Below are 56,920 nucleotides of genomic sequence, written 5' to 3' on the forward strand. Positions count from 1 at the left end.
CCCCCCCCCCCCCCCCCCCCCCCCCCCCCCCCCCCCCCCCCCCCCCCCCCCCCCCCCCCCCCCCCCCCGCTACGGTGCCACGCTTCGAAGCAGGCTGCGTTCACCTGCCCGAGCCGTCATCAGCTCGCCGCAATCGTCAGCGGTGCTTCGGGTGCCGGGCGGCCTGCAATGCCAGTCCGCACCATCCCTGAGCCATCGGGGGACCGGAGAGGACCGAAGCCGTCACTGACCGCGCCGACCGATGCGGGTCAGTCGACGGTGCGTCGGCTAGGTCGTACTCGGGGCAGGGCCAAGCGCCCGGAGGCAGGCTCCGGCCAAACTCGTCGAGTGGCTCCGGGACGGAGTGCTCATCGTGCGCCAACTCGTGGATGCCCGGCTCTCGCACTGACGTCGGTCCGGTTCGAAGGCCAGTCCGGGCGCGACCGCCTACGTTGGTTCATCTTGAGATCACGCGGATCGCGGCCGGGAAACCCACCTGCCCGGAGGTTATGGCTCGTGGTCTACTGCCGGTCATGCCGTTGCTGATGCTGGATCTCGACAACACATTGGTAGACCGCGACGCCGCCTTCCGGGCCGCGGCCACCGCACTCCTGGCGGAGCATGCACTGCCCGAAACCGACATCGAATGGCTGATGACCCTCGACGCGAGCGGCTACACACCCAAACCGGCTGTCGCAGAGGCCATGGCGGACCGCTACGGGACGGCGCTTCCTGAAACCGCTATCCGAACGCTTCTCGATCGTGGCGCCGCTGATCGCGTCGTTTTGGCCAAGACCACCCGCGAGGCGCTCACGAAGGCGCTCACCGATGGCTGGACCTGCGTGATTGTCACCAACGGCCGCACCGTGCAGCAAGAAGCGAAAATCCGCAATACCGGGCTCGAACAGCTCGTACAGGGCTGGGTGATCTCCGAACGCGTTGGTCATAGGAAGCCGGACCCGGAGATCTTCCACGCGGCGGCGGAAGTCGTCAGAGTTCCCCTCTCCGGCGCCTGGATGATCGGCGATTCGCCGAGTGCCGACATCGGAGGCGCGAACGGGCTCGGTCTTCGAAGCGTGTGGGTGTCGGGCGGCAGGCCGTGGCCCGAGGACTCATACCGGCCCACCCACGTTGCCAGCGGCGTCTCCTCAGCGATCAACTTTGCCATCGGCACGACGTGATAAACCAGGGGACACGGGACCGTCTCAAGCCTCGCGGATCGGCGTGTCGAGCACGGAGACGAGTGCGTCCACGTTGGCGGTGATGAACTCAGCCAACTGTGGTGGCATCAGGTTAAGTTCGTCGACGGCTTCCGCTGTGAACGGCACCCGGACCACTTCGTAGCCTCCTCGCTCTGGCTTGCTGAACTCCGTGCCGGTCCGCGCGGTCAGGTCCATCGACACCAGGTTTGCGGCGAAGATGTGCTGGATGCCGATGCCGTCGTCGAGTTCGTCGGTGATCAGGTAGACGAGTTCAGCGCGGCCCACTGTGCCTCCGAGTTCCTCGTACACCTCGCGGTGCAGGGCCGCCTCGATGGTTCTGTCGTCGGCTTCCACACCACCGCCGACCGTCACCCAATACGGCTCCCGGCCCGGCTTGGTGCGCTGGATCAGGACAAGGTCGTCACCGTCGACGAGGATGGCGCGGGCGCTGCGCTTGACGACGTCGATCATGGCGGGGGTTCCTTCTGGTCGCGGTACAGCAAGAAGCCGAGTCGGAGTGCCGCCTTGCGGCGACAGGATCTCCAGCTTGGCGGACTGAGCATGAAGCAGACCGTGGCAAGGGCAAGACGTACGCGTGCTGAACCAGTGCCGCAACTGCCGGCCCCACCAAGCGCCGGGGAAGGTGCACCAGTTCGACCAGCGCGGGTGCGGTGAAAAACCCGAGGCGAACCGTACGGCTTCTGCGGCAGACTGACCGATCCGCCTGCACCGGGTGTATCGCTCCCACGCCCCGAGATCGTTTGGAGGAAGGCGATTGACTGAGTCCAATCAGCCACTGGCCCGGTGGAAGAGTGAACCGATGACGACGCGACTCATCGCCGCTGTGCTCGTCACGGATCCAGACAGCGGCAGACTCCTCATCCTGCGGCGGAGCAGCCAATCGGATTTCGCGCCCGGCGAGTGGGACGTCCCCAGTGGCAAGGGCGAGCCCCGGGAACCGATCACCGCGACCGCCGTCAGGGAGCTGAAGGAGGAGACGGGCATCGTGGCTGCCGAGGCAGACCTGCGCCTCGTCCACGTAGTGCATGGCTCCTGGGGAGCGGAGGTTCCGGGGATGTTCATGGCCCTGGTCTTCCACACCGACCGGTGGAGCGGTACTCCCCACAACGCGGAACCGCACAAGCACGACACCATCGCCTGGGTGCCGCCGGGCCACCTTCCGCAACCGTTCACACACACCACCCTGGTCGCCGTCAAGCGGTACTTGGACGGGGGCCCGATCCTTTCGTTCGACGGCTGGCCGGAGGCCGTATGACGGTCAGTCCGGGCACCTGCCGCAGGGCCGTCGCCCGAAGTTGTGAAGCTCAGCAATGAGCCGCGCGGCTTCTTTCCTGGCCGTCTCCAGCCGGGGGTCCTCGGGGTGCGCGTGTGGACTTGCGATCTTCGCGCACATGAACAGTGCCATCAGCCGGCCGGACCTGCTCTCCAGGTCCGGCCGACGCTCGCTCCACACACGTTCCGCCAAGGCAGGGACGGCTAGGGCATGGCCCCATAGCGTGGCCGCGTCCAGCCCTCGTGGCGCCATGCCCCAGTCTTCCCAGTCGATCATGCAGAACTCCGGGCCGGTGACGTTCGCCCACGTCAAGTCGGCGTGGGCCGGGAGCCACTCCTCCACCGTGGTGTCGGTCACCTCGGGAAAGACTTCCCCGAGGGTAGCTGTCACCAGCTTTTGCCTGATGGTTTCGGTGTCCGGCGTGGCGACGCGGGGTGCCGACTGTGCAGCGAGCGCGTCCAGCGAGGCGTTCAGAGAGGACCACCACGCATCCGCGAGACGAGGGTCTTCGATCACGAGAGCGGCTTGACCGACCGGCGCGGCATTCACCAGTTCCATCTCATCCGCCCGCCACATCACCGGCTCACCGGGCTCGCGCCAAGCGAGCCCTGTGTACCACCGCGGCATGGCGACCCCGCTCAGGACGGCAGCCGATTCGGGGCCGTTCCACCCCTGGGCGCCGATCCGGTCGAACCCACGCCGCTCAATGCGAACCCATGTATTGCGGTCTGTCCGTGCCCCGACAGTCCGGCGCTTGCGCACCACTGTCTCCCGGCCGAGACGTACCTGCAGTGACCGCTCCACACGCTCCAGCACCCCGTCAAGCGGTTCCCGGCGTAGATCAACAGCACGAGGTACAGGCAGCGTCATATGCGGGACCGTAGCAAGCCGCAGGGGCCGAATCCCGAGATGGGCCACAGCCTCGGTCTGTGCGGCGGCGCCGGCCGTTGACATCCGCCATACGGTCGGTCTGACTACCCGCAGCCCAGGCACTCGTCACCCTCAGGCATAAGGCCAGGACACCGTTCGGTCGGAGCCTTCTCGTCGAACGGGCCTGAACCACCACAATGGGCGGCATGACCACCTCACCCCTGCGGGAAGCCGCACGCGTCATCACCCTTGACGATGCCCAGCGGGTCCTCCTGCTGCGCTACCCCGAGGGCGGAGGCTACTGGGCCACCCCCGGCGGTTCCCTGGAGGCAGGGGAGGACCACGCCGCCGCCGCGCTCCGCGAACTGAGCGAAGAACTCGGCGTCGACGAGAAGGACGTCGTACTGGGTACGCAGCTCGCCGAGCGCAGCACGGCTCATGCAGTCGGCGGGCGGGAAGTCCGGCAGGTCGAGCGGTACTTTCTCGCCCAACTCGCGCCCAAGGATGTCGACCCCGCCCGTGCCACTCAGCCCGACAACATCCAGGCCCATCGCTGGTGGAGTCTTCAGGAACTGAGGGACACCCCGGAGACGATCTATCCCGTTGGTCTCCTCGACCTCATCACCGAGGTACTCGCCAAAGGCGTGCCCGAGCGTCCCATCGTCCTTCGCTGACCCGACCCGCGTACATCTTCGGAGATTCAGGTCTGGCCTCCGACTCATCCGGCTAGCGCGTGTGACCTGACCAGTCAGCAGTGCATGGGCTGGCCGATCAGACGATGTATTCCTCCATCAGTTCGGCGAGGTGGACGATGGCGGGCCAGGTGGTGGCGATGTTGGTGTGGGCGTGGAAGCGTCGTTGGGCGTGGACGTACATGGCCCAGTCGGCCGGGTTGTCGCCGTCCTGGAGGAAGGCGGGCACGATCTCCAGGGAGGTGGGGTTGGAGCAGGTCCAGGTCCGGCTGGCGGTCTGGGCCGGGTCGAACTTGGTGAGCGTGAGAGGGGTCTGGTTCTGATCGGGGCGCGGGTTGATGCCCCAGAAGGCGCGTTCCCCGACTTCGACCAGGCCGGAGAATCGTCCGTGTCGGGTGACGGGGATCAGTTCGTCGGTGTCGTCGTCGGCGCTGGCCATTTCCTGGGTGACACCGAAAGCTCTGGGCACTGCAGAGCGATCGCTGCGCTCGCGTAGCCGGATGATGCGGAGGCCCGGTTGGTCGCCGGGCTTACGGCGGTCTGGGTCCGCGTTGGGGGCCGTGATGTCGATGCCGGGCAGCACGAGCTGGTCGAAGGTGATGCGGCTGTCCTGTAGCCAGGGCCAGATGTCCTTGTCGCTCGTCCGGGCGCGGCGTACGAGCAGCAGGCGGTTGGCGGTGGAGTCGAGCGACAGCGCGTTGGTGAGGAATTCGGCGAGGGCCGCGCGAGCGGTACGGGGCACGCGTCCGCGGCCGGCCACGAGGGCTTCCGGCAGGGCGGTCAGTGGCATGGGACGCTCGGTGGGGCTGCCCGTCGTCGTCATGAGCTGTGCCGTGGACTCCTCGTGGGTGTGCTGACGGATCAGCATGGGCACGAGCATCCGCTCGCCGGCGGGGGCGAGCCAGACGGTGATCAGCTCGAAGGGGCCTTCGACACCGGGTGGAGCGGGGAGTTTGGGCAGGTGACCGGCCTGGCGGAGGGCGTCCCGGAGGGCGGAAGCGGCGCGCTCGATGTCGGTGGTCGCGAAGTCGGTGCCGGGGAAACGCTTGGCGAGGGCTGCTTTGCTGGGATTGGGGTTGGCCGGCGGAATGGGGCGCAGGCCCTGGACGTTGCGGCGCAGGCTCGGGAGGACCTTCTTGAAGAGGGTTTTGGGGTCGCGTTGGTGTGTGCGGGAGAAGTAGGCCGCGCCTTCCATCTCCACGATGCAGGCGATGGGATGGGCAAGGCGGGGGAATGCCCGGGTGATTTGTGTGGTGCGTTCGGTCTCGCTGGCTTCGTAGGCGGCCCGCCGGGTTGCTGGGTCCGACTCGGTGGAGCGTGGCAGGCCGGCGGTCAGGTCCTGGGGGTCGTGGCGGTGGAGGGTGAGGTTGATCGGTCCGGTGAAGCTGGCGCACGCCGTTGTTGAGGTGGCGGGAGTCAGGCCGAGTTTGTTGGCGGCGGCTGTCTGTAGACCTTGCCAGGTGCGGTCGGAGGAGGCCCAGACTTCGAGTTCGTACGTGGGGGAGTCGGGCAGATGCATCGGCAGGCGTGTCTTCGACCGGGTCCGTGCCTTGGGGCTGGGCGTCAGCGGGACCAGGCCCTTGTCCTCCAGCTGTCGGGCGACCTGAGTGAGGACCTCCATATGGTCGCGGGGCTGGTAGCCGTGGCCGACGGGATGGTCGTGGGTCGCACGAGCCGGCGGGGCGCCGTCCTGGTCCGGATAGCGGTACGTCATGCCGGTGCTGTGCACGAGGTGCGCGGCGAAGGGCTGAACCGCCGCGTTGCCCGGGGCGGCGCGCAGTTCGTCGAGGCTGGGCGGATCGTGGTGGGTGAGGCGGGCGAGGATGCTGGTGACGCCCGGCTGCCAGGCCCAGGAGGTGTCCTGTCCGCGTCGGCGGATGATGACGGAGCTCTGCAGGAGCATGGGACGTTCGCGGCGGTGGATGAATCCCTCTTTGGCGGAGAGCAGGACGCTGGTGGTGGGGTCGCCGTTTCCGCGGCGGGGGATGTAGTCGAGCGCGTTCGTCGCGAAGCGGGTCATGCCCAGGTCGAGGTGGAGGTGGACTTCAGGGACCCCCGGCACGGTTTCCAGGTGGAGGGTGAGGACGTCCACGCTGGCTCCGGCCGCGCCGTCGTCATCGATGAGGAGCTCCGGCTGGCCGAGATGCAGGGCGCGGCGGCCGTCGGCCTGGGTGGGGCCGAGCCGCAGGTCACGGCGGTGGCCCAGGAGCTGAAGATCGGTGGTGGTGAGATGTTCGGCGACGAGGCTGGGCAGGAGGTCGAAGACGTGCGCGGGAGGGTTGGCGGTGCCGTTGAGATGAAGGCCGTGCTGGGCGAGGTCGAGGTCTTCGGGGATCCATTCGAACTGGCCGGCGCCTTCGAGACGGCCGTACCAGTCGGTGTCCGGCACCTGGGGCGCCACATGAGCGGAGGCCCATGCCGACAGCGCGATCAGCAGCAGGTCCGGGTCGATCTCGGTCCGCGCGCGCAGCCAGGCCGGATGGCGCGGGTTCCATTGCACGGAGGTGATCTCCGGGTCGATGAGGGTGATCAAGTCCCTCAGCGACCTGGTGGGCAGGCTGTCGGGTCCGTTGCGCTTTCGGCGGCCGGGGCGGGCTTCCCAGGCGTCCTGCAGAAGGCTGAGCATCCCCGGTGGGCAGGTCGCTCGGTAGCCGGTGACGGGCCAGCTGGCCCCGGTAGCGAAGGTGAGCACGGTGGCCTGGGTGGCGCGGTAGGCGGGCATCAGCGGTGACCCCAGTCGATGTTGTCGAGGAGATGGGAGGCCAGGCCCCAGCAGGCGTGGGCGAGTTCATGGTCGAGTCGCTGTGCCGCGGTGACGGTCGGGCCTGGATCGGTGAGCCAGCCGTGCAGGAGTTGCTGGGCGGCGACGATCACGCTCGTGCGGGGAGTGTCGGCCGCGGTTTCGTCGAGCGTGGCGGTGCGGGGCGCGAAGGCGGCATCGCAGAGGTACACCAGCACCGGTTCGTTGCCACGGATGCCTCGGCCGATCGTCTGGTGGAGCGGGACGATGAAGTTGCCGACGAACGCCGCGTGTTCGACCGGGTCGGTCAGGCGAGAGAACAGCACCGGCTCTCCGACCCGCTGCTGCCAGCGCCGACGCTCGCCGTGGCGGAGTTTGCGCGCGAGGTCGACGGGATCGACCAAGGGGCCGGCCAGCTCGATCGGGTCGCGGAGGCGGCGCATCGCCTCGCGGCTGAGCAGGGACAGCGGGAAGGTGGCATCGTCGGCGGGTGGGTGGATGCGGGCCAGGTAGAACACCGCGCCCAGGGCGGCGACGCGGCGTGCGTTGAGGATGTTGTGGCCGCGTTGGACGGCGCCTTCGGCCGCAACCAGGATGTCGGCGCCGGAAGCGGCAAAGGTGGGCAGGCGGCGCCTCGGGATGCTGTGCCGAGTGGGCGGATCGTCGTCGCGAATGACGTGCAGGGCCGTGTACGGGGTCTTGTGGTTGATGTAGTCGGCGACCGTCTGGGCATCGCGGGTGCTCTGCACGGTGAACAGGACCTGCTGACGGTCGTCAGCCAGCCGCAGACGGGCCTGCTGGAGCAGGGACTCGCGCGCACCGGGGGCCGGGTTGCAGATCCAATCGGCGGCCGTGCACAGCGCGTGGGCATGGCGAATGGGGTCGCCGCCGGTGCCCGAAGTGAAGACGGGACGGCCGTCGGGGTAGCGCGGCGGGCGGAAGAACATCTTGCTCTCCTTCAGCGCCGCCCTGGCCTTTGCCGGCTCACGTAGTACCAGGTTCGGGGCGACGTCCAGGTGGAAGCGGGGCGAGGCGGGCATCCAACTGGTGGCTGAGGCCAGGATGACATGCGGTCCCTCGATGCCCTCGGCTGTCAGGAGATCATGGAGGTGGTAGAGCAACCAGCGGCCGACCCCGCGCAGCCACAGGATGCTGAACGATCCGCTGTCACCACCGGGGTTGGGCTGCCACTGCAGTGCCATCAGGTTGCCGGCAGCCTGTTCGGGCACGAAGGGCATCAGGTCACGTGGCGGCTGCCGGCTCCAGAAGTCCTCCCCGTCGCCGATCGGGGAGGAGCTGATGGCGTGCAGGCGTTGGGCAACTTCGAAGAATGAGGTCGTGATTCGCGCGGCCCACACCCCGGCCTGCAGCAGTTGTGCGTACTCCGCCAGCGTGCCTCGGACATTCGCCTCGTCGATGGCGGGCTGGTGCGTCGTGATCCATGCCTCTGCGGCCTCCTGGGCCGAGACATGAGTGTCGTGGGCTGCCGTCATCGCTTCGATCAGCTCGGCCCAGTTCGTCGCAGGAGGCTGGAACGGGGCGGAGAGCAGTGAGGCGAAGTGCTCTTCGAAGTAGTAGTCGGCGGCTTCTTCCTGTTCCGCCTTGTCCGTGAAGTCAGTCCGTTCACCAAGGCCGTGAAGGCTGCGGGCCAAGCGCCGCAGGAGGCTGTAGCCGGTGAACGGTCCCTCGACGATGACGTCGCGCAGGGCGTCAGCACCAGAGGCGATGACCAGCCGGTACAGCTCGGTCAGTGCCTGATCGTGCCGACGGAAGTGTTTGTCGCCGGCCGTCACCTCCGGGTTGAGCAGATCGAGGAACCAGGAGTGCTCCAGCCGCTGCCCGATGCGGTCGCCTACCCGGTGACTCCAGCCCCTGCCGGGCTGGGAAAGGATCTCGTGCAGCAGGAACCGGTCGTCGAATTGCTGCTGCACGGTGTCGGCTTCGTCGACGAGCAGGACGGACAGGTGGTGCTGTGCGGCTTCGGCGACGCGGACCTCGATATGGGACTGAGGCATCCTCGTCGAGGCCAGGCCCGCCGAGGTCGTTACCCACACCTGTGCTTCGGCAATCTTGCGTGCCGCCGTATGGGAAGGGCACCGCGACAGAAGCGGGCAGTCTCGACGCCCGCTCTCGCCGGCGACGGTGAGCCGGCCTGTGCAGGGCCGCTCCTCGCGGGGCAGCGGGGCCCGGTCGGTCCTGCTGGTCAGCCGCAGCTCCTCCAGGTAGCACTGGTCGTCGGCGAACGCCGCGGCAGGGTCCAGACCCGTGGGGAAGGTCGTCTCGCCGTCGTGGAGGAGCGAGCGCCAGAACCGGTCCTTGTGGATGCCTTCCCGGGTGCGTCCGAAGATGGGCACGGCATCGATGCCCAGGGCCTGCAGGAAGCTGACTTTGGCGAACACGTCGCTGCCAGAGGCGAGGACGAACCCGACCTTTCCGCCGCGGCGGGCGACGATGAAGGCGATCAGGTCCAGCAGGGTGGACTTGCCGCTGTTCATCAGGCCGACCACGTGCCACAGGCGGTCAATGGTCATCCGCCACTGATGATCGAGGAGATGACCTTCGGTGTGGTCGGCCAGCAGGGCTTCCATCTGCTCGAACCGTTTGACGAAGTCCCGGTTTTCGATCTCCGGATGGGCTTCCAGGAGTTTGTCGATCTGTTCGGCAGCCCACTGGAAGTCATCCCGCGTGAGGGGAATGGGCTCCTGCACTCGGGAGGCCGCTGCGGACAGCACCGCGGGCGCCGGCGCCGGGATGAGAGTCTCGGGGACGCGGATCTGTTCCCGCCTGCCGTCGGCCCGCTCGAAGGAACACACCGAACCCGGCGGCGTCGGCCGGTATGACGAGGCCGTCTGGTAGGGGGCGATTTTCTGTAGCGTCTGACGGTAGAGGTCATGACGGGTCGCGGCGTATGGGGTGAACCGGCGAGTGAACACGGTCGACAACTCCGGCTTGTGGCCGCGCATGTCGCAGGGTGCGAAGCCTCGCACCTGTACCGGCAGCTTCACGTACTGATCGAGCTTCTCCCGCATGGTCCCGGTCTTGGCAAGCGGGCCCATCACCTCCCGCAGGGTCCGGAGCTGCGGGCCCAGGTCCCCTTCCAGGCGCATGTATCCAGACAGGACCGGCCACAGCGCGCCGACGCCCTGGCCGGGCAGATGGTCGTCCAGGAACGACAGGCCCATCTCCAGCGCGCAGATCTCCCACGGCCTGAGGGGGCCGAGCAGGGGGCGCACGCTGTCGTCCGCCAGTTCCTTGACCAGTGGCTTGCTCCAGGCGCGGGTGTCCCTCATCGCGTTCCTCCTGCCTGGCGCGCACGGACGGTGGCCTGCCGCAGGAACGTCTTCTCGTCGAGGACTTCGACGCCGGAAACGCGGCCCTGCAGTTCACGCTCAAGGTCCGTGCGGTAGCCGGGAGTTCTGAGGCGGTGCATGGGGATGACGATGATGCGTCGCCGCGCCGGCACGCGTGGATCGCAGCGAAAGCCTCGGGCGAGTAGGGCTGGGCTTGAGCAGTCCTTGGCGTCGACGGCCCAGCGCTCCGCCTCTGCACCCGGTTCCTGGGTCTTGAACGTCAACGCCATATCCCACGCGTCCAGGCACGGCCAGTCCTCGACGCACAGTGTGCCGTCGGCGATTTCGCCCAGGTGGTCCAGCAGCCGTCCCTCCAGCAGTCCAGGGTCGTGGAAGAACTGGCGGGTTGCCCGGTGCTGGGTCCAATACGCGCCCAGACACGCCACCTCGTACTGCTCTGGCACCCCTGTACAGCCGGGAGCCCCACAGCCAACGGCCCCGTCGTCAACCGGATTTCGGCAGTCTGCACAGTGCCGCAGGCGGACTTTCCCCGGCGCCTGGACCGGGTGGTGGACGCAGGCGATGCGGACGAACTTCGCGAAAAAAGAGTCATGGTCGGAGTCCGCTGCCGGGAGTTCCCGCGCCAGCGCCTGGACCTCGCGGTCGCTGAGCACCGGATGGTCGATCAGCAGGCGCCGCAGCCGGCAGTAGACCCGCTGGACAGCGTCGTCGTCCTTACCGTTCATCCGTGCACACAGCATCAGGGCGGCAAACACCTGATTCTGAACGAGTTCCGCCTCGACGTCAGCGTGCTGGATAAGGTCTGCGGCCTGCTCGGCGAACTCAGACAGGGCATCACCCTCCAGCAGCACCGCTTCGAGATCGCCCTCGGTGAGGGACAGCGGTACGGGCCACGATCCCAGCGGGCGACGGCACCAGTCGAACAGTTCCAGGTCGTTGCCGGGGCCTTCCAAGCCCAGTGACTGCGCCTTCCACCACAACCGGCCGCGTGCATCACGCCAGGCACGCGGCAATGGCCCCGACCCGTCGGTGCCGTGGGCTCGAACGCCGGCCCGCTGTCGTTCGAGGCGGATTTTCGCCAACGCGGCACACAGCAGCTCCACCAGCAGGTAGTCGTCCTGAGCGGTCCGTGGGTTTCTTTCTCTGCCGGAGCCAGCGTCCCTCGATGCAGGGACCGCAGCAGCCGGGCGGTGGCCATCCGGAAAGTCGCCGTCAACCGATGGTGGCTGCGTACCGCCGGAGGCCGACGCAGCCGCTTCCTGAGCAACACTCATAGCCGACCGGTATACCTGACCGCACTGACAACGCCCCTCAGAGATCGAATGTCTGTTCGATTGATACGCTCATGATTTCGATTATCGTCGGCCGGCGCTGCCGGACGGCACTGTGGGCAGCGGCGCTACGGCCTGCGGGATTCTTCGAAGGGGGGATCTCTGAAAACCGCTCTGCCTTCGTCTCCGGGAACGCTCGCGGCCCGCGCTGTCAGTGGTGCGTGGTGGGATATGCCGCAGCACCGTTGCCGATGTCTCCGGAGTCGCCCCCTCATGAGCTTACGTATGACGGTCCCTGCCTCTCGCAAGCCGAAAATGACATCGGAGCGCCCGGTGCCTCGCTCGGGTTGCACTGATCAGGCAGGAGCAGCGAGCCACCGGGCTGCTCCTGGGAGGTCCGGCGCGGGCAGCTCTCGAGCGATGAGGTTCGGCGGGCGCAGCTCCCAGCGGCGACGGAGTGGTGCAGGGTCCCGTCGGCTACCCGCGCGCATATGCCCGCGAGGTCTCCGCAAGATGCGTCCCGATGGCTGCGCTGTTTGCCGTTTTTCGTGGTTCTGGGGAGGCGGATATCGTCTGTGAGTCTCCCACGCAGGGAGTGCGACGCTCCGCGTGTGCTCACCCGGCAGGCCAAGCCTGGTGTGTACATGCAGGGCCCGCCCTAAATAGGGTGATCAGTAGGATTTCACGGCCTTCGGGTCGCCACCTTTTGACGAGCAAGGACACCCCTGACTGATGGCAGTGACCCAGCAGGAGATCGAGAACCGGTTGTGGGACGCCGCCGACGAGCTGCGCGTGGCGATGCCCGAAGCGCAGTACTCCTCGGTCGTCTTCCCTCTGATGTTTTGGAAGTATCTGTCGGATACCTGGGAACACAACCACCAGGAGTTCCTGGCTCAGTACGAGGGTCTGGACGGCCTCTCCCTCGAGGAAGCCCGCGAGATCGAGTACCGCGACCACCAGTCGTTCGAGATCCCGGTCATCCACGCCGGCACCGTCCAGGAACGTCGCGCCTCTTGGTCCTCCATCCTTGCCACCGTCGCCCAGCACGGCCTCGGCGCGCGGGTCCGCGCTTCGCTTCAGGCCATCGAGTCGGCCAACCCTGACAAGTTCTCGCGCCTGTTCGGGTCCATGACTTGGACCTCCGAAGCGGTGCTGCCGGGGGAGGTGTTGGCGGCGGTCATGCGGGCGATGGACCGCACTCCCAAAATGCACGAGGGCAACATGTCCCACGACGTGCTCGGCGGAGCATACGAATACCTGCTGAAGCGGTTTTCCGACGGGTCAGGCACCCGCGCTGGCCAGTTCTTCACCCCGCGCGAGGTCGTCGAGCTGATCATCAAACTATTGGACCCCAAGAACCACGAGTCGGTGTATGACCCGACCTGCGGGTCGGGCGGCATGCTCATTGCCGCCGCGAGCCTCCTGAAGGCCCATGGCGGGCGCGGATACACACTCAGCCTGAACGGGCAGGAGGCGGTGACGGACACCGCAGGTGTGGCTCGCATGAACCTCTTCATGCACAATCTGACCGAGTTCAAGGTCGAGGTGGGCGACACCCTGAGGGATCCGCGCTTCAAGAAGCCGGACGGGTCCGTCAAGCAATTCGACGTGATTGTCGCCAATCCCCCCTACAGTATGAAGTGGAAGCCCTGGACCAACGACCCCCGCGCCATCGGAGGAGTCGCCCCACAGTCGTCAGCGGACTGGGCATTCGTGCAGCACATGATCGCCAGCATGGATCCGAAGAAGGGCCGCGCCGGCGTCGTCCTGCCTCACGGCGTCCTCTTCCGTGTTGGCCAAGAAGCCGCCATCCGTAAGCGCGTCTTGGACACCGACCTGCTTGAAGCCGTGATCGGGCTGCCCGCCAACCTCTTTTACAACACGACGATTCCGACCTGCGTCCTCGTTTTCCGCGCCCGCGGCACCAAGGCCCCAGAGCGGCGGAACGGCGTGCTGTTCATCGACGCCTCCGCACGGTTTACCAAAGCCAAGAATCGCAACGTCCTCACCGACGTAGACATCACCGACATCCTGTCAACCTTCCACTCGGGCTCCGACGTCGCCGGAGAGGCTGGCCTCTCGGCGCGGTTTGTCCCCACTACAGAGATCGTGGCGAACGGGTACGACCTCAACATCGGCCGTTACATCAAGAAGGTTGCCGCCGAGCAGAAAGACCTCGGCACCCTTATCGATGCCTACAACATTGCCCGGGCCGAGCGCCAAAAGACGGAGCAGCGCATGATCGAAGTGCTCACTGCCGCGGGGATCGAAGGCTTTGATGAGTGACTGGCAGCAGATCAGCCTCGGCGACCTGGCGACAATGGCGCGCCGCAAGGTAGATGTTCCGCCGCAGGGACCGGCCGCTTCGATGAGCGACACAACGGGCCATAACGATGCCGCCCTGGTTCAGGAGGGTTGGACCCCGTCGCCTTTGGCACGGTTCCTCACCCTGAACGTGGAATCCGTGGACGTGGACCCGGACCAGAGCTACCCAACCGTGGGGGTGCTGAACCGGGGGCGAGGTCTGCTCTACCGCGATCCCGTGGCCGGGAGCTCTACTTCCTACAAGAAGCTCAACCGCATCGGCCCCGGCGTACTTGTCTACAGTCGACTCAAGGCGTTCGAGGGTGCGATCACCGTCACACCCGGCGACCTGCCGGAATCGTTCGCCTCGCAAGAATTCCCCACCTTCGCTTTCTCATCCGAGGCTGACCCCGACTTCTTTCGCATCCTCGCCACGACACAGCGCATGTGGGCTGCCCTTCAGGGGGCGTCCAAGGGGATGGGGGGCAGGCGTGAGCGAGTGAAGCCTGCTGACTTCCTCAACATCGTCATGGAAATTCCACCACTGCCGGTGCAGCAGCGGATCGTCGAGGTCATCGACGCGGTCGATGCCCAGATCGCCGCGCTCGACACGGAGGCAGGTGCGCTTCGAGACGTCCTTCGTCGCCTTCGCGCCGACTTGATGACAGATGATTCCGCCGATGAAGTCCGGGCGGACGAGGCATTCGGCATCACGATGGGACGCCAGCGCTCACCGCAACGGGCCTCCGGCCCGCACATGGCTCCCTACCTACGGTCTGCCAACGTCGGCTACGGAACTCTCGACCTGTCCGACGTACTGGAGATGGACTTCAATCCGAGCGAGCGCGAGACCTTCGGGCTCCGGTACGGGGACGTCCTCGTCTCCGAGGGGAGCGCAAGCGAGACCGCAGTAGGAATGCCAGCCATGTGGCGGGACGAGATCCCAGCCCCAGTCTGCTTCCAGAACACTCTGCTTCGCTATCGCGCCATCCAAGGCGTAAGCATTCCGGCGTTCGTCAAGCACTGGTGCCTGTGGGCGTACGAGTCCGGGCAATTCCGTGACGTCGCTGGCGGCACCAACATCAAGCACATCGGGTCTAGGCGAGCGCTCGGCATGCGAGTGCGTCTCCCGAACGTAACCGACCAGGAGCGCATCGCCACAGAGCTCGACTCGATGAGCGAGGTCATCGCGGCGACCCGCGCAGAGGCCGCCCGCCTACGTGAAGTCCGGGCCGGGCTGCTATCGGGACTACTGGACCGCGCTATCGACATCGAGTCTGCTGAGCTGGAGGTCTGAGTCGTGGCAAAGGGCATTCGGGAGCGCGAGTTCCAGAACTCGATGATCCAGTGGTCCCTACCGATGGGCTGGCACTACACAGCGGGCAGGTTACTGTCGCGTGAAACGACGCAGACTGTGGTCGTCGACCAGCTGCGGGACGCCATCGTCCGGTTCAACCCTGGAGTGATCGAAGGGCTCGACGTAGACGCGGTGGTCGAGGAGATCGTCGCCACGGTCAACGCCGTCGACGGCGGGCTGGTACGGGCCAACGAGCAGGTGCTGAACCTGATGCGCGGGCACAAGGAGTTCCGGGACGCCGACGGGGTGTGGCACGCCCTGAAGGTCGTCGACTTCGGGCAGCCAACCGCCAACACGTTGGTTGTGTCGGACGAGGTGACCATAACCATCCCCGGCAAGACTCCTCGCCGGTTCGACCTCGTGTACTGGGTCAACGGCCTGCCCCTCGTTGTGGTGGAGGTGAAGTCGCCGACCGCAAAGTCCGGGTGGGCCGACGCGGCCCGCGAGATCAACGACGTGTATGCCACCGAATACCCGTGGTTCTTCACTCCCAACGTCTTCTCCATCGCCTCCGACGGGCTGAAGCTGCGTTTCGGTGCCGCCGGCGCGCCCACGAACCTCTGGCAGCCGTTTCGATCCACCGACGACGACGAGAACCTGTCTGGGCAGGCCGACGTGCAACGCTCCGTCGAGCTGCTGCTCGCCCCGGCCACGCTCCTGGACATGCTCGCCAACTTCGTCCTTTTCGACACGTCCGGAGGCGGCGCGGACAAGAAGTATCTGCCCCGCTACCCGCAGATGGAGGCCGCCCATCTGATCCACAAGCGGGTCCTGGCCGACGGAGCGAAGGGCCTGATCTGGCACCACCAGGGGTCTGGAAAGACGCTGCTGATGGTGTTCGCCGCCTCCTTGTTGTTGGCCGACACTCGCACTGATTCGCCCACGATCATCCTGCTCTCGGACCGCACTCATCTCGTCCGGCAGACCTCCGGGGTGTTCACCTCCGCGATGGGGGACGCCTACTTCCACCAGCCCGCGACCAGCGCGGAGTTGCGTTCCCTGCTGGCCGACGACGTGCGCGGCGTCATCTCCACCACCGTCCATAAGTTCGCCGATGCCGGCAAGAACATGTCGACCCGCAAGAACATCATCGTGCTGGTCGACGAGGCCCACCGCACCCAGTCCGACAGGTCACAGTCCTTGGCCGGGCAGATGCGCGCAGCATTGCCGCACGCGAAGTTCTTCGGAATGACCGGCACCCCCGTCAGGAACCTCGCAACCGACACCTTCGCCCTCTTCGGCGAGGAGACCGACCCGGACAGGGTTTTGCATCGGTACTCGGTGTCCCGGTCTCTGCTGGACGAGGCGACCGTCCCGGTGATGCTGGACCCACATCCGGTCACCTTCGAGATGAACGACCAGGCGCTGCAGGCAGAGTTCGACCAGTTCGCCGACGAATTCGACCTCGACGACCCTGACCGTGAAACTCTGTCCCGCAAGTTCGGGCGCCTCACGTCGGTGTTCGCCAACCCCCACCGCATACACACGGTCTGCCAGGACATCGTGGACCACTACCTGGCCAGCGCCTACCGCAACGGTCTCAAGGCTCAGGTCGTCGCCTACAACCGTGAGCTCGCCGTGGCATACACGGACAAGATCAACGAGCTGCTGGCCGGCTTCGAGGCGTCCCAGGTGCTCGCTGAGGTCGGGAAGCACGACCGGATCACCGCCGAGGTGAACATCCACGTCTCGGACGCCAAGGACGAAGACCGCGCCATGCGCCCGTACCGGCTCTCAGAGGTCGATGAGGAGGACCAGAAGCGGCGATTCCTCTCCCCGGACGACCCGCTGTGCTTCCTGGTCGTGACGGCCAAGCTGATGACTGGGTTCGATGCCCCAAACGAGGGCGTCCTCTACCTGGACAAGCCGCTGAAGGCCCACAACCTGTTCCAGACGATCACCCGCCCGAACCGCACCTGGGTATCCCCGACCGGGTTTGTGAAGACCACCGGCGTGGTGGTGGACTACATCAGCTTGGCCGAAGAGGTCCAGCGGGCCGTCGTCGACCCCACCTCGGAGGGATCCGCCGGCAAGGGCGGAGGGTTCGTCACCGACCTGACCGATCTGGTCGCTGAGTTCCGCACCACCTTCGCCCGCATCGAAGACCTCCTCGCAGACGTGGACGGGTTGGATCTCACGGTCCACGGCTACGAGTCCGTGCGAACCATCAATGCCTTCCTGGACACCAACCCGGACGCCGCCGAGGTGTTCGCCAAGGACTACCGGCTCTTGGCCCGGCTGTACCCGCTCATCAACACCGACAAGCGGGTCGCCAAGTATCAGGACGGCTTCGGGCTGTTCGGGTCCGTGTACACGACCCTGTTCAAGAAATCCTCGGACGAGGAGAGGAAGGAACGGCTGGGCGAGTTGGGACCGATGGTCCTGGAGATCATCAATGCCCACGTCCACTCCTTCTCTGTGGCCGCCTCCCAGGAGGAAGCTCTCGTTCTGGACGCCCAGGGCATCTCTATCCTCAAGGAGCTGCTGGCCCTCGTCCGCCCCAAGGCCGGCAAGGACGACGGCGAGGACATGAGGCCGCCGTCTGCGGCGGAGATCCTGGACCACATCAAGGACGCCCTCGAAAGGGGCGTCGAACCGGGGTCCGCTAAATACACCGCCCTCGCGGAGCGAATCAGGCAGCTGCGGGACCGGATCATTCAGAACGCGCAGGACGCCCTGGAGTTCCTGGCCGATGCGCTCCGCGTCGCCCGCGCCATCGTGGACGCCGAGAAGCACCCCGACGAAGCCGTCGTGCTGGACGACGACCACGTGGGTGTCCTGTCGCGGATCATTCACGATCACGCACCGTCCGGCCTCACCATCACGGAGCGGAACCTGGCCGAGGAGATCGATCAGGTGGTCAAGCACACCCTCGCGCAGTCGTGGGACAACGCCGAGGCTCGCAACCGAGGTGTCCGCCGCGCCACCGCTGCGGTCTTCCGCCGGTACACGTTGAAGCCGGTGGGAGAGCCGTACGGCTCCACCGTCGCCTACATCGAAGCCCACTACCTCGTTGACTGACGAGTGCATGGAGGCCCGGCAACCTGTGACGGTTGCCGGGCCTCGTCGCGCTGCTCGGGCCCTGATCTGTCTCCTGAGCGGCGCCGTTTTCGTCATCACTCCAGCTGGCGTGGCTATATCGGGGGCAGGGCTGTGGCGTCGCACACGGTGATGTGGAGGGCGTGAAGCGGCTGCGTTCGTGTGGGGCGGACAATCTCCAGACTCTGGGCGCCCTCGCGGAGCCGGAAGACGAGTTGGTCGAAGTGGTACCAGCCGAGGTTGATCCACAGGGCGCCGACGCCGTACTGGTCGCGTCGGTGGTCGAGTGGCTGTCCCTGCACCCATACGGACGGCGGGGACATGCCGGTGTCCTCCGTATAGCGCACGGCGGCAGCGGCTGCGCGGCGCAGTGGGCTGTCCGGCTTCCAGCGGCGCCCCAGCGCGGCCACGGCTGCCGGGCTCGTGGGCTCGGCAGCCGTCAGCTCGATGAGGCGGATCTCGATCCCGCCGGCGTTCAGCAGTTCCACGAGCCGGGTGCGCACGGGGAGGGGGATCCATCGGTCGAGTCCTTCGAACTGCTCGATCATCGCGTCACGTGGCGCACGGCCGGCGGACGGGTCCGCTGTCATCCCCTGTAGCCGTGCCTCTGCTGTGGCGCGGGTGTCGCCCCGCTTCCACAGCAGCTTCGGCTCGGAGCCTTCGGGGAGGCGGTCGTTCTGGTTGAACTGGAACTGGAAGCCGCGCTTGCTGCCTTTGAGCGCGCGCTTCATGCCCGCCATCGGATCCCGCCCGTACATGAGGGCGCCGACGACGTGTTCGGTGAATTCGGTGTCGGTCCGGTGGATCACGGCCACGTCGAGGTCGCCTGGCTGCAGCGCGCCTCGGGCGTAGGAACCGAATACATAGACCTCGTCTACGAGGTCGAGGGGGCGACTGCCTGCGTCCAGATTGTCGAGCATCTCGTGGAGCATCTCCGTTGCCCGTTCACGTTTCACTTGGACTCCCTTGCCGCCCACGAGCACTGCTTGGACCTTAGGGGCCACAAGCTAAGGCGAGAGCGCTCTGCAGAGTGAATCTACGAGCGCCCCCGCGCTGGGTTGCCGTGGGCGGGGGCCTCATCGGCATTCAGCGAGAGTAAGCCCCCGGGAAACGGATAGACGCGGTACGGTGCGAGTGTGGCCCTGCGGCATCCCCCGTCCGCAGGGCCACACTGCTGTTCGCGTGTGTGAGTGTGCTGGTCAGCGACTTCGGCTCGCCTGAGGTCTGGCGACGGTCGTCGCGATGGCCGGTGCGGTAGCGGTGAGACGCGGAGGCTGCCGCTGGACGCTGGGGCTGAACCGCCGCGTGCCAGCGCCGTGCGCGAGTTCCTCGGCCAGGTCGGCGATCATGGGGGCGGGTGCGTAGGGGGAAGCGTGGATCGTCCAGGTGGGCTGGTCGATGGTGGGGCCGGCCCAGATGCTCCAGGTGGCGAGGTTGCTGTTTGGTTGCTGGGCGGCGAAGGCGTCGAACTGGACACCGGCATCCTGGGAGGCGTTCGTCCAGCGGAGCCAGCGCCCGTCCACGGTGTGTTGCCATCCGGCGTCAGCGAGGGGTTTCGTGGCGGCGGTGACGGTCTTCTCGTCAACGGGGCTCCCCAGGGCGGTGTCCCATCCGTCACCGTCGGCGAGGTGGTTCAGCAGAGCCTGGAGCATGGGGGCGGGGGCAGTGCCCGTGGCGGTCAGGTGCCACATGCGGTCGGACACTGGCGTCTCGTACGCGGCCACGGTCCAGGCGGTCTCACCGGGGTGGGCTTCGTGGACCCGCTCGATGCGTAGGGTCTGCGATTCGTGGATGGCGTGGGTGGTCTCGTCGGACCAGGTGCGCCATTTCTCCCATTCGCCGTGTGCATCGAGGAAGGCGTCGAGGAGGGCGTCGTGGTCGCCGGCATCGGCCAGGTAGGCCGGAACGGTCTCCGGCTCCGGGCGGGCCGGTTCGGGCTTGGCTGTGGTGAGGGCGAGCGGGGTGCGGGCTTCGGCGGCGGCGCGTTCGGTGTCGGTCAAGGGTGCTGGGCCGGGGCGCATGTCGGAGCCGTGGACTTTTTCGAAGGCGAGCAGGGCTTGGGCGGGTGAGTCGAAGGTGTCGGCGACTTGCCGCAGGTGGTCCTCGCCGTGGAGGTAGACGGACTTGCCGTTGCGGTGGAGGTAGGTGCCGACCGCAACGGTGGTGTGGCCGTTGTGGGCGTGGGCGTGGATGAGCAGCTGGCCGTGGCGGATGTCGTCGTGGATCTTCTGGGCCTCGGCTGAGACCTCGCGGATTTCGCTGCGGGTGCACCAGGGCATCGGGTAGTTGGCCCAGGTCCATTCCTCGTCCATGGCCTTCTGGAGCTGAGGGGTGATCGCGACGGTGATGCCTTCGGCGGTCAGGTGCTGGGCTGCATCCTGGGCCCAGTAGGGCTCCTCGTGGTCGATGCGGACCAGGACCAGGACGTTGTCGGCGATGACGGTCCAGTCGGCTGCCTCCAGGCCCAGGTGGGCAATGTGGGCCTGGGTGCCGGTCAGGGCGGCGGTCACGGCGCTGGGATGGGTGGGGTGGGTGTCGAGGTGGACGCGGGCGTCGATGGGGAGTGTGGTGGTCACGTTGGGGTGTCGTCTCTTCTGCCGGTGGCCGGGTCTTCGGGTCCGGCCACCGGCGTATGCGGGGTGCTATCGGGTTGCTCGCGCGGTGCGGGCGATGTGGGCGGCCGTGGTGGTCGGCGGTCCGGCGCGAGTGGTGGGCGCGGGCCGCGGTGGTGGTGTCGGGACCGTTCCGGTGGCGTGCTGCCAGCGGGTGCGGACGGCGCCGATGTCGGCGAGGGATCGGCGGGCGCCGGCGACGAGCTGGAATGGGGTGTTCGCCGGGTCGCCGGCGTACGCCTCGATGCGTCGGCCGGTGTGATCGGCGGTTGCCAGGAGGGAGCGCTGCAGGGCGCGCTCGCCCCAGTGCTCCACGGCACCGGCTGGTTCGGCCAGCAGGCGGAGCACCTCGCCCGGTTCGCTTCCGTCGTCGAGCAGGCCGCGCTGTTGGGCCTCCCACAGGACGGTGACGGGGTCGACGGGCTCGCGGCGGCGGGCCAGGGCGGTCAGGCACTGCCACAGGCCGGCGTGCAAGGGCAGGGTGAGGTCGTCGGGGAGCAGCCATCGGACGGACTCGATATCGGATGGGTGGGCGGTGGCGGTCGCGAGCAGCAGCCGCTCCTCCTCGACTGCCTCGATGTAGTCGGGTGGGATGGCTGGCGGCGGTGCGGGGGTGCGGGGCAGGACGCCGGCGCGCGGTGGGAACCGGCTCGCGATGTCGTCCACGACCGCGGCGAGCGCGTCGGCCTCGGCGAGCACCGTCTGGACGGGGTGGGGGAGGGAGGCATCGTGGACGGTCTGGACGAGGCGTTCGGCGGCCGTCTGCAGGCGGCGCCGGGCGTGTTCGGCCTCGACCATCCGTGCGTAGGCCGGTGCGTGGCGGGGCCAGGGGCAGACTTGGATGAGGGTGTGCAGGTAGGAGGCGGTCAGTCCGCGCGCCTGCTCGCGCCCTGTGGCGAGCACCTGGTCGAGCCACTTGGTGTTCTTGGCGTGCTCGGCCGGGTCGGGCGGGGGCAGGGTGCTGATCGCTGCGTACAAGGCGGCGTGGGCGGCATTGGAGAACGAGTTGCCGGCGATGCCGGTCACGTCGGTGAGACGGTGCGGATCGAGGAGGAGGGCGCCGAGGAGGGCCTGCTCGACGTAGTACACGGGCGGCGGCGGATGCGTGTCGGGCAGGTCGTCGAGGTCGCCGTCCTCGTCAGGTTCGGGGGTGCGGGGCATCAGGCGGTGAGGGTGAAGTCGTTGGGGTCGAGGGTGACGCCGAGGTGCGGGGCGAGGAGGTGGCCGGCGAGCAACGGCGGTACGGCGTTGCCGATCTGGGAGAACTGCTGGCCTTTGTTGCCGGCCCACGGGTAGTCGGCGGGGAAAGTCTGCAGGAGGCCGGCCTCGCGGGCGGTGATCCGGATCGGCTCCGGCACCGCTGGCGCGTCCGTGTCCTCCGTCGGCGCGAGGGCCGGTGCGGCGACCCAGGTGCACTCGTTCGCCCGGTGACCGAAGAACAGCGTGCCTGCCGGCTCGGACAGCGGACGGATGGTGGCGTTGGCCTGGTTGTTGTTGCGCAGGGACCAGGACCAGCGGTGCGCCTCGGCGGTGAACGTCGGTGCCGGGGCAGTAGCGGTCCGGTTCTCGCGGGTGCCGTGCCGGGCGGCCCATCCGGCTCCTTCGCGGCGGGACTGCAGGACCACAGCCTCCGGTCGCGGCATCCAGGTGCCGCGCTCCCGGGCGTCGGAGAGCGTCTTGCGGGAGCCTGAAGGGAACGGTTCGGGCCCGCCGCCGGGTCCGCCGCCGGCGCAGACGGTGGGGACGGGTCGGTCGGTGGCGCCCCAGCCGAGGGCCTCGGCCATCGACACCCATCGGTCACGGCCTGGCCCGAACAGGCTCTCCGGCTCGGCGGTCTGGGCGTGCGTGGGTGGTGGGGGCTGGGCGGTGCGGACGCGGGAGGCGAGCAGGATTGCCCGCCGCCTGGTTTGCGGTACGCCGAAGTTGGCGGCGTTGAGGATCCCGTACCAGACCGAGAACCCCCATCCGCGCAGCACGGAGGCGTACTGCTTCCACAGCGGCAGGACGTCCGGCACTTCTTCCATGGCGACCCAGTCGGGCTCGCCGACGGTGTTGAGGGCGTGGAGGTAGCGCATGGGCTCGGCGGCCAGCAGCGAGCGCTCGTCCCGGCAGGCGGTCAGCAGCTTCTCGCGGGTGTCGCGTCCGGCGGCGAGGTCCGCCACTGCCTGGTGCACGAGCGGCTGGTCCACCAGGCCGAGGCGCTTGCCGGCCATGGACCATGCCTGGCAGGGCGGGCTCGCGATGAGCCCGGCGGTCTTGCCGAGGAAGGGCCAGACGGGATATAGCGCCACGTCGGTGCGAATGGTCAGCTGCCCTGCCGCCGCACGGGTCTTGCAGGCCCACTCATCCCATTCGAGGCCCACGTCCCGTGCGCCGAGGACGTCAAGTGAGTGGCTCCATCCGCCCGGTCCTGCAAACAGGTCCAGGATGGTCAAGAGGCCAGCCCGAAGTCGTCCTGTGCCGGCTCGACTTCACCGCGGCACGCCCACGGGGAGCAGCCGTCGGCGACTCCTTGCTCCAGCTCCTGAAGGTCAGGTCCGCTGTCGGTGAGTTCTTCCTGCATCGCTGCCCATTCGGCGGCGGTCACGTGATCGATGGGGGCCTCGCTGAGAGGCACGCGGGAGCGGTGGAGAAACGCCTCGCCAAGCAGACGGTTGCCGGTGGCGTTCGCGCGGGCATTTCCCTTGCGGATGGCCGCGTCGAACTCCACCACGTCCTCCCATTCCCCCGGAGAGTTGTCGCGGATGTGGCGCCACTGGGCGTTTCCGTGGAAAGGGCAACCCAAGCAGCTCGATTTCGGGGTGTCGGCCAGGCCGAGCGACGCCAGGTAGCGGACGCAGTCGGACCGTGACCAGCCCATGTCTATGAGCGGGTGCCAGTTGCGCATGTATTTGACGTCGGCGTCCTTGGCCCGGTGGAATTCGTCGGTGGAGATGCCGACCCACTGCTCGACGAAGACGCTCTTGGGGATGCGTGTGGGATAGGGGTAGCCGAGTAGTTCGCGGACCTTTTTCTTGATCGGCTTAATTTTATATTCCCCGGTGCATTGGCGCCTGGTCATACCCGGATTTCCGTCCTTGTTCAGGACGTAGAGCGGCATCGACGCAAACCTGTGGTCGGGGTCCAGGGCATCGTTACGTATGTTTCCGGACGATACGCGGAGAACGGGTATGCCTGCGGGTCTGGCTATTTCTCGCTCCAGCCGGTCGAGATGGGAATAAACGGCTCTCGGTTCCCAGCCCGTGTCGGCGAAAATTGCGTAGTCGACCTTCGGGAGTATGCCGTGTGCGGAGAGGGCGAGCATGGCGCTGGACTGGATACCGGCACCTAGTGAAATTGCCCGGAAGGCAGGGAGTTCGGAAATGATCGGTCCTGGGGGTGAGGAGGGTGGTGGGGGCTCGGTTCGGCGGCGAGGCGGGCGATGCGGTCGCTGATGAGCGCGGGGTGGCGGATGGGCAGCGCGTGCGTGGTGCGGGGGAGGATCTCCAGGCGAGCGGCAGGGAGTTGGGCGGCCAGTTGCTTGGTGTGGGCGGCGGGGATGTGCCGGTCGTCCGCGCCGGCCATCAGCAGCAGCCGCTCGCCGAACTGGTTGAGCACGGTGGCGTCGCGCGGCTGGTAGCGGCGCAGGCACTGCCACAGGTCGGCGAGATCGCGGGTGTGGGTGTGGCGGATGCCGTGGCGGCACCGCGGTGGCCCGTCGGCCGGCCGGTCGGGGTGGGGCGCGAGGCTGTAGGGGTGTGTGGTGGGCAGCCGGCGCCGCAGGAAGTCCACCGTGCGGGGCGCCCGGGTGCAGGTCAGGGCGGCGAGGCTGCGTCCGGCGGCCAGGAGCCAGGCGCGCGGGTCGCGTCCGGGCAGCACGGTCGCAGCGCGTGCGGTGGCCGACAGCAGCACCATGCCCCGGATGCGGGCCTGGTGTTGGGGATGCAGGGCGGCGAGTTCCTGCAGGACGAGGGCGCCCAGGGAATGGCCGGCGAGCACGAGCGGCCCGGCCAGGACGACGCGGGTCAGGATCTGGTGCAGGTCGTCGGCGAGCTGCCGGATCGTCAGCGGTGCCTGGCCGCGCGGGGTGTGACCGTGCGCGCGTTGGTCGTAGCGCACTACGCTCAGGCCCAGACCGGTCAGGTGCCGGGCGTGGACGCGCCACAGGTCCGCGGTGACGGACGCGCCGTGCACCAGCACGACCGTCGCGCCGCCGGGACGCGGGCGCGCAGGGGTGTCGCGGTAGGCGGACAGGCGCGTGCCGTCCGCGGCGGAGACCGACAACACCTCGGTGGCAGAAGGCGGGTTGCGCACAGGTAGGACTTCCAAAGGGGGGATCAGTAGGGGGCAGCCGTTCGCCGTCCGGGCCGGGTTGGTGGAACTGGCCGTTCGGCACCTCACTGCGCTTGCCGCCGTCCTGGGGGCGGGCGGATATCGGGGAGGCGACCCCCAGCGGCCGGGCGGGAAAGTCAGCGGCGTGATCGTGTGGGGTTGGCAAGGCGCAGGTGCGCCGGCGTTCGGGCCACGGGGACAGCGCTGACCGATGACCGGGCGGCGGCGCGGGCAGCTTGAGTTCGGGGGCCGGCCGCCGCAGAGCGAATGGTCAAAAGGGCAAGCGGCGCTTGCGCATGGTGCAGTGCTCTGAGGGGAAGCGGGTGGTGGTCAGCGGCTGCGCCGCTGGACCTGTGTGGTGGGCGGCGGTGCGGGGGCAGCACCGGGGCGGGATGGTGCCGGTGGGATGTCCTGCGGGGTCGCGATGCCGAGGCCGATGTGCACGCTGATGCCGTCGGCGTAGAGGTGGGCCTCGGCACGGACAACGGCACTGAGCGCGTCGCGTTCACCGAGTCCGGGTGGCAGTGCGTGCTGTTGCATCTCCCCCGCTGATATGAAGCCGTGCTGGACGAGAATGGCGTCGGCCTGGCCCGTGGCCGCGGTCGCGGTGACCGCGTGGTGGGTGAAGCGGATGGTCACGTCGGGCTCGCGTGACGGGGGTGCGCCGGCCTGGCGCGTGGTCCAGGCGCGGTCGACGAGGTCGTGGGTGTGGGCCAGGAGTTCGTACATCGCGATTCCGGCGCGCTCGTGCGCGTCCAGCGCGGTGCCCGGTGGCAGCAGGTAGAGCGTGCGGCCGAGGTGTTCACGGGTGAGGAACCCGGCATCGGTCAGCAGCCGGTCGGTGTCGCGTATGCGGCGGTTGAGGACGACGAAGGTGTGCCCGTCGTCGGTGGACCCGATGAACACATCGGGGATGTCCAGAAGAGACAAGGTGGTCCAGGGGTTTTCGGTGGGCGGTATGCCGGGCGGCGGGTGGCGGGGTGATGACCCGATACGCCTTCCTGTGCCCTTAGCTCCGTACTTCGCGGGCTACTAGCGGGGACGGATTGGCTGGGGAACGCAGGCTGTTCAGCGGCGGGGTGCGCAGCGTAGTGAGGGCTTCGCGTCTGGGAATTGCGCCGCGGCGCGGCCCTGGTAGCCGGTCAGCTGAGGCAGAGTCTGGGGGACAGCGGCGATGACCTTGATCGCGGTCTGTCGAGTGAACTGCGCCTTCCAGAACGGCTCGTGGTGCGCGACTGGTCACCACTGCCCTCTGGAGCGGCGGGAGGTGAAGCTCACGAACAGGGAGCCCTCGGGGCTGCTGACGGTTGATGCGTCCGGTCACGCTCGCGCTCGTTCGGCCAGCCGAAGAGGCGGATCAGCGGGTGGACCGCGTTGGCGAGCCGGTCGGTTCCGGCGCCCGCCAGATGGCGAGGCGGGACCAGGACGCGGTCCTGGGGTGCGAAGTGTGCGTCACCGGTGCGCTCTCTGCACCGCAGGAGTCCTGGGGACGGCTTTCGCGGGGGTAGTCGCACTGGCTGCGGGGCGCGGCTTGGCCAGGGCCTGCCGCCCGTGCTCGGTGACGGTGATCCTCTGCCCGTGGACCAGGGAGGTGCTGGTGTCCCAGCCGACGAGCCCGCGCTTGTTCAGGGCCCGGAAGGTGGCGATCGAGACGCGGGTGCCGTCGTCGGCGGTGACACGGGTCATGCCCAGCCCTCGCTGCGAACTCTCATACAGCCGCCCTCCGCCGAGGGCGAGTGCCTTGAGGGCGTCGTACTGGGCGCGGGTCAGCGGAGGGCCGGCAGCCCGCTGCGCGGTAGCCGCTCCCTCCCGTGTGGCGGCGAGGTCGCGGGTGATGCCAGTGGCGACGTAGTGGCACCCGGTCGCACTCAGGTCGAGCTGGTGGGCGGCGTCAGCGAGGTGGCCGGTCATCTTCGGGATGGCCTCGGCGTGGCGAGCGGTGCGCACCGACGCGTCGCCTGCCGGATAGCCCGGGAACGGCGCACCCTCATAGGGGTTGGCGTGCAGCGCGCCGACGAGGTCTTTGCCGGCCAGGGAGGAGGCGACCACGACCGAGGCCAGGCACTCCAGGCTCGCGCGGCTGCCGGCGACGCTGGTGTACGTGCTGGAGTCGAGCGCGCCCAGGCGGACGAGGACGGTGGCCGTCAGGTCCTGGGTCATGAGCAGGAGCGGGCTGATCTGGCGCAGCGCGTCGGTGCCGGGGGTGTAGGAGACGCCCCGAACGCGAGCGTGCAGGGCCTCGAAGTCGCGCGCCAAAGTGCGGAGTTGTTGTGCGTGTTCTGCCAGGTCGAGCAGGGGCATGGGGCGGTGTGGCTCCGGAGGGTCGGTCAGTGGCTTCGGGTGGCCGTCGTCGCGGCGGTGGGGGCGGGCGCGGGTGTCGTGCCGGGTGGTCTGGCGGTGGTCGGGCGGCTTAGGACGGCGGCCAGGGCGGTGGTGCCGGCGGCGGTGAGACGGACTCGGTCTTGAAGCGGTCCGCCCGTGTAGGCGGAGGACGCGGAGTTCGGGACGCGCTCGGCCAGAGCGTTCGCCTCCAGCGACCGCAGGGTGCCGATGAGCACGCGCTCGTCGCGGTAGTGGACGTACTGCCTTCCCAGGGAGCGGGTGGCCACGACGTGCCCGCAGGCGATCTCCCACAGGGCGGTGCGCTGCGTGGCGGTCAGCTGGTGGTCTGGAGCATCGGTGGTGCTCCAGCGTCGGCGTCGGATTTCGTGGGCGATGCTGTCGGCGCAGCTCATGGCGGCTGCGGGGGCCAGGGCGGTCAGGGTGCGCGCCATGGGAAGACGGTGGTCCGTGGAGGCGCTGCTCAGGAAGGCGAGCTGCTGAAGACGGACCACCGCGTCCGACAGCTCGTGACTTTCGTAGAGGCGTTCGTCGGTGACCGCTTTGATGGCGGTGCGGGTCGCGGAGGCGAGTCGCTGGGCAGAGGCGACGTGGGCGTGGGGTGCGGATTGCGATCCGGCTCGCAGGAGGCGGTCGAGCGTGTCGTTGTGCTGCACGTACTGGTCTGCGAGCAGCATGAGCCGTTCAACCGGCGTCGGTGGCGAGGCCACTTCAAAGAGAAGGCCATCGGTGGGTGGTGACGTCATGCGCGGCGCCGGATAGCCGGGGCGGGCAACCGGGCTGGGATGGGTGCGCTTGCAGCAGCGGAGGTCCGCGGTACCTCCAGCGCGGTGCGGGCTGCTGCCAGGGCCCGCCTGGCGTCGTCGAGGTGGATCCTCAGGCGGCTGTGGTGGTCGAGCGAGTCGAGCTTTTGCTGGAGCGTGTCCTGCGCCGTGGTGGTGAGGGTGATGAGCGGGGCGAGGGCCTGGGTGTAGCGGGCGATGGCCCGCCCGACGTGGCCAGCGCTCGCGCCGAGGGTCTCGGTGGGCGGTAGGTCGGCGATGTTCAGGGCCAGCTGGTATTCGACGTCGGCGGCCATGCGGGCGGCGAGGTGGCACAGTAGATCGATGTGCCGCGTGGCGTTGAACAGGCCGGTGCCGTCCACGGTGATGTGGTGGTCGCGGATGTCTGCGGTCACGGCGTCTACGGCTTGGCGCGGGGACATCTCGTCGAGGTCGGTGGGTTCGTAAGTGTGCAGGGCGTCTCCAGGCACTTGGTTGAGGGGGCTTGCCACAGGAAGCGGGCGATGTGGTCGTTGCCGTGGCCGGCCCGGGGCCGGGAGAGGGTGTGCCATCCGGCCCTGGGCGGGGCGGCTGGCGATCAGGTGCCATCCCGCGCCGCGCAGGCACGCGCCGCTCTCGCCCGCCTGGGTAAAGGTGATCAGGCGCTGGTAACCGAGGGCTTTCGCCGCGCGCCACGATGCTCCGTACAGCAGGGAGTTGGCGTTGCGTGCGCCGTCGCTGGCGGTCCGGGTGACTTCGACGGTGGTGCCGTCATCAAGGTGTCGGGCAACCGGCCGGCCGACGATGGCCACGGCGCGCAGCGTGCCGGTCTCGTCGGCGGCGCCGACGGCGAAGATCTGACCTGCGGGCGTCGGGTGGTGGCGGTGCCAGGCGCGCACGAAGTCCTTCGCCTCACGTGAGCGCACCGGCACCAGATGCAGCCGGACGGCGCTCACACGGCCTTCCCGAAGTCGGACTGCGTCGGCGCGTGCTTCGCCACGGCGCGGGCGGTGATCGCCCTGGACGCGCGGGCCGACGCCGCGGACAGCTCCTCAGCTCCGGGCTCCAGGTACCACGGGCGCAGGTCCAGCATGGCGGCCCTCATGCCGGTGGCGAAGCAGAGCGCGGTGCCCTTGGGGAGGGCGCGGATGGCGTCGGCGGGCAGGATCCGTTCCTGCCGCATGCTGACCGAGGTCGACTTGCCGGACTCCGAGTGCGAGGTGGAGGTCGTCTCGACGTCGTGGTCGCCGATCAAACGGCTGAGCTTGTCCGCGAAGTCCGGGTCGTCGATCCCGGAGCCGATGACCTTGACGGTCGAGGCGGACCACATGGCGTCCATTCCGGCGTCCGACCACACTTTCTGGCCCTGGCGGTAGGACTGCAGGATGGTGATCGGGATGATGCCGCGCGATCCGAGGTGCGAGTACAGGTCCGGCAAGTCGCTGATCTTGCAGACGTTGGCGGCCTCGTCGAGGATCGCGAGCATGGGCGGGTCGAGCCGTCCGCCGGCGCGTTCGGCCTGCGCGGTCGCGGCACGCATCACCGAGTCCGCGCACGCGGCGATCAGCGCCGAGGCGCCGCCGCCGCCGTCCTTGCTGAGCAGGAAGAGCGTGTCGGTGGAGGTCACGAACGCGGACGGCTTGAACTCAGCGGTGTCCTTCTGCGGGGTGACCCATGCGGCGATCTCGCTGTTCAGCAGCGCGGCGGCGTACTGGCGGGCGGTCTCGTAGATGCCGTCCCTGGTTTCCGGCGGCCCCTCCACGGTGCCCTTGAGCTGGGCGGCGACGGCGGCGAATTGGTGGTCGCGGAGGATGTCGAGCGGGGTGCGGTCGGCAGGGAAGGCCAGCCACTGCATGACGTCGGTGATCGGCCGCTCGTCGAGGGCTGCGGCGAGGAAGAGCTGAGCGAGGATGTTGGATCCGGCCTTGGACCAGAAGTCGCCCTGCTGGCTCGCGTCCACCGAGGCGGCGAGGAAGTGGCCGGCCAACCGCCCGGCTCCGTCCAGGGTTTTGGCGTCCGCCAAGGGGTTCCACCACATCTCGCGTGCGGCGTGCGCGATCTGCTGCGGGTCCATCGACCACACCTGTCCGACGCGGGCGCGGGCGTCGTAGGTGGCGGTGAAGGCGTCGCCGGCGGCTTTGTTCGAGGTCAGCAGGACCGGGCCGGGCGCGGCGAGAATGGAGGGGATCGCGAGGCTGGTGGTCTTGCCCGAGCGGGGCGCCATGATGGCGACGGCCACGTCCTCGTAGCCCATGCGCACCTCGTGCTTGGTGCCCTGCAGGTTGCCGAGCAGGATGCCGGTGTCGCGGGCCTCGATGTGCTTGGCGTCCTTCAGGCTCGGGCGCAGAGAGCGGGCCTTGTCGGTGATCGCCTTGGCCATCAGCGGCTCGATATCCCGCGCCTTGGCCATGCCGGCGATCTTCTTCTTCCGGCCGCCGCTGCGGTTCTTGTGCCGGGCCCACAGGACGCCCACCCCCGCACCGAGGGCCAGGAGAAGGACAACAGGGACGACGCGGGCACCGATCAGCAGGGACGTCTCTCCCGCTTTGGGCCACAGCTGATCGGGGTGGAGCAAGGCGCTGGTCGGCTGGTAGGGGGCCCAGTCGGCGCCGGTGAGGTAGGCGGTGACGTTGCCGGACAGCCAGGCGAGGTGAGCGAGGGGGACGACGACGGCGAGAACGCCGATCAGGAGGCGCAGGACGAGGTCGTACCCGTCCGTGTTGCTGTTGGAGGAGGAAGGGGGCAAGGGCTACGTGCTTCCGGGTGGGGACGGGACGGGGGCGGAGGGATCAGCGGCTGCGGTGGTTCTTGGCTAGCGGCTGTCGCGAGCGGATCGGATTCGTCGGCGAGGTGGCGTGCCGGGCAGCGAGGGAGTGGACGCGTTCTTCCAGCGCCCCGGCCACATACACGGCGAGCACTTCCGTGGTCCTACAGGTGACGACGTTCGGGTCGCGGGTCGGGAGACTGCGCCCGCTGCCGATGCGCGGTACGGGCTTCGGATCGGCGAGCGCAGCGGTGAACGCGGCGACCATGTACGCAGGAGTGTGCGCGCCGAAGCGGGCCTGCCACACCGGCCGGTCCGGGCCGAGTGCGGCGGTGAAGAACCAGGCGCCCGGTTGGGCGGGGTCACCGCCACCGGCCAGGTGGCGCGGGGCGATGAAGTCGACCTCGACAGTCTCGGGAGCCAGGGGCATGGTCACCTCCGTGCCGGGGTTCGCCGGTCGGCCGCGGGAGCCGGCGATGGTGCAGGCGCCAGAGGTGAGGGGGCGCTGCGGGCAGCGGCGTTGATCTCGCGGAGTGTCTTGCCATGGGTGGCCCAGTCGTCGAGGTAACTCCACGATTCGGCGTGGTACTCGGCGAGGGCGTCGGCGAAGGCCGTAGTGCCGGGCTTAGCGGTGGCGGGAAGGGCGTCTCGGGTTTCCAGCCACTGCTCGTGCAGCTGCTCGAGCCGGTCGAGGGCGGCGTGCAGGACACCCAGCTGGTAGACCCAGCGGCTCTGCACGGTACCTTCCGGCAGGCGGCCCAGTTGCGTCTCCGCTGTGGCCAGCAGGTGACGGGCGCCGTAGCGGAGCGATTCGAACGCCTCGGCGGTGTCGGCGTCGCGCTGGCTCGCGCGCAGGCCGTAGGCGTGGTCGTCGTAGGGCCATCCGTCGAGGTCGGTGTGCTCGTCGGAGTAAACGTCCCAGGCGTCGAGGATCTTCTTGCTGTTGCTCACGTAGCGGTCGAGGTGACGGAGGGAGTCGCGGTGTGCGCGGTGATCAGCGGAAATGGGGTAGGAGTCCTGTCGGTTCAGCGGCGGGCGGCTGGCTGGGCGGTGCGGGCCTTCGCCGGGGTTCTTGCGGGTCTCGTCAGCTGTCGGCGGGCGGAGCGTGCCCGGGAGCGGAGCGACTCGATACGCGCGGTGTGCGCGTCGACCACCTGCTGCGGGCGCAGCGGGCTGGGCTCCTGCACGGCGCTGTAGTGGCCGGTGCGGTCGTACATGCCGCGCTGGAGCGGGCTGGCGTCGACCAGTGCGGTGAGGAACGAACCGACGAGGTGGGCGGGGGTGTGCTCGTCGAAGTAGGCGTGCCAGATGCGCGGGCCGCGGAACTGTCCGTGGCCGGGCTCGCGGGTCTCGACGTGCCAGGACGGCCGGTCGCTGAATTCGCTCAACGGGCGCAGTTCGATGTGGCACATGGAGTCGGGCGAGTGCGCCGTGCCGTCTACGTCGCGGTGCCAGCCCGCTGAGGTCACCGGCTGCCACGGGTCCGGCTGCTGTGGCGGCGGGGCGATGAGGGCGTCGGTGAAGGCGGCGAGGACCTCGGCGGGCACGAGTTCGCCGAACTCGGCGTAACAGCCCGGCTCGGTGTCGGTGGGCTCGGCACGCAGCCGCCACCATGCGGAGGTGGTGGACTGCGGGTCGAACTGGAGGCGGTGGCGAAGGTCGGGGCTGCGCAGGACGATCTCGGCGCTCAACGGGTCGGAGACGGCGCGCCATCCGGCGGCGGCCAGGCCGTGGGTGACGTGGCGGGCCTCTCCGGGGCCGGCGAGGTGGCGAGGGCTGGTGTCGAAGGGGATCTGCCAGGCGTGCTTGTCGGCGAACGCGGCGAGCTGCCGTTCGCTCAGCGGCACCGGCCGTACCCCCGCTCGCTCGCGGCGGTGCTGCCGTACAGGTCGCGGAGGTCGTCCAGGACGTAGTGGAGGGCGTGCTGGTCGGCCTGCTCCCACGCGGCCGTGCGCAACTCGGTGATCAGAAGGTCGACCTGCGCGGTACGCGGCGTGTCCGGGTGTTCCTGCAGGGTCCGGGCGAGGGCGCGCAGGATGTCGGCGAGCTGGACGGGCAGGCCCGTGTACTCATCGAGGAGGGGCTCGACGAGGGCGAGGGCTTCCACGGGGTCAGGGTTCTCGCGCAGGTAGTCGGTGAGGTCAGACAGGGTTTCGGTCGCGGCGTGGATGGTGTCCGGGGTGAGTGCGGGCATCGGGCTCCTTGGGACGGGTGCGTCGGGTCAGCGGCGGGTCCGGGCGCCGCCGGCCGGGGTATGGGTACGGGCGGTGGTGCGTGGCCGTGTGCTTCGAGCGCTGCCCTGGGCCCAGGTGGCGGCGCGGGCGGCCGTGATCCGGGCCTGTTGCCACGCACTGAGCTGGGAGGGCTTGACGGAGACTGACCAGGTACGGATCTGCGCGCTGTGCGGAACGCGTCCGCGCGGGCGCATCACGGGATCGGGATTGGCGAGTTCGGCCGAGAGGGCTTGTACCAGGTGCATCGGGGTGTTGGGCGTGAAGTTGGCCGTCCAGCCGTTTCCCTGCTGGTCCTTCGCTCCGGTCCACCACATCGCCGTGCCGTCGGGGCTGTGGTGGTACTGCATCCACGCGGTGCCGTCGGGGCTGGTCGCCATGTAGTGCTCGCCCTCGAAACGCGTGTGCCAGTTCTGCTCCTGCAACGGCGCCCAGACGTTGGGAGCGTGGGCGGAGCGGGGGCGGGTGAGGGCGTCGGTCAGGCCGGCGACGATCTCCACCGGGGTCTGCCGGCCCAGGTGCGCCGACCACTCGCCGCTGGGGCCGTCCGCTCTGCCGTGGATGGTCCACCCGCCGGGAAGGACGTAGGGGTCGTAGGCGACACGGACGGTGCGGTCCGGGCTCTCCATGAACAGAGGGCCGCCCGACTTGGACTTGTCCCGCCATCCCGAGGCGCGCAGGAACTCCGAGACGTGCCGGACGTCGCCGCCGCCGGCCAGAGCACGGGGCTGGACGAGGTAGTGCTGCTCGGCCTGTTCGTCTGGCCCCCAGCCCTGCCATTGCTTCTTCTTCACCGGTGCCGCCGGATGACGAGCGGTGCGGGTGCCGGGGGCTTCGCCGCGGTGGTGGCGGGCTGGGTGCCGACGTGCTGCAGGGTGTCCTTGTGTTCGTCCAGGTCGAGGGTGATGTCGTGCAGTTCGTTCGAGGCGCGGCCCAGGGCGAGCCACACCTCTGCGGGGACGGCGCCTTGTTCGGCCTGGTCCTTGGCGAACACGCTGCCGGTGGCGACGAGGTGGGTGATGCCGCCGAGGACTCCGGCGTCCGGGTCGAGGACGCGGGCGATGACCTGCGCGGCCTGTGGCGGGGGAAGCTGAGAGAGGTGATCGGCGAGCTGGCCGAGCTGGCGGGTGATCTCGTCGGCCAGTCTCACCGGGTAGGGGGCGGGGTGGGACATGCTCCTCCGGGTCAGGGGGATGGTCAGTGGTGGTGGCGGTGGCCGGCGCGCTGCGTCTCGGCGAGGACGGCCTCTGGGCGGGCGCCGGCCAGCGGGGAAGCGCGGTTCGGGCCGGTCGGGATGCAGGCGCGCAGGTAGCGGCGGAACAGGGCTGTCGCGAGTCGGGGTTGGAGCCGGTTGCTGATGGGTGGGGGTGTGCGGGCTGCTACGGGTTTCTCCGGGATCGAGCGGTGCGGTGGGTGGCCCGGCGAGGTGCCGGGGCCGCCCAGGGGTTTTACGGGGCGCGCCGGGCCTGTGCGGGGCGCGAGGGGGAGCCGACCGGTGCCGGGTGCTGTGCGGCAGGGCGGGCCGCGCGGGTACGTATGTCGTGCACGGCCTGCCGGTAGGTGGCTTCCTCGAAGACGTCGGGCGTGCAGTTGACGTCGTACCCGGCCAGGAGCAGGGCGGGGATGGCGCGGGTCGCCATGCGTTTCTGCTCGTCGGCACCGAGGTGTTCGGGCACGGTGTGCCAGATGTACAGCGGCGCGCCCGTGGGGTATTCGTGGCGTTCGAGGCCGAGCTGTTCCAGCAGGTCGTGGAGCTGGGCGGGGGCGCCGGTGGGGGTGTCGGCGTGGAGGGTGGTCGTCAGGGCCTTGATGTAGATCTCGACGTCCGTGCCGTACTCGTCGGCCAGGTTGGCCATGTGTTTCTCTCCGGGATCAACGGTGGCGGGAGGCCGAGGGATGGGCGGAGCTCGGCGGCGGTGTGAGGGCCGCCGGCTGCGGAGCCCGGGCGGCGTGGTTGCGGGCGTGGAGGATCACGCACGCGGCCTGGCTCATGGAGTTCGCGGTGTCCCTGAGTCGTGCGAGGGGTTCGGGTTCCTCGCCGGGGGCGGCCCCCTGGAGGGCACTGGCAGCGATCCAGGCCCGGACGACCACTTCCCTGGTAAGGGGCAGCAGCCCACTGACCGGGGCGGCGATCTCGGTGAGCACCTCGGCCACCGCACTGCTGGTCTTGGCGGCAGAGGCTCGCTCGGCGAGCTGGGTGAGGAAGCGCAGGGCCGCGTTGTGTTCGCTGTCCGGTGTGACCAGCGCGTTCAGGGAGGGTCGAGGTGGACGCTGTGACCGGCGGCGAGCAGGGCGTGCGAGGCAGCGGTCGCCTTCAGGCGCTGGTGCTCGACGGGCAGGCCGTGGGGAAGCCGCCGGTTCGCTGGAGAATGTAAGCCGCCTTCTCGGTGCCGCCGATGGCGACGACGAGGCCGGTGCGGGGGTCCTTGGTGATGGTGATGTACTCCAGCACCCAGAACTCGGGCTCCGTCTGCTTCATCGAGCCCTGGTGGCCGGCGCACGACTGCCGGCCGGGGAGGGCGGTATGGAGGCTGGGGCGGAGGTGGGCGCGGTCCGGCCTGCGGGGTGCTGGAGGGCGGTGCCGATGCCGAGTGCGTCGAGTTGCGGGCCGAGTTCGCGCAGGGCGCGCGCCTGCGCTCTGGTGTCGTCGTTGTTGAGGCGGTAGATGCCGCTCTGCGGGTCCTGGACGAAGCCGTGGGCGACGAGGATCGCGCCGGCACGGTCGTCGACGGGGGCGGTGGCGACGCTGCCGTCCGGCTGCCAGGTCAGGACGACCCGGTCCGGCTGGGAGGGCTGGATGCCACCCAGGGCGTTGTGCCGGACCTGGGCGAGGGCGCTGTCGTAGCGGGCGAGCAGGTCGCCGGCTATCTGCTCGGCGCTCAGGAACGGGTCGTCCGCCAGGGCGATGCCGTTGGGCTCGGGGACGCCGCGGTACGCCTCGTCGGGCAGGGCGCGGGGGGCGACGGCGGCGATGAGGAATCCGTCGCGTTCGTCGTGCCTTTCCAGAAGGACGAGCTGGGCACCGTCGGGGCGGCTCAGGACGGCTGCCTGCCGCAGCGGGTGCTCGGCGAGGGACGCGGCGACCAGGTCCAAGTCCCAGATGCGGTCGGCCAGTTCGGCGAGGTCGTCCTTGGCCTCCGGCGGGAAATGAGTGCTGGTCCAGGTGTCGGGGAGTTCGCCGGCGAGGACGTCGGCGTACGAGGCGAGGCGCTCGGAGGTGTCGTAGTCGTGCATGGTGTCCTTGGGCGAAGTAGGGTCAGCGGCGCAGTCCGGCGGCCACGGGGGGCGGCGGGGCCGGGAGCGTGCGCGGCGGGGGCGGGCAGGCGCACACGGCGGAGCGTTCGCGTTCGGGGGCGGGGACCTCCCCGGTGCAGGTGCTGCGGCCGGAGTGCGGGGCGTGCCGGTCGGCGAGGGCGTTGCGGGTGTGGGCGACGTCGGTGCGGATGACGTGCAGGTGCTCGTCGACGAGGTAGCGCAACCGCCGTGCGATGTAGGGGTCGGCCGCCTGGTCGAGCCCGTCGTGGAAGTCGGCGGTGGCGGTGAGCACTTCCTCCAGCGCGGCGAGGATGCCGTCGTGGGCTGCGGTCAGCTCGGTCAGGGCGTCGGCCGCCTCTTCCGTGGTGGTGGCTTCGCGTATGCGCTCGGCGATGTGGGCTACGGAGGAGCCCAGCGGGAGGTAACTGGCCGGCCGGTTGTCAGTGTCGAAGTCCTCGTCGCAGTCGACGTGGTACCCGGCGGCCCGGAGGCGGGCGACGGCGTTGATGGCGAGATCGGACTCGCCGTCCTCGGTGAGGCAGGTGGGGGCGCGGTGGTAGGTCTCGTGGACGCGGACAACGGCGATGAAACCCGCGCGCTGCAGGACGCTGTGCGCCTCGGAGTCGCCGCCGCGGGCGAGGAGTTCGGCGGAGTGCGGGTCACGGCGGATGTCCAGGAAGCGGTCGGTACGGGGCAAGGAGACGTTTCTCCTACGGCGATCGGTGGGCGGTGTACCGGGCGGCGGGTGGTGCGGCGGCGACCCGGGGCTGGAGCAGGTGGGCCGCGGTGGTGTCCAGGTCCTGCTGGATGGCGTGGAGGCGGCGGGCGATCAGCTCCAGGCGGTGCGCCGTGTCGGTGCCGGCGGCGCCGGGCTGGCGTGCGACTCGGTGCGCGGTGTGCTCGATGAGTCCGCGGACCGTGGCCAGCGGACCGACTCGCTCGTCGGCGAGCTGCGTGAGGACGCTCGCGAGCTGGGCCGATGCCGTGGGCGCCGGCCGGAGGGCGGGCCGCGCCGTGGGGACGGAGCGCACGGGAATCAGGCGGAGGTCCTGCTCGATGCGGCGCGCCTCGTCCGCAAGGCGCCGCAGGATGTCGGCGGGCGGTGCGTGCCACGCGCCGTCGAGGCTGATCAGATTGGCGATCAAATCGAGGCGTCCGGGCTGCGCCTGAACGGCAATCCACCGGCAGCCGCGCTCCTTGCCGGGAATCTCGATGTCGGCGGCCCGCGCGAGCCGGTGAGCGATTTCAGCCCACTCGGGGCCGGTCAGCTCCCGGTCGTCCGGGTGAAGCCGGATGTCAAGGTGGAGGATCGCCCGCCGGTCGTCGTCCGGGCTGGCGGCGAACGGATGCTCCAGATACGGGTCTTCGAGGTGCTCGGCCCACTGGACGGACGTCCAGATCCTCTGCTCGTCGTCCAGGGTGAAGTAATCCAGGCCCGGCCAGTGGGCGACGATCGTGTATTCCGTCAGGCCCTCGTGAGGTGAGACCGGCCGCCCCAGCGCCTCGGCGAGCGGGCCGTGCGGCGTGTGGGTCCGCTCGTGCAGGCGGGGAATCACCGGCCACCCCGAACGTCGGCGATGTGCACCAACTGGTTGAGGGCGGTGGTGGTGTACCAGCCGCAGTCGATCAGCTCGTTGCGGTCGGCGTACCGCGGCAGGAGGGCGTCTTCCATGGCCCGCAGGTAGATCAGGCAGTCCGGGCAGCGGCGCGAGAGGTGTACGAGGTAGCGGGGGTGGCCGGTGACGTAGGACTGGGCGCCGCCGGTCGCATCACGCAGCCGCCACCCGTCCTCGTCGGTCGGGGTGTGCCAGGACGGGGCAACGATGCGCATCGCGTCGCCCCACAGTTCCCCGCCGGCCACCCCCTTCAGGACGACGACGGTGTCACCGGCCTGGAAGTGCTGGTGCGTGATGTCCCGAGTGGGGGTGAGCGGGTCGGGCGTAGGCGCGAAGGCCGACGTGGGCGGGGGCTGGGACATGGGTTCCTTCCACGCAATCGGTGGCGGGGTGGGAGGAACAATGGTCCGGAGGAACGCCGGTTTGGCTAACCGGCGTTTCCCGGCTATGTTCCCCCGCCGTCAGCGGAACGGGTTCTCCGTACCGCGGTCGTTCTCGCCTGCAGCGTCGAGAAGTTCGAGCAGGTCAGTGCCCTCGGCGTCGCGCTGGTCGATCCACCATCCGGCGGCGGTGATGGCGCGGGCCTTCTCCTCCAGCTCCGCCCAGTCAGCCTCGTCCCAACTCCCCTCCATGACGAGCGCGGTGTGCGCGGCCGTCATCAGCTGGTGGCGGGAGCGCTCGCCCCAGTCCAGGGCCTTGGCCGGGCCTTCCAACTGCGGCATGTCGAACTGCTTCGCCCACGCGACGGCAGCCTCCTGCTCAGCGGCGCGCTTGGCCGCGAGCCACTCCTTGGACTCGGTGTCGGCGTCGCGCGTTGCCTTCCAGCAGTCGGCGCAGTCCTTGGCTGAGAGCCAGCGGGCGAACCCTGCCCGCTTGTCGGCAGGACGGCCGGACAGGTCATGAACCACCTGGTGGGAGCACGCGTGCTCCACTGTCCAATGGGTACGGACGGCCATAAAATGGATCTCCTCAAAAGGGTTGGAAAGTGGGGGTGTTGCGCCCGGAGAGGGCGTCTTGTGCCGGCCTCGGAGCGGGCGGCGGTGCCGGCCGCTCTGCCAGGGGCAGAGCCACCAGGAGGGCCGAGTTGAGCAGGGCTGCCGGAAGGTGCACCGCGCTCTGGCCGTGGCGGTCCATGAGGCGTCCCTTGACCGGCTGGGACAGCGCGGAGGACAGCCCGTACAGGGCGCTGAGCAGCCCGCCGAAGGCGATGCTGCTGCCACTCGCGGTGGCCAACACAAGGATGGCGACGGGCGCCATGCCGTTGGGAAGTCGGCCGGTGAGGCTGCCGCCGAGGAGGCGGGCGACGTACGGGCTGCCCAGCACCGCGCCGTAGGAGATGCGCGGGGCCGGGGCCGGGGATGCGGTACAACGGGTGCTTTCTCGGTGCTTAGCGGTGGCGGGCGGGCGTGATGGCGCGGGGCGGCGGCGTGGGTGGTGCGGTGTCCACGGCCGGACGCGGGCGGACGCGCAGCACGGGGGTGCGGTGCGGCGGCAGGACGGCGACGGTCGCGCCGAGGTCCTCGGCCGCCTCCTCGACTTCGCGGGTGAGGAACTCGATCTGCCGGCCCAGCGCCGAGAGGCGGGCGGCGATCTGGCGGCCCTGCACGGTCGCCAGCGCGCTGGCGAACTGGCTGCTTGTTTCCAGGAGTTCCTGTAGACGGACCATCGGGCCCGGGGGGTAGCCGCGCTGGACGGCGCCGAGGAGAGCTTCGGAGGCGTCTCCTGCGGTCTGGCCTTCGACGACGTCGCGGATGAGTTCCTGCAGCGACACCTCCGGGACCGGCGCCGGGCGGTTGAACCGGGAGACGTCCGCGCGCAGCACGCCAGGCGGGACCGGGGCAGGTAGTACCTTTCCTGCCTCGTATTCGTGGGCGTAGTGCCCGATCACCTGCCAGCCTGGTGCGTCCGGGTCGCCTCGCAGCGCGACCAGCGTCGAGTCATCGTTCTCGATGAGGTGGGCGAGGGTGATCGGCTGCCCGTCGGCGGCGTACCACGACTCGGTCAGCTCCAGCTCGCCTCGCTTCTGCGCAGCCTGGGCCCTCTCGGTCCACATCCGCTGCTCTTCGTCGGTCAGCGGGGCTTTGTGGTGGTGGTGCTTGTTCTGGTCGGCGAGGTCGCTGGCGATGAAGCTGTGATCCGCCCAGGCGGCGAGGTGCGGCCACAGGGCCGAGTGCTGTGCGCGTTCGGCCGGGGAGCCGGGGGTGTCCGGCCGGTCGAGGGCCCGGCGGATCTCGGCGGCGGAGGCGGCCAGGCCGTCCAGCACGGCCCGCCACCCGGCCAGGTGCCGGGCGGGTGGCAGCTCGTCGAGCGCATGGCGGGCGGCGTCGAGCAGAGTGTCGGCGTGCGGGGCGAGGAGCGTGGTGTACGCCTCCACCGCCGCCCTGTTGCGGTGGGCTCGTGCGGCTGCCGCGGCGCCTGCGTGGACGATGCGACCGTAGCGGTCGCAGGCCATGTCGAGCGCGGCCTCGCTCTCGCGGTCGATGACCGCCATCCGCAGCCGGAAGTTGCGTGCACTGTCCGTGAGTTCCGGTGTCACCGGGACGGAGCCGTCCGGGGTCGGATTGCTCGCGGGCGTCATCGGGACCGTCCACTGCCCGAGGCCGTCAGGTGGACGGTCGGTGCGTAGGTGGGCTTCGGCGGGATCGGCCGGGCCGAGGGCGGGGAAGTGGTGGGCGGTGTGGCGCGCTGCGTCGTTCGGCCGGCTGCGGCTTGGGCGAGACGGCTGCGGCGCTCCTGGAGCCCGTTCGGCCGGACCGGGCGTGGTGGGCCGGCGGAGAGGGACGGGGCGGGGCGAATGTCGGCCTGCACGCTGTAGCCGAGGCTGCGCAGGTCGTGGACGGCTTGGCGGGTACGGCGCAGCCCATCGCGTTCCGGCTCGGTGAGCCGGTACAGGCCCGGCGAAAAGGGGACGGGCTCGAACTGCTCACGGACGAGGAACCACTCGGCCAGGTGAGGGGTGAAGCTCGGTGCGGCGGTTGCGACGAAACCGTGTTCGGGATGGGCACGGAAGCGGAAGTGGTCGGACAGAGAAGGATCCCTTCTTTCTACTGGGCAGCGGCGAGGGGACGGCGGATGGGTCGTGGTACGCCGGGCTGGTCTCAAGGGGGCGGGCTGGGCGAACGTCGGGGCCGGGCATGCTGTCGCTCCGTCGTCCCGTTTGGTGAATCCGGCCTGGTCCAAGGCTGTGTTGGCCCACTGGTACTGATCGCCGTGGGCGATGGTGGCCAGGGCGGCGGCGCGGCTGTAGGCGAGCCGGATCTCGGCAAGGGGGTTCGGGGGCATCCCGTGGTCTGCTGGCGTCGTTCAGTGGCGGTTCGGCTGCCGTGACTGGGCGGCGGCAGCTGGCTGGGCCCGTGGGCCGGTCGTGCGCGGTGTGGACGGCCCAGACGGTGCCGGGGTGGAGGCCGCGCGCAGGGCCGCGGCGGTGTGGCGCAGGCGTGCGCGGGCCGCGACGTACCTCTCGGCCGTCATGATCCGCAGGACTTCAGGGTCGTTGCGCAGAGGCGAGTGGGCGAGGTCCTCCACGGCCTCGCGCTGGAAGCCGGTCGTGGCGTAGGTCAGGGCTTCGGCGAGTGTGTCCAGACCTCGCGTGATACCGGCGGCGGCCCGGGCGAGCTGGACCAGGGCGACGCGTTCGGGCGGGTAGACCGTCTGCGGTGTGGTGAACCGTTCCTGCGCGTGTTCGATGGTGTGCTGCAGATGGTGGGCCAGCACGCCGATGTCGTCGGTGAGCGTGATCAGGTCGACGGCTTCGGGGCTGGTGGGGAATGAGGCGGCCAGTTCCTCCAGACGCCTGGCCAGATAGACGAATGTGGCCGGAGTGACGGAGGAAGACATCAGACCACCCCCGCCGCAGTGCTTGTCTCCCGGGCGCGGAGGGCGGCTCGCAGGCTGCCTCCGTAGTTCCACGCATGCCGCCGAGCCTCCGGCTCCAGGACGGCATAGGCATCCTGGCGGGTCATCTGGCCAGGGTGTTTGCGGTACCGGTAGACCGGCAGGGGAAGCAGGATCCCGGGGGCGAGGCTGGTGACGCCGAGGGCGGCGCAGTAGTCCTCGCCCTGGACGAGCCCGCCCATCGGAGCGGCGCGCACCAGGTCGGTGCGGGCGAGGAGCGTGGTCGGCCCGATGGGGATGGTTTCCGCCGGTGACTTCCAGTACGTCCACACGTCGCCGGCCTCGTGCCGGCCGGGCGGGGCGGGGCATCGCCACAGGGTGGTCGAGCCGTCGGGGTGCCGGTCCTCGCTCCATCCCGCACACCAGCCGACCCCCGTCGATTCCAGGATACTCAGCCGTACGGACATGGCGTCGTCGGTGAACTCATCATCGTCATCTGCCCAGTTGGTGTACCGGGTGCGGACATGGGCGAGGGCCAGGTTCCGGGCGCAGGCGGCGCCGACCGGGCGCGGCAGAGCAACCGTGCGGACGCGGGAGTCCTGCGCGAGCGGGTCGGGCAGGCGGTCCGGCGAGGCACCGTCGAGCGCGATCACGGCCTCCCACGGCACGGACTGCCGGGTGAGGCTGGCGTGCATGGCGGTCAGGTAGTCGAGCCGGTCTTCGCGCAGGCGGCTGGCGATGACGACGGTGATCAGGGGCAGGGCGTGCGAGGGCAGGGGAGGCTCCGGGAAGACGAGAGTGAACTAGCGGCGCGTGGCGGGACGCGGGGCGTGGGCCTTCGCCGGGGATGTAGCGGGAGCGCCCGGGGACGGCGTGCTGCGCGATGCCCGGATAACCGGTGCGGGGTCGAGGGAGGACCAGGCCGCCGGGTGGTCGTTGAAGGCGGTGCGCGGGTCGATGGCCCAATCCACGACCGGGCCGATGTCCTCGTGGAGGAGGCTGATCACCTCGATGCCCTCCTTGTGCAGGATGTACCCCCACTGCATGTCCTGCTCGTCTGCGGTCTCGTCGGTGACCGACATGCGCCGCGGCGGGGAGCCGTCCGGGGTGATCAGGTGGTCGAGGGTGCGGCTGGGCAACTGCTCGCCGCCGGTCAGCGCGGCCACGAGCGAGGGCGGGGCGCCGTCGAGGAGGTCGGTGCCCAGCTCGTCCCAGCCGACGGCGACGTCGTCGATGAGGTGACGGGACATGGCTTCCACGTCGCGTCCGAACTTGTACTGGTAGGCGGCCAGGAGCAGCGGCAGGTGGTGGCTGGGTACGCCGTCGAGCTGGACGTGGATGCCGCTGTATCCCGTGCCGGTGGTGGGGCGGGCGATGAAGGATCGTGTGGACAGGGAGTTCTCCGGATCGAGCAAGGAAGCGGGGACGTCGGGCGGCCATCAGGGCGCGCGGCGCGTCAGGGGTGGTGCGTTTACACGCGGTCCGGTCAGGAGGCAACCGGGGGGCCGGAGGCGTCGGTGCGGGCGCAGGTATAACCGATCAGTCGGGACGTCTCGGCCTTCGCGGGGACGATGGCGGCGTCGTTACACACGAACGTGTACGTGATGGAGGTGCGGGGCACGTCGTGGAGCCAGGCCCGGTCGTCCTTGCCGGGGTTGATCTGCAGGCCGGAGTGCGCGACGGCGTCGGTCTGGGTGTGCGTGTGGGAGAAGAGGATCAACGCGCCGCCGTCGGTGGTCTTGAGGGCGTAGGCGTCCTTGTAGCGGTTGGCGGCGCCGGCGAAGACGGTGGTGCCCTGGTTCCCGTAGCGGGTGCCGGTCTTGGCGTGAACCTCGATCTGCCGTTTGCTTGCCTTGGTCGGCGCGAAGACCTTCGTCCCGGTGTCCGTGCCTCCGGTGGCGAAGTTGTCGAGCACGGCTGCGCGTAGCAGGTCGGCGTCCGCTGCCAGCTGCTTGTTGCCGGCGGCGGGAACGGCCGTCGCGTACCCGTCCCGGTCAAGGGCGATGTCCGGCAGCTTCTGGCTGTCCAGGTCGACGACGGAGACCATCTCCCAGCGCTTGTGCTGGGGGCGTTCGGCGAACACTGCCAGACGCGAGGGTGCCTTGCCCTTCTGCTCCGAGAGCGCGGCGGCGAACCAGCGGTCCTGCCCCGCTTCCAGGCGCGGGATGTACAGCTCGGCGTTTGCCGAGTCGTAGGACCACGGCTTGTACGGCTTGCGGTCCGCTGCGGGAAGCCCTTCGATCTCGGTGTAGTCCGAGATGGACATCGCGTACAGCGGGCCGTCCTCGACCGTGTCGAGCAGGCGCCGGTCGCGGTCGGTGTTGGCCTCGTTGTTGATCTTGGAGTAGTGGGAGATCTGGGCGAGGGCCTCCTTCGTCGTCAGCGCCGGCTCGGCGGTCGGGGTGGGGGAGGCGCTGCTGCGGGTGGCCCTGGCTGTGGTGTCGGCGTCCGGGCTGCCGGAAGTGGCGCAGGCGGACGCGGTCAGCGCGACGGATACGGCAGTGAGCAGGAGGGCGGTGCGGCGTGCGGAGGTGTGCCGGGGAATCAGGAGGCTCCGGGAAATAGCGGGTTAGCGGGTACGGGATGCGGTGGCGGATGCCGTCGGCGGGGACGGCGCGGTCACGGCCGGTGCCGCCCGTGTATCGGCGGCGGCACGTAGTTGCTTCGCGGCGCGGGCGAGGCAGGTGCGGCTCTCACCGAGCCGGTCCACGAGACCCGGGTACGTGGAGGCGATCGCCCGGGTGCGGGTAGGACTAGGTGCTTGGTGGGTGAGGTCGGCGAGGAGGCCGAGGTGGTGCACGGCCGAGCCGAGGGCGGCGAGCGCGGCACTGGTGGGCTCGGCCGCTTGGGCGAGCGCGAGCGTGGTGCGGCGGTGGGTGGCCGTGACGCGGGTCGGGTAGCGGGCGGCGGCCCGGTGGCGGAAGGCGCTCTCGCCGACGAGGTAGGTCAGCAGGCTGGCCAGGTGGCGGACTTCGTCGTCCAGGATCTCGCTCAGGGCCGGGTCCGGTTGGATCTGGTCGGGGAGCGGGAGGTGGTCGGCCACGGCGTTGAGCCGGTCGGCCACGTCGTGCAGCAGCATCCGCTGGTCAGGATCGGACAGCGGGAACTCCAGGAGGGGTGGGGGCGTCTACCGCCGTGCTGAGGACGGCGTGCTCGCCGTCGGCTGTATGCCGGGCGCTGCTGTGGGCGGGCGGGTCGGTGGGCCCTCGGAGGCGGACAGATCGGTGCGGGACGCGGTCATGGTTTCCTGAGGCGCCGGGCGGCCTGGCGGTAGCGGGGCAGGAGCCGCCGGGAGACCGTGTGCGCGGCGCGGACTGCCTCGGCGGGGACTGCGATCGCGTGCGGGGCGTTGTCGTCGCCGAAGTAGTCGTGGGTGATGCCGTGCAGGGATAGCGCGCCGACGAGAACCTGCCCGCGGTGCAGCGGGCGGTCGATCACGACGAGCTCGAGGCGGTTGGGGCCGGTGAGGATCGCGGCGCGGGGAACGCGGAATTGCATCCAGGCACTGGCCAAAGACGCGTTGTCCCACAGGTCGTCGAAGAAGTCGAGCTGGCTGTCCGGATCGGCGAAGTCGGTGATGCAGGAAACCCATTCGCCGGGCAGACGGTGACACAGGCCGTGGGCGAGGGACTCCAGATCGCTGCCGGAGGTGGAGATGCGGACGGCCTCACGCTGTGAACGGCGGTACTCCCGTTGCTGGTTGTCGCGCCACAGGTCTTCGACGCGCTTGCCCGCAGCGGGAGAACCGGCGTCCGCGAAGATGCGGGGCAGGTGGTATTCCACGCCGATGCCTTGTCGGTCGGCATCGGCGAGGAACCGCGTGAGGCGGGCCGGAACGTCGTGGTCGTACCTGTCGTGGATCAGGATGGAGCCGAAGACGCCACGTGGGCGCCAGAAGCCGTGGTCGGTAAGGAGGGTGTGGGCTGCAGCGGGGGCGTCGTTGCTGGTGAGAGCGATGACACCGATCTGGTCGTGATCGCCGAGGCTAATGGCGGGCGTGGGCTTGTCTGCAGGTCCGTCAGTGTCGAACAACGCCAGGCTCGTGCGAGTGGAGTTGATGTCGGACGATGAGGCTCCGGCCGGTGACCCGCCATCGTCCGGGACGTGGCCGGTGTGGTCGAGCAGTTCGAGGGGCTCGGAGGTACTGCGCAGTTCGAGGTTCTGCTGCTGCGACCGGTGCGGCGTCGACTGTTCAGCGGGTTCTGGCACGGGGACCTCGTGGTGTCGGGAGGGCGGGGGCTACATCGCTTGTCGCCGTGGGCGGGTATTTCTTCGATCTCAGGGCAGCCTCGTGACCTGGCGGTACACGTCGTCGGAGGTCTGCTCGCGGAGGCGGAGTCGTCGACGGAGCGTCGGGGGCGGCGAAGGGGTGTGTGCCGCCGATGAGGGAGGGGCGGCCATCGAGTTCGTCGAGCCAGGTCAGGAGTTTGGGCAGGTTCTTGTCGGGCCCGAACGCGAGGTAGGTGCCGTCGGCACTGTCGCAGCCGAACCACTCGGCTATCCCCAGCCTGATCCGGGAGTTGACGCGGCCCATGTGCACGCCTTTGCCGCGGGCCTTCGCCTCGCGGGCCAGCCGTTCGGCGACGGGGCCGAGTTTCCACTCGGTCGATCCGGCCAGGAACAGGACGTCGAAGTCGTCCCAGGGCAGCAGCCCGGGTGTATCGCAGCCGTCCTGGGCCGCGTAGGCCGCGGGCACGCCGAGTTCGCGGATGCGGGCCAGCCACGGCAGGGACTCGGTGAGGGTGCCGGCGGCGTCGAACGGCTGGTCCGGGGCGAGCGCCCACAGGCAGCGATCCGGCCCGTACCGTTCAACGGTCCGGTGCAGCCAGGCGAACCATGCTTGGGCTCCGGGCCAGTAGCGGCCCTTGCCGTCGCTGCCGAACTTGGAGTTGTCACAGGCATACAGCGCACCCTCGGGGATCCGACTGCCTTGCGCCGGGGTGGTCATACAGCCGATGCGTCCGGCGCTCATCGCAGCCCGAATCTCAGGCCCCGAGGGAGTGCCGAGATAGCGCACCGTGTACCTCCCCGGAGGCGACGCCGACCGCCGTCCGGGCCACCTGCCTGCCGGGCGGAAGTCCACGACGTGGGGCCTGCGGCTGGTGGACCTCGCCATTTCGGGAAGGCGGCACATTCCTGGTCTTTGATCCGGGCGAGGGCGCAGTGAGTGTCGGGTGTGCCTGGTTCACCGGGTGCGGCCGGGCACGGGGGTGGTCGCCGTCGGTGGCCCCGGGCTCGGGCCCGGCGGGAGACCGGCCCGGGTGGTCCGGCGCGCGGGGGCCAGGGCACGCATGCGGTCGACAGCGGTGTGCAGGTCCTCGCCGAGACTGCGCAGGGTGGTCGCCGCGTCCTGAAGGTCGTAGTGGAGGTCGAATCCGTCGTCCTGCTCGGATTCCTTGGCCCTTTCCGCGGCTGCTTCGAAGAACTCGCCGAGCCGTTCCAGCAGGCCACTGGTGGGGTCCAGGATCTGCTGCAGCAGGGCGGCGGCGTCCGCAGGTGACTCGGTGGCGTTGAGCCGGTCGGTGAGAGCGAGGAGTACGTCGCCGTAGACGTAGACGAAGGTGCGGTCCGCGTTGCCGGAGACGTCCGCGGGCTCGGGGGTGCGGAGCGCCGGCTCGGCTGCGGACACGGGCGTACGGGCGGTGGGCGAGGAGGGAGTTGGCAGCAGTCCGAGCTGATCGAGGCGATGGTCGATCGCCTCGATCAGGGGCTGGGCGCTGCCGCCGTGCCGGGCTTCGGGCCGCTGGGGTGCACCGGGGTCGTCGGAGGGCGCCGAGTCGTAGAGGACCTCGGACAGCGACGGGTTGTCGGGGTGCTCGTGGGTCGCGATCCAGCCCTCCGGATTTCCCGGAGGGCGGTCGGAGGGGGGCTCCTGCGGCGGACCGATGATCAGGTGACTGCCGTCGGGGAGGGATACGCGCACGATGTAGGCGCTGAGGCCGAACTCGATGTCGCACTCCAGCCCGCGCTCTCGCAGTGGCGTGGTGATGTGCGCGTGGCGGCGCCACAGCTCCTGCCACCACGGCGTGTCCACGTTGCGGTGGTCGGGAAGCGGTGCGAGCGCAGCCGCGCGGCGGGCCTCTGGAGTGTTCTCCTGGTCAGCGGCCACGGTTCCTCCTGCGGGAGGCCGGCGTGCGGTGGGGCGGAGGTATCCGGCGAGCGGGGTCGGCTTCCGGGTTCGGCACCGGACTGAAATCGAGTTCGTACTCGTCGTAGGCGGCGATCAGGTCGTGTTCCATCTGGGCTTCGCGTTCGGCAACTTGTGCGATGAGGTCGTCGTGCTCGGCCTGGCAGTGCTGGTAGTCGGCCCAGTCGGCGTCGCTGAGGTGGGCGGGGCGGTTCAGAGGGCTCCTTGAAAGGGTGGGGCCGGTCCGGGTCAGCGGTGGCGACCGCGCGGTTTGGGCGGCGGTACCGGGCCCTGGCGGTGGGATGGCGTGAGGAAGAAGCGGTGGAAGTCGAGGTGGTCGGTGAGTTCCTGGACTGCGTCACCGAGCGCCTGTGCCGCGCGCCGCAGACAGGAACGCGCCGTCGCGTGTTCGACGACCATGCGGTTGTCCCGGAAGCTTCTGTCGTTCTCGCTGTGCGGCCGGGGCGGTGAGAGCGCGGTCTGTGCGGTCTCGGCGAAGTGCGGTACGGCCTGGCTCGACAGGGTGACCGCCGACGCCAGATGGGCGAGGATGGCGCTGCCGACACGGTTCGCACTGGAGGTGGTCCGGGCGAAGTCCGAGGTCAGCTGGACGACATCACGGGCGAGAGACTGTGCGCCGGCGACGTGCTGGAGAAGCGCGGTGTAGGACGGCGAGGCCGGGACGTGACCGGTGTCGTCCAGCAGCTCCCACTGCTCGAACGCGCCGGAGAGTTTGCCCCTCACGGCGTTGAGCGCGTCGATGAGGTGGAGGGTGGTGGCGCGCGGGATCAGTTCACGCCGGATATCAGGTTTCATGAGTCTTTTGCAGCTTTTGTACGCATTCGGGCGTCGGTGTCGAAGAGTGCCAGCTCGTACGCGTGCAGGAGGTGCTGCACGATGAAAGATCGTCCGGCGACTTTCCACAGGCCACGCCCTCGGTTGAGGTGGGCGATGGCGTCCATTTCGACGGAGGTCAGGCCGAGAAGCGAGGCGGCGGCGTGGAGTTGGTCGGTCTCCTGGCGGTAGATGATGCGGGTTGAGCAGTCGGCGAGGAGGCCCTCGGCCAAGGCCCGGCCTTGTGATCCGGCGTCGCCGGCGGTGAGCAGGTCGGACAGCCGGTGGATCACCATGAGGTTGGCGATGCCGAGGCCGCGGCTGAGCTTCCACTGGGCCTGCATGCGCTGCAGCAGGCCGACGTGCCGCATCAGCCGCCACGCCTCGTCGTACACGATCCAGCGCCGGCCGCCGGACGGGTCGGAGAGGGCGGATTCCATCCAGGCGCTCGCGCAGGTCATCGCCAGGACGAGGGCGGTGTCGTCGCCGGATCCGCCGAGACGGGAGAGGTCGATGGTGAGCATGGGCGCGTTCGGGTCGAAGGCGACGGTGGAGGGGGCGTCGAACATGCCGGCCAGATCACCGTGGACGAGGCGGCGCATGGCGTGGGCCAGGTCGCGTGCGGCGTCGCCGAGTTGGCCCGACATCATCCCGGCGGCCTCGTCGAGCGCACTGGGGTTGTTGAGGGTGGCGGCGACATCGCCGAGCAGCGGGGTGCGGCCAGTGTGGACGGCGCGGGTGACGACGGCGTCGAGGGCGACGTCAAGGGCGGTGTGCTCCATGGGCATCAGGTCCCGGCCCAGGACCGTCCGGGCCAGGGAGCCGAGCAGGAGCAGGCGCCGTTTGCGGATCTCGCCGACCCAGTCGGCCTCGGAGACGCTCTCGGGTCGCGGGGCCGCGTCCAGGGGGTTCAGCCGTCCGGGCAGTCCGGGGCCGAGAGCGACGGACCGGCCACCGAGGGCTTGTGCCACCGGCGTCCATTCGCCCTTCGGGTCGCACGGGACGTAGACGCGGTATCCGAAGGCCACCGAACGCAGCGCGAAGGACTTGGCGAGTGCGCTCTTGCCCTGGCCGATGACCCCGGCGAGAAGGAGGTTGGGGTTGGTGAATCCCTCGACCTTGCCGTACAGCGCGAACGGATCGAAGACGAAGGACGCTTCCGCGTGGACGTCGCGGCCGATGTAGATGCCCTCGGCGCCGAGTCCGCCTTCGGCGAGGAAGGGATAGGCACCGGCCGCGACCGCGGTGGTCATGCGGTGGGCGGGCAGTTTCAGCCGGTTCCCCCGCGCGGAGGCGGGTCCGGGACGTCCGTTCGCCGGGTAGAGCGCGGTGGGCATCTCGTGCGCGGCGGACGTGCTCTCGCTCTGGTGGGCACTGGCTTTAGCGCGGGCCTTGGCGGTGGCCTCGGCGAGCTGGCGACGGGCGGCCTTGCGGCTGGCGCGGTCGGTGCCGTGGGGGGTGAAGAGCGGGCTGGCGGAGGCGTGGCGGGCGGGCCGGTGGTTCATCGGTGGCCCTCGTTTCTGCGGGTAGTGCTCATCGCACGGAGGCTGTCGTGTGCGGGCGGAGGTCGGTGAGGGTGGTCTTGCGGCGGATGCTGTGTCCGGCGGCGAGGTGGCGCTGGCAGATCGTGAGCACGGGCGGTCCCTCGGGCAGCCGCTCTGGATGGCATGCGCTCGACTCAGCTTCTGCTGCGGTGTCGTTGGGCAGAAGGTGGAAGGCGGAGTGGACCTCGCTGGTGGCCTGCCAGAGGCGGGTGTGCGCGGTGGCGAGGCGGCGGCCGGCGGCGGGGTGCGCAGGCCGGGTGTTTTCGGCGAGCCGGTCCAGGAGCTGGTGCAGGGCGGTGAGGTGGGCGTGCAGCACATCAAGGTGTAGCCGGTCCGCCCGCTGGGGCGGGTTGGTGGCCGACGGTGCCAGGGCCCGGGTGTGGTGGCGGACTCCGGCGCTCGCAGCGCGGAGGTAGGGGTGCGCGTCGTCCGGACGCGTGGGAGCGGTCAAAGGTGGTGGTCCTTCCTGCCGGCAGGCAGGGGCGGTGACGGATGATCGAAGAGCGGCGGGCGCCACGGCGCTGACCGGCGGGGACGGGCCCGGCTCACAGGGCGGTCCGGGCGAGCGGGAGCGCGGTGAGGGCGAAGGCGTCCGGCTGCTGGTAGTTGAGCCGTCGCAGATCGACCCCGGAGGTGACGGCGTGGGTCTCGACCTGTGCGCAGGCGGCGTCCAGGAGGGCGTCGGTCTCGGCGGTGACGGTGACCAGGCCGGTCAGGGCCACGTCGGCATGTCCGGCGATGAGCTGGCGCTCACGCTGCTTGACGTCGGCGTACTCGACGGAGTCTTCCTCGCTGTCGACCTGCCCCCGGCGGGCCCTCTCGTTGGCGTCGGCGATGATCGCCGCCTTCTTCCGCTGGACGTCTCGCAGCGCGGACTCGAGTCCCTGCGGCACGTATATAAGGGAGAGGCTGCGCCGCACGCCGGCCGTGAACATGATCCCGTGCAGGAACCCGGCCCCCATCTCCGTCCTCGGCCAGTTCTCCACCCAGTACGTCGCGTGCCGTGCGCTGTCGGTGGCGAGCCGGTCGTACTCCTCGAACTGGACGACGGGCCCGGCGGCTGCGGGATCGGCCTCGGCGCGGCCGGTCTCGGACCACTGCTGGAGGGCGGCGAGCGCCTCTGGGTCGTAGGCGGTGCGGATGACGGCGGCGATCTCCCTCGCGGTCAGCCATCCGGTGACCTGGAGTCCGGCGTTGCGCGCGGCCTGGGCGATGGATGCGCTGGTCTGCTCCATGACGGTGAACGCGCCGGGCAGCCCTCCGCCAGCCTGGTTGATCAGGCGCCGGGCGGCCTTGAGGTCGAGGGAGATGGCGAGGTAGGTCTCGTGCGGGGCGGCGGCAGGGCCGGCAGAGGAGACCAGCTCGGAGTAGATCTGTCCGGCGACGGGAGTCTGGGGCTGTCCGTTGTGGGTCCAGTGGCGGGTGAGGGTGTCGCCCGAGTCGGGGACGGTGCGTTCCAGCACCTGCACAGTGGCGACGTGCCCGGTGCGGGCGATGCCCGCAAGCGCGCGTCCCCAGCTGCTCACGTTGTGGTTCTGGGCGGCGGGGTCGAGGAGGGCGAAGGCGCGGCTGGTGACGCGGGCGATGGCGGTCAGGGTCTGCTGTTGCGGGTCGTGGATGGCCGCGGCGCCGTTGGCGGAGTCGCCGGGGGTGACCACCTTGAGGGAGGCGGTGGTGCCGGGCAGGTGGAGGATGCCGTCCTGCCGGGGCCGGGTGACGGGCCGGGAGAGCCAGAGGGTCTGGCCGGTGCGGCGGCGGTGTGCGTAGCGGGCGACGATTGGCGCCCAGTCGATGAGGGAGCGGCCGTGCCGGCGGATTGTGACGAGCGCACCGGATGCCGCCCACAGCGGGGCCAGGGCGACGGCGCCGAGCAGTCCGGTGGAGATCACCGTCATCAGCAGTAGCGCCAGTGTGCAGGAGACGAGGATGAGTTGGGGCAGGGAGAGGCCGAGGAGGATGCCGCGGCGGGACCGGTGAGGGAACTTCACCGTGACCGGGGCGACGGAGAGATCAGTCAAGGGGCGGGTCCTGGAGACGCGGGGGAACCCGAGGGCGGGAGGTGCAGCGCACGTCCCGCCCCCGGTGGACGGGCAGGGGATCAGAGGCCGGTCGGCGGCGGAGGTGAGGCCGACCCGCTGGACGTGGCGTTCTGTGAGCTGGAGGGCGGTGCGCCCTGCGGTGGCGCGGTGGTGGTCGGCGGCGCGGACTGCCATCCGCTGCCCTGGCCGGAGGCGGCGTTCGCTCCGGGCCCGCCCGGCCCTGGGCTGCCGCCCACTTGGCCGCTGGTGTCGTCGGACACGCTCGTCGGCGCGGGCTGGACGGCTTTCTCCAGACCGGACTTGACCGCGTCGCCACCGGGCGAGATGCCCGTTCCGCCGTCCTGCGAACCTTCCTTGTCCCCTCCGCCGCCGGTCGGGTTGGCGGCGACGTCGCCGGGGAAACCGCCACTGCCAGCGGCGTCGGGCCCCTGCGGTGCGGTGCCTGCTCCGGCGGCAGCGCCACCGGTTCCGGCAGTGGCCGCAGCCGCGGCGGCCTTACGGGCGGCGTTCTCGGCATGCGCCTTGGCGATCTGCGCTCCGGCGCCACCGGCACGGTGGATGGACTCGCCGTCGGTCCCGTCGGCCGCCCAGTGCACGAACTTGAAGACGGCGTAGGGGCACAGCAGCACCAGGATCATGATCACGATGCCGGACATGACGTCGGCCAGAGCGGCGATGCCGTCCTTGGCCTCGGTTTTGCCCATGGCGGCGATACCGAGGATGAAGATCACGGTCATCAGGAGCTTGGAGACGACGAGGGTGGCGGTGGCCTCGATCCAGCCCTTGCGCCAGCGCCGCGCGACCTCCCACCCGCCGCCGGCGGACGCGAAGACAGCCAGCGTGACCATGACGAGGATGCCGACCTTGCGGACCATCATCACGCACCAGTAGAGGAAGGCACCGACGGCGGCACCAAGGCCGGCGACAACCGCAACGAGCCAGCCCATCCCGGACAGGCCCGCGATCTGGTTGACCTTTACGATGCGTCGCACGGCTGACTCGATGTTCAGGTGGGCGGTCTTGAACAGGCCGTCGCTGACGGCATCGACCACTTCGACGGCGACCGTGGTGAAGGCGATGGCGCAGAAGGCGAACAGGACGCCGCTCATGGTGCCGGTGAACGCTTGTGCCAGGGCTTGTCCGTCGCGTCGGATGGCGGCCCGGACCAGCTGTGCGCAGAATGTGGCGACCAGCAGGACCAGGCCGAGAGGCAGCAGCATCTCGTAGTTGTCGACGAACCACGACGCGTTGAGGTCGACCTTCGTGGTGGTGTTGACGGCCTCGGCGGCCAGATCGGCTGCGGCGGCGGCCAGTTCACCGGCGGACTTCGCCATCCAGTCACCGATGGCCTTGCCGGGGTCCGAGGCGAAATCGACTGCGTCGCCGACGGCGCACAGCTTGTCTGCCAGGGGGAAATCACAGAAACCCACGAGGAGTTACTCCTCCTTTCTCGTCTCAGGCGCGGGTCACTGCGTGACGCTCGGGGCGATGGCGGCCAGGGTGCAGTCGTGATTCGGGCGGCACTGGACGGCGAGGGTCACGGCCCGTTCCTCGGCTCCGCCGCCGCCCTTTTTCCAGGCGATCTGCTGCGTGCCGTTGACGGTGACGACGTAGATGTACGCCTCGGTGATCGCGGACGGGTCATCGGCCAGTGCCTGCTTGAAAGCGGAGGGGTAGTGGCCCTCGGTGACGCTGGCGGTGGCGTGCTGGTCCTGGTCGGCCATCCGCGACCACAGCACCGGATCGGGCACCTGGCCAGAGACAGAGGCCCAGTCGGCGTACTTGGTCTCCGTGGTCATCCAGGCGCGCATGCCGGCGAGTTGTTGGTCGCGGCTGGTGTCGCGGGTGTCGTAGGACCACAGCATCTGGGCCGCCGCCTTGGCGTAGGCGACCGGTTCGGCGACCTGCGGAGGCTGGGACACCGGCCCGGATCCGGAGGAAGGCTTGGGGGCGGCCTCGGAGGAGGACGGGCTGCCACTCGGGGTAGGCGCGGCGGTGTCCGGGGCCTGGTGGCCGTTGCCGCCGCCGGTCAGCAGGGCGACGATCCCGGCGACGGCGAGCAGGACTGCGACGGCGGAGGCGACGATCGCGATGCGCCGGTTGGCCGACCAGCCACTGCCATACGACGACAGGGAGGGGAGTCGTTTCTTCATCAGTGCACCTGCGACCCGAGGGTCGAGAAGAACGCGACGATGCCGTTCGCGGCGCCCAGGCCCAGGGCGGCGCCCGCGGCCACGACCGCGCCCTTCTTCCCGTTGGCCTCGGCCTGGTGGCCGCCCGTGTGGTGTCCCCAAGCCCACACGCCGAGCGACACAGCGAGGGCGCCGACGACGGCGATGATGCCGAACAGGTTGATCGAGTTGACGACGTTCTTCAGCACGCTCAGGCCGGGCAGGCCACCGCCCGACGGCGTGATGCCGGGATCGTAGGCCAGGTACTGCACGGTTTCGAGTAGGGGCAAGGAAGCTCCTTGGGCGCGCCGAAATTTGGCGCGCGGGAATCACAGAAGGAAAGGGAGGAACGAGGCAGCGCCTCGTAGAAAGGGAGGGCAGACACCGTGGAGGCACGGGCTGGCCGGGCGGCGTCCGCGAAGAGACGGCATCGCTCGCACGAGGACGCAGCAGGTGCCGCGCCGAGGCTGCGGACCGAGCCGGTGCTCCCGGCGAAGGCGCCGGCTCAGGGGCCGAACCGGCAGTGGAAGACCCCTACTTCGGGATCGGCGGCTTCGGAGCGGGGTTGGTCTTGTACGGGTTCGCGCAGTTGTAGATCATGTAACCGCGGCCGATTTTCTTGCCGTCCGACTTCCGGGTGACGGTGCCGCGCGTGTACCAGGTCTTCTCGGCCTTCTTGTAGACCCACTGGTCGTAGACGACCTTGTCGTGCCTGTAGCCGATGCCCAAGACCGTGGACGTCTTCGACGGTGCCTTGCGCACCTTGACCGCACTACAGCTGATGGTGGTGGTGCCGGTGTCGTACGCCTGTGCTGCGGTGGCGGTGGCCAGGCCGCCGGCGGCGACGGCCAGGCCCACAGAGGCTGCCGCGAGGGCACGCTGGGCGCGGTGGCGGGTTATCAAGAAGATGCTCCGTACTGTTGGGGGAATCTCGGTCAGAGATGGTGCGCCGGGGCCCCTTGCGCCCCGGCCGGTGTCACCGGACGCGGCGGACGGCAAGAATCGTCCAGTCCTCGATCGGAGTGATCCGGACCGGCTTGGTGGTGCGCGGCGCCTCGATCACGAGGCCCTCGCCCATGTACATGCCGACGTGCTCAGGGCGGGCGGCAATGCCGCGGCTGAAGATCAGGTCGCCGGGCTTGAGTTGAGCTGGCGAGACCGCCTTGCCCTCGTTGACCTGCGTATACGTGGTGCGGGTGAGCGTGACGCCTGCATGTGCGTACGCCTGCTGCATGAGGCTGGAGCAGTCGCAGCGGCCCATGGGGTCGGGGCCGTGAGCGTTGGTGCAGGTGCCGCCCCACTGGTAAAGCGTGCCGAGCTGGTGCATAGCCCACTCGATGGCCTTGCGTGCCTTCGGATCGGCGTCCTTCGGGATCGCGTAGCCCTTCGGGACGCTTCCCTCGGGGATACGGCCGAAGCCGGAACCGTCCTGGCCCGGAGCACAGCCGCTCGTGCCGGTCGATGCTTGCTCGCCCTGGTCTGCGTCCTTGTTGTCCGCGTCGGTGCCGCCGCCCGGGAAGGTCTTGGCGATGGCATCCTGCAGCGCGGTGGCCAGGCTCTCCCACTGCGCATACGCGTCGGGGTAGGCGGATCTCTGCACGGCTTGGGCGGCCTGGGCGACGGTCATCTGCTGCCAGCCGCTTACCTTGAGCAAGTGCTTGTAGAACTGCTCGGAGGCGTAGACCGGATCGCGGATCTGCTGGGCACTGCCCCAGCCCTGGGAGGGACGCTGCTGGAACAGGCCGAGCGAGTCCCGGTCCCCGTAGTTGAGGTTGCGCAGCCGGCTCTCCTGCATCGCGGTGGCGAGCGCGATGATCTGTCCCTTCCTGGGGACGTCGAGCGAGAGGCCGGCGGCCACGATCGTCGCCGCGTTGGGGACTTGTTCGGCGGGCAGGTCCAGGCCCTCGACGTGGACGCTCTTGCCGGATGCGCCGTCGAGAATCTTGGTGACCTGCTCGGCGACCTCGTCGGTGTCGATGTCGGTGAGGCAGCTGCTGAAGGAGCTGCTGCTCTGCACGGCGTCGGCGGAGGAGGCCAGCATCATGCCGGTGCCGGCGATCAGGATCGGGGAGAGGAAGACGACGCCGATGCCGGCGGCGAGCGCCTTCAACCGGAGCGGATCGCTCGCCGGTCAGGGCTTTCGGGCGTGGGTGGGTGGCGAGACGTCATGAGCGTGTCCTTCGGGGTGCAGTGTCCGGCCGTGCCGCGTGCGCGAGGCGTGATGGGAAGGGCGCGGCGGCCGGGGTGGGCGATCAAGGCGGGCCGGTGTGGGCGAGTTGCCGCTCGCTCCGCGTGGCCGGGCCGTGAGCTAGGTGTGCCGGGGCAAGGGGGCACCTCCGTGAGGTGGGGCAGGGGAGTAGCCAGCGGCGGTGTGCGCCGGGCGGTTCAAAAACAGTAGGCCCAGATCGGCGGTTGACCAAAA

Annotated in this window: 56 protein-coding genes; 6 read left to right on the top strand and 50 right to left on the bottom strand. The window is 69.5% G+C overall.

Features of this window, described 5'->3' with window-relative positions; translation table 11 throughout:
• The first annotated feature begins 512 nt into the window (after positions 1-512).
• Complete coding sequence (locus ACN6LD_RS05925; RefSeq protein WP_445034651.1) at positions 513-1,160, top strand: HAD family hydrolase; 648 nt, start codon at positions 513-515, stop codon at positions 1,158-1,160.
• 24 nt (positions 1,161-1,184) lie between these two features.
• Here ACN6LD_RS05925 and ACN6LD_RS05930 read toward each other — a convergent pair whose 3' ends face one another.
• Positions 1,185-1,652, bottom strand: a complete 468-nt coding sequence (locus ACN6LD_RS05930) for an NUDIX hydrolase (RefSeq protein WP_445034652.1) — start codon at positions 1,650-1,652, stop codon at positions 1,185-1,187.
• A 349-nt stretch (positions 1,653-2,001) separates the two neighbouring features.
• Here ACN6LD_RS05930 and ACN6LD_RS05935 point away from each other — a divergent pair, with 349 nt between their 5' ends.
• Complete coding sequence (locus tag ACN6LD_RS05935; protein ID WP_445034653.1) at positions 2,002-2,457, top strand: NUDIX domain-containing protein; 456 nt, start codon at positions 2,002-2,004, stop codon at positions 2,455-2,457.
• Positions 2,458-2,460: 3 nt separating this feature from the next.
• On the opposite strand, the gene ACN6LD_RS05940 is transcribed toward ACN6LD_RS05935, so the two are convergent.
• Positions 2,461-3,345, bottom strand: a complete 885-nt coding sequence (locus tag ACN6LD_RS05940; RefSeq protein ID WP_445034654.1) for a hypothetical protein — start codon at positions 3,343-3,345, stop codon at positions 2,461-2,463.
• A 206-nt stretch (positions 3,346-3,551) separates the two neighbouring features.
• Between ACN6LD_RS05940 and ACN6LD_RS05945 the strand changes: the two genes are divergently transcribed.
• Entirely contained in the window at positions 3,552-4,019 is a 468-nt protein-coding gene (locus ACN6LD_RS05945; protein ID WP_445034655.1) for an NUDIX hydrolase, read from the top strand.
• A 97-nt stretch (positions 4,020-4,116) separates the two neighbouring features.
• On the opposite strand, the gene ACN6LD_RS05950 is transcribed toward ACN6LD_RS05945, so the two are convergent.
• From ACN6LD_RS05950 to ACN6LD_RS05960, 3 genes are read right to left on the bottom strand one after another with little or no spacing between them, the layout of a single operon-like run.
• Positions 4,117-6,759, bottom strand: a complete 2,643-nt coding sequence (locus tag ACN6LD_RS05950) for a pPIWI_RE module domain-containing protein (protein WP_445034656.1) — start codon at positions 6,757-6,759, stop codon at positions 4,117-4,119.
• A complete protein-coding gene (locus tag ACN6LD_RS05955) occupies positions 6,759-10,067 on the bottom strand; it encodes a pPIWI_RE_Z domain-containing protein (protein WP_445034657.1) in 3,309 nt (1,102 codons plus the stop codon). The genes ACN6LD_RS05950 and ACN6LD_RS05955 overlap by 1 nt, the downstream gene beginning before the upstream one ends.
• The gene (locus ACN6LD_RS05960; protein WP_445034658.1) at positions 10,064-11,191 is read right to left on the bottom strand and encodes a restriction endonuclease-related protein; all 1,128 of its coding nucleotides are present in this window, start codon (positions 11,189-11,191) and stop codon (positions 10,064-10,066) included. The genes ACN6LD_RS05955 and ACN6LD_RS05960 overlap by 4 nt, the downstream gene beginning before the upstream one ends.
• A 900-nt stretch (positions 11,192-12,091) precedes the next feature.
• On the opposite strand from ACN6LD_RS05960, the gene ACN6LD_RS05965 reads away from it, so the two are divergent.
• From ACN6LD_RS05965 to ACN6LD_RS05975, 3 genes are read left to right on the top strand one after another with little or no spacing between them, the layout of a single operon-like run.
• Positions 12,092-13,645 (top strand): N-6 DNA methylase, encoded by a 1,554-nt coding sequence (locus ACN6LD_RS05965; RefSeq protein WP_445034659.1) that lies wholly within the window; start codon positions 12,092-12,094, stop codon positions 13,643-13,645.
• A complete protein-coding gene (locus ACN6LD_RS05970; RefSeq protein WP_445034660.1) occupies positions 13,638-14,960 on the top strand; it encodes a hypothetical protein in 1,323 nt (440 codons plus the stop codon). The genes ACN6LD_RS05965 and ACN6LD_RS05970 overlap by 8 nt, the downstream gene beginning before the upstream one ends.
• Before the next feature lie 3 nt (positions 14,961-14,963).
• Positions 14,964-18,041 carry a type I restriction endonuclease subunit R gene (locus ACN6LD_RS05975; protein ID WP_445034661.1) on the top strand — a complete coding sequence of 1,026 codons (3,078 nt, stop codon included), beginning with the start codon at positions 14,964-14,966 and terminating at the stop codon, positions 18,039-18,041.
• A 113-nt stretch (positions 18,042-18,154) separates the two neighbouring features.
• Here the strand turns inward: ACN6LD_RS05975 and ACN6LD_RS05980 are convergent, their stop codons facing one another.
• The 45 genes from ACN6LD_RS05980 to ACN6LD_RS06200 form a co-directional block, all read right to left on the bottom strand.
• The gene (locus ACN6LD_RS05980) at positions 18,155-19,015 is read right to left on the bottom strand and encodes a nucleotidyltransferase domain-containing protein (protein WP_445042641.1); all 861 of its coding nucleotides are present in this window, start codon (positions 19,013-19,015) and stop codon (positions 18,155-18,157) included.
• A 243-nt stretch (positions 19,016-19,258) separates the two neighbouring features.
• The gene (locus ACN6LD_RS05985) at positions 19,259-20,635 is read right to left on the bottom strand and encodes a DUF317 domain-containing protein (RefSeq protein WP_445034662.1); all 1,377 of its coding nucleotides are present in this window, start codon (positions 20,633-20,635) and stop codon (positions 19,259-19,261) included.
• Between the two features lie 66 nt (positions 20,636-20,701).
• Positions 20,702-21,832 carry a DnaB-like helicase N-terminal domain-containing protein gene (locus ACN6LD_RS05990; protein WP_445034663.1) on the bottom strand — a complete coding sequence of 377 codons (1,131 nt, stop codon included), beginning with the start codon at positions 21,830-21,832 and terminating at the stop codon, positions 20,702-20,704.
• Positions 21,832-23,106 (bottom strand): DNA cytosine methyltransferase, encoded by a 1,275-nt coding sequence (locus ACN6LD_RS05995; protein ID WP_445042642.1) that lies wholly within the window; start codon positions 23,104-23,106, stop codon positions 21,832-21,834. The genes ACN6LD_RS05990 and ACN6LD_RS05995 overlap by 1 nt, the downstream gene beginning before the upstream one ends.
• Positions 23,103-23,975 (bottom strand): hypothetical protein, encoded by an 873-nt coding sequence (locus ACN6LD_RS06000; RefSeq protein ID WP_445034665.1) that lies wholly within the window; start codon positions 23,973-23,975, stop codon positions 23,103-23,105. The genes ACN6LD_RS05995 and ACN6LD_RS06000 overlap by 4 nt, the downstream gene beginning before the upstream one ends.
• A 23-nt stretch (positions 23,976-23,998) precedes the next feature.
• Positions 23,999-24,964, bottom strand: coding sequence for an alpha/beta fold hydrolase (locus ACN6LD_RS06005; RefSeq protein ID WP_445034666.1), 966 nt, complete (start codon positions 24,962-24,964; stop codon positions 23,999-24,001).
• Between the two features lie 348 nt (positions 24,965-25,312).
• Positions 25,313-25,912 (bottom strand): hypothetical protein, encoded by a 600-nt coding sequence (locus tag ACN6LD_RS06010; protein ID WP_445034667.1) that lies wholly within the window; start codon positions 25,910-25,912, stop codon positions 25,313-25,315.
• 522 nt (positions 25,913-26,434) lie between these two features.
• Positions 26,435-27,283, bottom strand: a complete 849-nt coding sequence (locus tag ACN6LD_RS06015; protein ID WP_445034668.1) for a hypothetical protein — start codon at positions 27,281-27,283, stop codon at positions 26,435-26,437.
• 26 nt (positions 27,284-27,309) lie between these two features.
• Positions 27,310-27,999, bottom strand: coding sequence for a hypothetical protein (locus ACN6LD_RS06020; RefSeq protein ID WP_445034669.1), 690 nt, complete (start codon positions 27,997-27,999; stop codon positions 27,310-27,312).
• A 65-nt stretch (positions 28,000-28,064) separates the two neighbouring features.
• Positions 28,065-29,039: an XF1762 family protein gene (locus ACN6LD_RS06025; RefSeq protein ID WP_445042643.1), complete on the bottom strand. Its 975-nt coding sequence runs from the start codon at positions 29,037-29,039 to the stop codon at positions 28,065-28,067.
• Positions 29,036-30,829, bottom strand: a complete 1,794-nt coding sequence (locus ACN6LD_RS06030; protein WP_445034671.1) for a type IV secretory system conjugative DNA transfer family protein — start codon at positions 30,827-30,829, stop codon at positions 29,036-29,038. The genes ACN6LD_RS06025 and ACN6LD_RS06030 overlap by 4 nt, the downstream gene beginning before the upstream one ends.
• A gap of 43 nt (positions 30,830-30,872) precedes the next feature.
• Complete coding sequence (locus ACN6LD_RS06035) at positions 30,873-31,277, bottom strand: DUF317 domain-containing protein (RefSeq protein WP_445034672.1); 405 nt, start codon at positions 31,275-31,277, stop codon at positions 30,873-30,875.
• A gap of 2 nt (positions 31,278-31,279) precedes the next feature.
• A complete protein-coding gene (locus ACN6LD_RS06040; protein WP_445034673.1) occupies positions 31,280-31,798 on the bottom strand; it encodes a hypothetical protein in 519 nt (172 codons plus the stop codon).
• 74 nt (positions 31,799-31,872) lie between these two features.
• Entirely contained in the window at positions 31,873-32,694 is an 822-nt protein-coding gene (locus tag ACN6LD_RS06045; protein WP_445034674.1) for a DUF317 domain-containing protein, read from the bottom strand.
• Positions 32,685-33,041 (bottom strand): hypothetical protein, encoded by a 357-nt coding sequence (locus ACN6LD_RS06050; protein ID WP_445034675.1) that lies wholly within the window; start codon positions 33,039-33,041, stop codon positions 32,685-32,687. Before ACN6LD_RS06050 ends, ACN6LD_RS06045 begins: the two co-directional genes overlap by 10 nt.
• A gap of 27 nt (positions 33,042-33,068) precedes the next feature.
• Positions 33,069-33,872 (bottom strand): DUF317 domain-containing protein, encoded by an 804-nt coding sequence (locus ACN6LD_RS06055; RefSeq protein WP_445034676.1) that lies wholly within the window; start codon positions 33,870-33,872, stop codon positions 33,069-33,071.
• Positions 33,869-34,252 carry a hypothetical protein gene (locus tag ACN6LD_RS06060; RefSeq protein ID WP_445042644.1) on the bottom strand — a complete coding sequence of 128 codons (384 nt, stop codon included), beginning with the start codon at positions 34,250-34,252 and terminating at the stop codon, positions 33,869-33,871. The genes ACN6LD_RS06055 and ACN6LD_RS06060 overlap by 4 nt, the downstream gene beginning before the upstream one ends.
• Before the next feature lie 274 nt (positions 34,253-34,526).
• Positions 34,527-34,934, bottom strand: a complete 408-nt coding sequence (locus ACN6LD_RS06065) for a hypothetical protein (protein WP_445034678.1) — start codon at positions 34,932-34,934, stop codon at positions 34,527-34,529.
• 16 nt (positions 34,935-34,950) lie between these two features.
• Positions 34,951-35,232: a hypothetical protein gene (locus ACN6LD_RS06070; protein WP_445034679.1), complete on the bottom strand. Its 282-nt coding sequence runs from the start codon at positions 35,230-35,232 to the stop codon at positions 34,951-34,953.
• Between the two features lie 160 nt (positions 35,233-35,392).
• Positions 35,393-35,557, bottom strand: coding sequence for a hypothetical protein (locus tag ACN6LD_RS06075; protein WP_445034680.1), 165 nt, complete (start codon positions 35,555-35,557; stop codon positions 35,393-35,395).
• A complete protein-coding gene (locus ACN6LD_RS06080; RefSeq protein ID WP_445034681.1) occupies positions 35,554-36,312 on the bottom strand; it encodes a hypothetical protein in 759 nt (252 codons plus the stop codon). Before ACN6LD_RS06080 ends, ACN6LD_RS06075 begins: the two co-directional genes overlap by 4 nt.
• A gap of 22 nt (positions 36,313-36,334) precedes the next feature.
• Positions 36,335-37,030, bottom strand: coding sequence for a hypothetical protein (locus ACN6LD_RS06085; RefSeq protein ID WP_445034682.1), 696 nt, complete (start codon positions 37,028-37,030; stop codon positions 36,335-36,337).
• 13 nt (positions 37,031-37,043) lie between these two features.
• The gene (locus ACN6LD_RS06090) at positions 37,044-37,889 is read right to left on the bottom strand and encodes a relaxase/mobilization nuclease (RefSeq protein WP_445042645.1); all 846 of its coding nucleotides are present in this window, start codon (positions 37,887-37,889) and stop codon (positions 37,044-37,046) included.
• The gene (locus ACN6LD_RS06095) at positions 37,886-38,311 is read right to left on the bottom strand and encodes a hypothetical protein (RefSeq protein ID WP_406436064.1); all 426 of its coding nucleotides are present in this window, start codon (positions 38,309-38,311) and stop codon (positions 37,886-37,888) included. The genes ACN6LD_RS06090 and ACN6LD_RS06095 overlap by 4 nt, the downstream gene beginning before the upstream one ends.
• Before the next feature lie 99 nt (positions 38,312-38,410).
• Positions 38,411-38,905 (bottom strand): hypothetical protein, encoded by a 495-nt coding sequence (locus ACN6LD_RS06100; protein WP_173985775.1) that lies wholly within the window; start codon positions 38,903-38,905, stop codon positions 38,411-38,413.
• 13 nt (positions 38,906-38,918) lie between these two features.
• Positions 38,919-39,272: a hypothetical protein gene (locus tag ACN6LD_RS06105; protein ID WP_445034684.1), complete on the bottom strand. Its 354-nt coding sequence runs from the start codon at positions 39,270-39,272 to the stop codon at positions 38,919-38,921.
• Positions 39,273-39,336: 64 nt separating this feature from the next.
• Entirely contained in the window at positions 39,337-40,527 is a 1,191-nt protein-coding gene (locus ACN6LD_RS06110; protein ID WP_445034685.1) for a hypothetical protein, read from the bottom strand.
• Entirely contained in the window at positions 40,524-40,976 is a 453-nt protein-coding gene (locus ACN6LD_RS06115) for a hypothetical protein (protein ID WP_445034690.1), read from the bottom strand. Before ACN6LD_RS06115 ends, ACN6LD_RS06110 begins: the two co-directional genes overlap by 4 nt.
• A gap of 276 nt (positions 40,977-41,252) precedes the next feature.
• On the bottom strand, positions 41,253-41,786 hold the full coding sequence (locus ACN6LD_RS06120) for a hypothetical protein (protein WP_445034686.1): 534 nt from the start codon (positions 41,784-41,786) through the stop codon (positions 41,253-41,255).
• Complete coding sequence (locus ACN6LD_RS06125; protein WP_445034691.1) at positions 41,786-42,538, bottom strand: glycosyltransferase family 2 protein; 753 nt, start codon at positions 42,536-42,538, stop codon at positions 41,786-41,788. The genes ACN6LD_RS06120 and ACN6LD_RS06125 overlap by 1 nt, the downstream gene beginning before the upstream one ends.
• 48 nt (positions 42,539-42,586) lie before the next feature.
• The gene (locus tag ACN6LD_RS06130) at positions 42,587-43,159 is read right to left on the bottom strand and encodes a hypothetical protein (protein ID WP_445034692.1); all 573 of its coding nucleotides are present in this window, start codon (positions 43,157-43,159) and stop codon (positions 42,587-42,589) included.
• 110 nt (positions 43,160-43,269) lie between these two features.
• A complete protein-coding gene (locus ACN6LD_RS06135) occupies positions 43,270-44,049 on the bottom strand; it encodes a hypothetical protein (RefSeq protein WP_445034687.1) in 780 nt (259 codons plus the stop codon).
• 303 nt (positions 44,050-44,352) lie between these two features.
• The gene (locus ACN6LD_RS06140) at positions 44,353-44,862 is read right to left on the bottom strand and encodes a hypothetical protein (protein ID WP_445042646.1); all 510 of its coding nucleotides are present in this window, start codon (positions 44,860-44,862) and stop codon (positions 44,353-44,355) included.
• Positions 44,863-45,020: 158 nt separating this feature from the next.
• Positions 45,021-45,992, bottom strand: a complete 972-nt coding sequence (locus tag ACN6LD_RS06145) for a hypothetical protein (RefSeq protein ID WP_445037566.1) — start codon at positions 45,990-45,992, stop codon at positions 45,021-45,023.
• Positions 45,976-46,755, bottom strand: coding sequence for a hypothetical protein (locus ACN6LD_RS06150; protein WP_269648195.1), 780 nt, complete (start codon positions 46,753-46,755; stop codon positions 45,976-45,978). The genes ACN6LD_RS06145 and ACN6LD_RS06150 overlap by 17 nt, the downstream gene beginning before the upstream one ends.
• A 213-nt stretch (positions 46,756-46,968) precedes the next feature.
• On the bottom strand, positions 46,969-47,892 hold the full coding sequence (locus ACN6LD_RS06155) for a hypothetical protein (RefSeq protein ID WP_445042647.1): 924 nt from the start codon (positions 47,890-47,892) through the stop codon (positions 46,969-46,971).
• Between the two features lie 267 nt (positions 47,893-48,159).
• Positions 48,160-48,726 (bottom strand): hypothetical protein, encoded by a 567-nt coding sequence (locus ACN6LD_RS06160; RefSeq protein ID WP_445037568.1) that lies wholly within the window; start codon positions 48,724-48,726, stop codon positions 48,160-48,162.
• Entirely contained in the window at positions 48,723-50,249 is a 1,527-nt protein-coding gene (locus ACN6LD_RS06165; protein ID WP_445037569.1) for a VirB4 family type IV secretion system protein, read from the bottom strand. Before ACN6LD_RS06165 ends, ACN6LD_RS06160 begins: the two co-directional genes overlap by 4 nt.
• Positions 50,250-50,277: 28 nt before the next feature.
• Positions 50,278-50,739: a DUF6238 family protein gene (locus ACN6LD_RS06170; protein WP_445037570.1), complete on the bottom strand. Its 462-nt coding sequence runs from the start codon at positions 50,737-50,739 to the stop codon at positions 50,278-50,280.
• Between the two features lie 94 nt (positions 50,740-50,833).
• A complete protein-coding gene (locus tag ACN6LD_RS06175; RefSeq protein ID WP_445042648.1) occupies positions 50,834-52,306 on the bottom strand; it encodes an SCO6880 family protein in 1,473 nt (490 codons plus the stop codon).
• Between the two features lie 80 nt (positions 52,307-52,386).
• Positions 52,387-53,757 (bottom strand): SCO6881 family protein, encoded by a 1,371-nt coding sequence (locus ACN6LD_RS06180; RefSeq protein ID WP_445042649.1) that lies wholly within the window; start codon positions 53,755-53,757, stop codon positions 52,387-52,389.
• Positions 53,758-53,793: 36 nt separating this feature from the next.
• A complete protein-coding gene (locus ACN6LD_RS06185; RefSeq protein ID WP_445037873.1) occupies positions 53,794-54,480 on the bottom strand; it encodes a hypothetical protein in 687 nt (228 codons plus the stop codon).
• Positions 54,480-54,788 (bottom strand): DUF6112 family protein, encoded by a 309-nt coding sequence (locus tag ACN6LD_RS06190; protein WP_061334899.1) that lies wholly within the window; start codon positions 54,786-54,788, stop codon positions 54,480-54,482. The genes ACN6LD_RS06185 and ACN6LD_RS06190 overlap by 1 nt, the downstream gene beginning before the upstream one ends.
• Positions 54,789-55,032: 244 nt before the next feature.
• Positions 55,033-55,401 (bottom strand): hypothetical protein, encoded by a 369-nt coding sequence (locus tag ACN6LD_RS06195; protein WP_269648189.1) that lies wholly within the window; start codon positions 55,399-55,401, stop codon positions 55,033-55,035.
• A 73-nt stretch (positions 55,402-55,474) separates the two neighbouring features.
• Positions 55,475-56,608 carry a C40 family peptidase gene (locus ACN6LD_RS06200; RefSeq protein WP_445037872.1) on the bottom strand — a complete coding sequence of 378 codons (1,134 nt, stop codon included), beginning with the start codon at positions 56,606-56,608 and terminating at the stop codon, positions 55,475-55,477.
• Positions 56,609-56,920: the final 312 nt, after the last annotated feature.

The organism is Streptomyces sp. SAS_272 (assembly GCF_052543235.1).

Excerpts from the sequence above, each read along its gene's own strand:
- ACN6LD_RS06185 (WP_445037873.1), bottom strand. The coding sequence starts at position 54,480 with ATGAAGAAACGACTCCCCTCCCTGTCGTCGTATGGCAGTGGCTGGTCG.
- ACN6LD_RS05925 (WP_445034651.1), top strand. The coding sequence starts at position 513 with ATGCCGTTGCTGATGCTGGATCTCGACAACACATTGGTAGACCGCGAC.
- ACN6LD_RS06080 (WP_445034681.1), bottom strand. The coding sequence starts at position 36,312 with ATGCACGACTACGACACCTCCGAGCGCCTCGCCTCGTACGCCGACGTC.
- ACN6LD_RS06000 (WP_445034665.1), bottom strand. The coding sequence starts at position 23,975 with ATGCTCGCCCTCTCCGCACACGGCATACTCCCGAAGGTCGACTACGCA.
- ACN6LD_RS06120 (WP_445034686.1), bottom strand. The coding sequence starts at position 41,786 with ATGTCTTCCTCCGTCACTCCGGCCACATTCGTCTATCTGGCCAGGCGT.
- ACN6LD_RS05935 (WP_445034653.1), top strand. The coding sequence starts at position 2,002 with ATGACGACGCGACTCATCGCCGCTGTGCTCGTCACGGATCCAGACAGC.
- ACN6LD_RS05945 (WP_445034655.1), top strand. The coding sequence starts at position 3,552 with ATGACCACCTCACCCCTGCGGGAAGCCGCACGCGTCATCACCCTTGAC.
- ACN6LD_RS06135 (WP_445034687.1), bottom strand. The coding sequence starts at position 44,049 with ATGTCCATCTCGGACTACACCGAGATCGAAGGGCTTCCCGCAGCGGAC.
- ACN6LD_RS05970 (WP_445034660.1), top strand. The coding sequence starts at position 13,638 with ATGAGTGACTGGCAGCAGATCAGCCTCGGCGACCTGGCGACAATGGCG.
- ACN6LD_RS05940 (WP_445034654.1), bottom strand. The coding sequence starts at position 3,345 with ATGACGCTGCCTGTACCTCGTGCTGTTGATCTACGCCGGGAACCGCTT.
- ACN6LD_RS05950 (WP_445034656.1), bottom strand. The coding sequence starts at position 6,759 with ATGCCCGCCTACCGCGCCACCCAGGCCACCGTGCTCACCTTCGCTACC.
- ACN6LD_RS06065 (WP_445034678.1), bottom strand. The coding sequence starts at position 34,934 with ATGGCCAACCTGGCCGACGAGTACGGCACGGACGTCGAGATCTACATC.
- ACN6LD_RS06100 (WP_173985775.1), bottom strand. The coding sequence starts at position 38,905 with ATGGCCGTCCGTACCCATTGGACAGTGGAGCACGCGTGCTCCCACCAG.
- ACN6LD_RS05930 (WP_445034652.1), bottom strand. The coding sequence starts at position 1,652 with ATGATCGACGTCGTCAAGCGCAGCGCCCGCGCCATCCTCGTCGACGGT.
- ACN6LD_RS06020 (WP_445034669.1), bottom strand. The coding sequence starts at position 27,999 with ATGCTGCTCGCAGACCAGTACGTGCAGCACAACGACACGCTCGACCGC.
- ACN6LD_RS05990 (WP_445034663.1), bottom strand. The coding sequence starts at position 21,832 with ATGCCCCGCACCCCCGAACCTGACGAGGACGGCGACCTCGACGACCTG.
- ACN6LD_RS06140 (WP_445042646.1), bottom strand. The coding sequence starts at position 44,862 with ATGCTGCTGCACGACGTGGCCGACCGGCTCAACGCCGTGGCCGACCAC.
- ACN6LD_RS06015 (WP_445034668.1), bottom strand. The coding sequence starts at position 27,283 with ATGCCCCTGCTCGACCTGGCAGAACACGCACAACAACTCCGCACTTTG.
- ACN6LD_RS06110 (WP_445034685.1), bottom strand. The coding sequence starts at position 40,527 with ATGACGCCCGCGAGCAATCCGACCCCGGACGGCTCCGTCCCGGTGACA.
- ACN6LD_RS06050 (WP_445034675.1), bottom strand. The coding sequence starts at position 33,041 with ATGCCCGCACTCACCCCGGACACCATCCACGCCGCGACCGAAACCCTG.
- ACN6LD_RS06060 (WP_445042644.1), bottom strand. The coding sequence starts at position 34,252 with ATGTCCCACCCCGCCCCCTACCCGGTGAGACTGGCCGACGAGATCACC.
- ACN6LD_RS05955 (WP_445034657.1), bottom strand. The coding sequence starts at position 10,067 with ATGAGGGACACCCGCGCCTGGAGCAAGCCACTGGTCAAGGAACTGGCG.
- ACN6LD_RS06035 (WP_445034672.1), bottom strand. The coding sequence starts at position 31,277 with ATGCCCCTGGCTCCCGAGACTGTCGAGGTCGACTTCATCGCCCCGCGC.
- ACN6LD_RS05965 (WP_445034659.1), top strand. The coding sequence starts at position 12,092 with ATGGCAGTGACCCAGCAGGAGATCGAGAACCGGTTGTGGGACGCCGCC.
- ACN6LD_RS06075 (WP_445034680.1), bottom strand. The coding sequence starts at position 35,557 with ATGAAGCAGACGGAGCCCGAGTTCTGGGTGCTGGAGTACATCACCATC.
- ACN6LD_RS06095 (WP_406436064.1), bottom strand. The coding sequence starts at position 38,311 with ATGTCCCAGCCCCCGCCCACGTCGGCCTTCGCGCCTACGCCCGACCCG.
- ACN6LD_RS06150 (WP_269648195.1), bottom strand. The coding sequence starts at position 46,755 with ATGAGCGCCGGACGCATCGGCTGTATGACCACCCCGGCGCAAGGCAGT.
- ACN6LD_RS06160 (WP_445037568.1), bottom strand. The coding sequence starts at position 48,726 with ATGAAACCTGATATCCGGCGTGAACTGATCCCGCGCGCCACCACCCTC.
- ACN6LD_RS06165 (WP_445037569.1), bottom strand. The coding sequence starts at position 50,249 with ATGAACCACCGGCCCGCCCGCCACGCCTCCGCCAGCCCGCTCTTCACC.